This is a genomic window from Acidovorax sp. SUPP3434 (assembly GCF_030159015.1).
Taxonomy (GTDB): domain Bacteria; phylum Pseudomonadota; class Gammaproteobacteria; order Burkholderiales; family Burkholderiaceae_C; genus Paracidovorax.
In genome coordinates, this window is the sequence record NZ_BQXL01000024.1 from 1 (window position 1) to 55,510 (window position 55,510).

Annotated in this window: 53 protein-coding genes, 2 tRNA genes and 1 pseudogene (1 of these 56 cut by a window edge); 35 read left to right on the top strand and 21 right to left on the bottom strand. The window is 66.2% G+C overall.

Annotated elements, in window-relative coordinates; translation table 11 throughout:
- From AVKW3434_RS22575 to greB, 12 genes and pseudogenes are all read left to right on the top strand, one after another.
- A pseudogene (locus AVKW3434_RS22575) lies at positions 1-182 on the top strand (hypothetical protein); the annotation flags it as partial.
- A 479-nt stretch (positions 183-661) separates the two neighbouring features.
- A complete protein-coding gene (locus AVKW3434_RS22580; protein ID WP_284407014.1) occupies positions 662-895 on the top strand; it encodes a major capsid protein in 234 nt (77 codons plus the stop codon).
- Positions 895-1,017 (top strand): hypothetical protein, encoded by a 123-nt coding sequence (locus AVKW3434_RS22585; RefSeq protein ID WP_284407612.1) that lies wholly within the window; start codon positions 895-897, stop codon positions 1,015-1,017. The genes AVKW3434_RS22580 and AVKW3434_RS22585 overlap by 1 nt, the downstream gene beginning before the upstream one ends.
- Positions 1,017-1,358 (top strand): hypothetical protein, encoded by a 342-nt coding sequence (locus AVKW3434_RS22590; protein ID WP_284407613.1) that lies wholly within the window; start codon positions 1,017-1,019, stop codon positions 1,356-1,358. The genes AVKW3434_RS22585 and AVKW3434_RS22590 overlap by 1 nt, the downstream gene beginning before the upstream one ends.
- A gap of 282 nt (positions 1,359-1,640) precedes the next feature.
- Positions 1,641-2,774, top strand: coding sequence for a virulence factor TspB C-terminal domain-related protein (locus tag AVKW3434_RS22595; RefSeq protein ID WP_284407614.1), 1,134 nt, complete (start codon positions 1,641-1,643; stop codon positions 2,772-2,774).
- Between the two features lie 2 nt (positions 2,775-2,776).
- A complete protein-coding gene (locus tag AVKW3434_RS22600; RefSeq protein WP_272564868.1) occupies positions 2,777-3,076 on the top strand; it encodes a DUF2523 domain-containing protein in 300 nt (99 codons plus the stop codon).
- Positions 3,077-3,132: 56 nt separating this feature from the next.
- Positions 3,133-4,083: a zonular occludens toxin domain-containing protein gene (locus AVKW3434_RS22605; RefSeq protein ID WP_502869162.1), complete on the top strand. Its 951-nt coding sequence runs from the start codon at positions 3,133-3,135 to the stop codon at positions 4,081-4,083.
- Positions 4,084-4,408: 325 nt separating this feature from the next.
- Positions 4,409-5,014 carry a recombinase family protein gene (locus AVKW3434_RS22610; RefSeq protein WP_284407616.1) on the top strand — a complete coding sequence of 202 codons (606 nt, stop codon included), beginning with the start codon at positions 4,409-4,411 and terminating at the stop codon, positions 5,012-5,014.
- A 9-nt stretch (positions 5,015-5,023) separates the two neighbouring features.
- Positions 5,024-6,028: a heat-inducible transcriptional repressor HrcA gene (hrcA, locus tag AVKW3434_RS22615; protein WP_284407617.1), complete on the top strand. Its 1,005-nt coding sequence runs from the start codon at positions 5,024-5,026 to the stop codon at positions 6,026-6,028.
- 19 nt (positions 6,029-6,047) lie between these two features.
- Positions 6,048-6,124 (top strand) — tRNA-Ile (locus tag AVKW3434_RS22620).
- Positions 6,125-6,356: 232 nt separating this feature from the next.
- Positions 6,357-6,433 (top strand) — tRNA-Arg (locus AVKW3434_RS22625).
- A 79-nt stretch (positions 6,434-6,512) separates the two neighbouring features.
- Positions 6,513-7,070 (top strand): transcription elongation factor GreB, encoded by a 558-nt coding sequence (greB, locus tag AVKW3434_RS22630; protein ID WP_284407618.1) that lies wholly within the window; start codon positions 6,513-6,515, stop codon positions 7,068-7,070.
- Between the two features lie 18 nt (positions 7,071-7,088).
- Here greB and AVKW3434_RS22635 read toward each other — a convergent pair whose 3' ends face one another.
- The 4 genes from AVKW3434_RS22635 to AVKW3434_RS22650 all read right to left on the bottom strand — a co-directional run bounded on the left by AVKW3434_RS22635 (position 7,089) and on the right by AVKW3434_RS22650 (position 11,232).
- Positions 7,089-9,359 carry a RelA/SpoT family protein gene (locus AVKW3434_RS22635; RefSeq protein WP_284407619.1) on the bottom strand — a complete coding sequence of 757 codons (2,271 nt, stop codon included), beginning with the start codon at positions 9,357-9,359 and terminating at the stop codon, positions 7,089-7,091.
- A gap of 96 nt (positions 9,360-9,455) precedes the next feature.
- Positions 9,456-9,659, bottom strand: a complete 204-nt coding sequence (gene rpoZ, locus AVKW3434_RS22640; protein WP_272564822.1) for a DNA-directed RNA polymerase subunit omega — start codon at positions 9,657-9,659, stop codon at positions 9,456-9,458.
- 18 nt (positions 9,660-9,677) lie between these two features.
- Positions 9,678-10,298, bottom strand: coding sequence for a guanylate kinase (gene gmk, locus AVKW3434_RS22645; protein ID WP_272564821.1), 621 nt, complete (start codon positions 10,296-10,298; stop codon positions 9,678-9,680).
- Between the two features lie 40 nt (positions 10,299-10,338).
- Positions 10,339-11,232, bottom strand: a complete 894-nt coding sequence (locus AVKW3434_RS22650) for a YicC/YloC family endoribonuclease (RefSeq protein WP_284402715.1) — start codon at positions 11,230-11,232, stop codon at positions 10,339-10,341.
- A 90-nt stretch (positions 11,233-11,322) separates the two neighbouring features.
- Between AVKW3434_RS22650 and AVKW3434_RS22655 the strand changes: the two genes are divergently transcribed.
- The 5 genes from AVKW3434_RS22655 to hemW all read left to right on the top strand — a co-directional run bounded on the left by AVKW3434_RS22655 (position 11,323) and on the right by hemW (position 16,075).
- Positions 11,323-12,339 (top strand): serine/threonine protein kinase, encoded by a 1,017-nt coding sequence (locus AVKW3434_RS22655; protein ID WP_272548837.1) that lies wholly within the window; start codon positions 11,323-11,325, stop codon positions 12,337-12,339.
- Positions 12,336-13,238 carry a PP2C family protein-serine/threonine phosphatase gene (locus AVKW3434_RS22660; protein ID WP_272564820.1) on the top strand — a complete coding sequence of 301 codons (903 nt, stop codon included), beginning with the start codon at positions 12,336-12,338 and terminating at the stop codon, positions 13,236-13,238. Before AVKW3434_RS22655 ends, AVKW3434_RS22660 begins: the two co-directional genes overlap by 4 nt.
- 97 nt (positions 13,239-13,335) lie before the next feature.
- Positions 13,336-14,067, top strand: coding sequence for a ribonuclease PH (rph, locus tag AVKW3434_RS22665; protein ID WP_272564819.1), 732 nt, complete (start codon positions 13,336-13,338; stop codon positions 14,065-14,067).
- 121 nt (positions 14,068-14,188) lie between these two features.
- Positions 14,189-14,788 carry an RdgB/HAM1 family non-canonical purine NTP pyrophosphatase gene (gene rdgB / locus AVKW3434_RS22670; protein ID WP_284407620.1) on the top strand — a complete coding sequence of 200 codons (600 nt, stop codon included), beginning with the start codon at positions 14,189-14,191 and terminating at the stop codon, positions 14,786-14,788.
- A gap of 30 nt (positions 14,789-14,818) precedes the next feature.
- Entirely contained in the window at positions 14,819-16,075 is a 1,257-nt protein-coding gene (hemW, locus tag AVKW3434_RS22675; protein WP_284407621.1) for a radical SAM family heme chaperone HemW, read from the top strand.
- A 64-nt stretch (positions 16,076-16,139) separates the two neighbouring features.
- On the opposite strand, the gene AVKW3434_RS22680 is transcribed toward hemW, so the two are convergent.
- From AVKW3434_RS22680 to AVKW3434_RS22700, 5 genes are all read right to left on the bottom strand, one after another.
- Entirely contained in the window at positions 16,140-16,472 is a 333-nt protein-coding gene (locus AVKW3434_RS22680) for an I78 family peptidase inhibitor (RefSeq protein WP_284407622.1), read from the bottom strand.
- A 126-nt stretch (positions 16,473-16,598) separates the two neighbouring features.
- Positions 16,599-18,065, bottom strand: a complete 1,467-nt coding sequence (locus tag AVKW3434_RS22685) for an SPOR domain-containing protein (RefSeq protein WP_284407623.1) — start codon at positions 18,063-18,065, stop codon at positions 16,599-16,601.
- Positions 18,066-18,116: 51 nt separating this feature from the next.
- Positions 18,117-19,418, bottom strand: a complete 1,302-nt coding sequence (locus AVKW3434_RS22690; protein ID WP_284407624.1) for an SAM-dependent methyltransferase — start codon at positions 19,416-19,418, stop codon at positions 18,117-18,119.
- A complete protein-coding gene (locus AVKW3434_RS22695; protein WP_284407625.1) occupies positions 19,415-20,209 on the bottom strand; it encodes a DUF1365 domain-containing protein in 795 nt (264 codons plus the stop codon). Before AVKW3434_RS22695 ends, AVKW3434_RS22690 begins: the two co-directional genes overlap by 4 nt.
- Positions 20,206-21,600, bottom strand: coding sequence for an NAD(P)/FAD-dependent oxidoreductase (locus tag AVKW3434_RS22700; protein ID WP_284407626.1), 1,395 nt, complete (start codon positions 21,598-21,600; stop codon positions 20,206-20,208). Before AVKW3434_RS22700 ends, AVKW3434_RS22695 begins: the two co-directional genes overlap by 4 nt.
- 233 nt (positions 21,601-21,833) lie before the next feature.
- Here AVKW3434_RS22700 and AVKW3434_RS22705 point away from each other — a divergent pair, with 233 nt between their 5' ends.
- Positions 21,834-22,376: a sigma-70 family RNA polymerase sigma factor gene (locus tag AVKW3434_RS22705; protein ID WP_284402687.1), complete on the top strand. Its 543-nt coding sequence runs from the start codon at positions 21,834-21,836 to the stop codon at positions 22,374-22,376.
- Positions 22,373-23,032 carry a ChrR family anti-sigma-E factor gene (locus AVKW3434_RS22710; RefSeq protein WP_284407627.1) on the top strand — a complete coding sequence of 220 codons (660 nt, stop codon included), beginning with the start codon at positions 22,373-22,375 and terminating at the stop codon, positions 23,030-23,032. Before AVKW3434_RS22705 ends, AVKW3434_RS22710 begins: the two co-directional genes overlap by 4 nt.
- A gap of 41 nt (positions 23,033-23,073) precedes the next feature.
- Here the strand turns inward: AVKW3434_RS22710 and AVKW3434_RS22715 are convergent, their stop codons facing one another.
- The 10 genes from AVKW3434_RS22715 to AVKW3434_RS22760 all read right to left on the bottom strand — a co-directional run bounded on the left by AVKW3434_RS22715 (position 23,074) and on the right by AVKW3434_RS22760 (position 32,966).
- Positions 23,074-23,493 (bottom strand): DUF2177 family protein, encoded by a 420-nt coding sequence (locus AVKW3434_RS22715; RefSeq protein ID WP_272564809.1) that lies wholly within the window; start codon positions 23,491-23,493, stop codon positions 23,074-23,076.
- Positions 23,494-23,514: 21 nt separating this feature from the next.
- The gene (locus AVKW3434_RS22720; RefSeq protein ID WP_284407628.1) at positions 23,515-24,180 is read right to left on the bottom strand and encodes a DUF6134 family protein; all 666 of its coding nucleotides are present in this window, start codon (positions 24,178-24,180) and stop codon (positions 23,515-23,517) included.
- Positions 24,177-24,983 (bottom strand): DUF1295 domain-containing protein, encoded by an 807-nt coding sequence (locus tag AVKW3434_RS22725; RefSeq protein WP_284407629.1) that lies wholly within the window; start codon positions 24,981-24,983, stop codon positions 24,177-24,179. The genes AVKW3434_RS22720 and AVKW3434_RS22725 overlap by 4 nt, the downstream gene beginning before the upstream one ends.
- Before the next feature lie 10 nt (positions 24,984-24,993).
- Positions 24,994-26,037, bottom strand: a complete 1,044-nt coding sequence (locus AVKW3434_RS22730) for an SAM-dependent methyltransferase (protein WP_284407630.1) — start codon at positions 26,035-26,037, stop codon at positions 24,994-24,996.
- Between the two features lie 118 nt (positions 26,038-26,155).
- Entirely contained in the window at positions 26,156-27,793 is a 1,638-nt protein-coding gene (locus AVKW3434_RS22735; RefSeq protein WP_284407631.1) for a histidine kinase famiy protein, read from the bottom strand.
- A gap of 119 nt (positions 27,794-27,912) precedes the next feature.
- The gene (locus tag AVKW3434_RS22740) at positions 27,913-28,914 is read right to left on the bottom strand and encodes a cytochrome d ubiquinol oxidase subunit II (RefSeq protein ID WP_502869165.1); all 1,002 of its coding nucleotides are present in this window, start codon (positions 28,912-28,914) and stop codon (positions 27,913-27,915) included.
- 16 nt (positions 28,915-28,930) lie between these two features.
- Positions 28,931-30,298 carry a cytochrome ubiquinol oxidase subunit I gene (locus AVKW3434_RS22745; protein WP_284407633.1) on the bottom strand — a complete coding sequence of 456 codons (1,368 nt, stop codon included), beginning with the start codon at positions 30,296-30,298 and terminating at the stop codon, positions 28,931-28,933.
- A gap of 6 nt (positions 30,299-30,304) precedes the next feature.
- Positions 30,305-30,892: a GbsR/MarR family transcriptional regulator gene (locus tag AVKW3434_RS22750; RefSeq protein WP_284407634.1), complete on the bottom strand. Its 588-nt coding sequence runs from the start codon at positions 30,890-30,892 to the stop codon at positions 30,305-30,307.
- A gap of 110 nt (positions 30,893-31,002) precedes the next feature.
- Positions 31,003-31,923 (bottom strand): ZIP family metal transporter, encoded by a 921-nt coding sequence (locus AVKW3434_RS22755; RefSeq protein WP_284407635.1) that lies wholly within the window; start codon positions 31,921-31,923, stop codon positions 31,003-31,005.
- 77 nt (positions 31,924-32,000) lie between these two features.
- Complete coding sequence (locus AVKW3434_RS22760; RefSeq protein ID WP_284407636.1) at positions 32,001-32,966, bottom strand: ferritin-like domain-containing protein; 966 nt, start codon at positions 32,964-32,966, stop codon at positions 32,001-32,003.
- A 243-nt stretch (positions 32,967-33,209) separates the two neighbouring features.
- Between AVKW3434_RS22760 and AVKW3434_RS22765 the strand changes: the two genes are divergently transcribed.
- The 7 genes from AVKW3434_RS22765 to AVKW3434_RS22795 all read left to right on the top strand — a co-directional run bounded on the left by AVKW3434_RS22765 (position 33,210) and on the right by AVKW3434_RS22795 (position 37,725).
- Positions 33,210-33,545, top strand: coding sequence for a DUF6172 family protein (locus AVKW3434_RS22765; RefSeq protein WP_284407637.1), 336 nt, complete (start codon positions 33,210-33,212; stop codon positions 33,543-33,545).
- A gap of 523 nt (positions 33,546-34,068) precedes the next feature.
- Positions 34,069-34,593 (top strand): sigma-70 family RNA polymerase sigma factor, encoded by a 525-nt coding sequence (locus AVKW3434_RS22770; RefSeq protein WP_272548815.1) that lies wholly within the window; start codon positions 34,069-34,071, stop codon positions 34,591-34,593.
- A gap of 156 nt (positions 34,594-34,749) precedes the next feature.
- Entirely contained in the window at positions 34,750-34,989 is a 240-nt protein-coding gene (locus AVKW3434_RS22775) for a DUF4880 domain-containing protein (RefSeq protein WP_284407638.1), read from the top strand.
- Positions 34,990-35,094: 105 nt separating this feature from the next.
- Positions 35,095-35,505 (top strand): hypothetical protein, encoded by a 411-nt coding sequence (locus tag AVKW3434_RS22780; protein WP_284407639.1) that lies wholly within the window; start codon positions 35,095-35,097, stop codon positions 35,503-35,505.
- Complete coding sequence (locus AVKW3434_RS22785; protein ID WP_284407640.1) at positions 35,498-36,175, top strand: 4'-phosphopantetheinyl transferase family protein; 678 nt, start codon at positions 35,498-35,500, stop codon at positions 36,173-36,175. Before AVKW3434_RS22780 ends, AVKW3434_RS22785 begins: the two co-directional genes overlap by 8 nt.
- A gap of 133 nt (positions 36,176-36,308) precedes the next feature.
- Entirely contained in the window at positions 36,309-36,563 is a 255-nt protein-coding gene (locus tag AVKW3434_RS22790; RefSeq protein ID WP_284407641.1) for a hypothetical protein, read from the top strand.
- A gap of 103 nt (positions 36,564-36,666) precedes the next feature.
- The gene (locus tag AVKW3434_RS22795) at positions 36,667-37,725 is read left to right on the top strand and encodes a formylglycine-generating enzyme family protein (RefSeq protein WP_284407642.1); all 1,059 of its coding nucleotides are present in this window, start codon (positions 36,667-36,669) and stop codon (positions 37,723-37,725) included.
- A 94-nt stretch (positions 37,726-37,819) separates the two neighbouring features.
- On the opposite strand, the gene AVKW3434_RS22800 is transcribed toward AVKW3434_RS22795, so the two are convergent.
- Together AVKW3434_RS22800 and AVKW3434_RS22805 are read right to left on the bottom strand one after the other, a co-directional pair.
- Positions 37,820-38,215: a hypothetical protein gene (locus AVKW3434_RS22800; protein WP_284402703.1), complete on the bottom strand. Its 396-nt coding sequence runs from the start codon at positions 38,213-38,215 to the stop codon at positions 37,820-37,822.
- A 65-nt stretch (positions 38,216-38,280) separates the two neighbouring features.
- The gene (locus AVKW3434_RS22805; protein WP_284407643.1) at positions 38,281-39,387 is read right to left on the bottom strand and encodes a hypothetical protein; all 1,107 of its coding nucleotides are present in this window, start codon (positions 39,385-39,387) and stop codon (positions 38,281-38,283) included.
- A gap of 209 nt (positions 39,388-39,596) precedes the next feature.
- Here AVKW3434_RS22805 and AVKW3434_RS22810 point away from each other — a divergent pair, with 209 nt between their 5' ends.
- The 9 genes from AVKW3434_RS22810 to AVKW3434_RS22850 form a co-directional block, all read left to right on the top strand.
- Positions 39,597-39,818, top strand: a complete 222-nt coding sequence (locus AVKW3434_RS22810) for a hypothetical protein (RefSeq protein ID WP_284407644.1) — start codon at positions 39,597-39,599, stop codon at positions 39,816-39,818.
- 250 nt (positions 39,819-40,068) lie between these two features.
- The gene (locus AVKW3434_RS22815) at positions 40,069-41,112 is read left to right on the top strand and encodes an alpha/beta hydrolase (protein WP_284407645.1); all 1,044 of its coding nucleotides are present in this window, start codon (positions 40,069-40,071) and stop codon (positions 41,110-41,112) included.
- A gap of 423 nt (positions 41,113-41,535) precedes the next feature.
- Complete coding sequence (locus tag AVKW3434_RS22820) at positions 41,536-41,814, top strand: MbtH family protein (RefSeq protein ID WP_272564786.1); 279 nt, start codon at positions 41,536-41,538, stop codon at positions 41,812-41,814.
- 5 nt (positions 41,815-41,819) lie between these two features.
- Entirely contained in the window at positions 41,820-42,557 is a 738-nt protein-coding gene (locus AVKW3434_RS22825; RefSeq protein ID WP_284407646.1) for a thioesterase II family protein, read from the top strand.
- Complete coding sequence (locus AVKW3434_RS22830) at positions 42,535-43,224, top strand: 4'-phosphopantetheinyl transferase family protein (RefSeq protein WP_284407647.1); 690 nt, start codon at positions 42,535-42,537, stop codon at positions 43,222-43,224. The genes AVKW3434_RS22825 and AVKW3434_RS22830 overlap by 23 nt, the downstream gene beginning before the upstream one ends.
- Positions 43,221-44,210 (top strand): TauD/TfdA family dioxygenase, encoded by a 990-nt coding sequence (locus AVKW3434_RS22835; protein ID WP_284407648.1) that lies wholly within the window; start codon positions 43,221-43,223, stop codon positions 44,208-44,210. Before AVKW3434_RS22830 ends, AVKW3434_RS22835 begins: the two co-directional genes overlap by 4 nt.
- Positions 44,211-44,230: 20 nt before the next feature.
- On the top strand, positions 44,231-49,603 hold the full coding sequence (locus AVKW3434_RS22840; RefSeq protein ID WP_284407649.1) for a non-ribosomal peptide synthetase: 5,373 nt from the start codon (positions 44,231-44,233) through the stop codon (positions 49,601-49,603).
- Entirely contained in the window at positions 49,603-54,219 is a 4,617-nt protein-coding gene (locus AVKW3434_RS22845; protein WP_284407650.1) for a type I polyketide synthase, read from the top strand. Before AVKW3434_RS22840 ends, AVKW3434_RS22845 begins: the two co-directional genes overlap by 1 nt.
- 7 nt (positions 54,220-54,226) lie before the next feature.
- Positions 54,227-55,510 carry the 5' portion of a non-ribosomal peptide synthetase gene (locus tag AVKW3434_RS22850; protein ID WP_284407651.1) on the top strand. It continues 5,244 nt past the right edge of the window, so only the first 1,284 of its 6,528 coding nucleotides appear in the window; its start codon is at positions 54,227-54,229; its stop codon lies off the right edge, out of view.

Genomic DNA, 55,510 nt, shown 5'->3' on the forward strand with positions numbered 1-55,510 from the left:
CCAAGGGCATGAGCGCTGCTGAATTCACCCTCGGCACGGCGGCTGAATTCGATGCGTTCAAGCATCTGCCGTTTCCTTTTTCGGCCGAAGCCGACATGGAAATGGTCACCAATGGCAAGACCATGAAGACCGTCATGCACAAGCTCACGCCGAAGGCTGTTGCCACCGGCAAGGGCCAGTAAAACCCCATTTCGTTCCCGGTGACGTATGCAAATAGTCCCACGGTACTACGTGCAGTCAACGGATGACTACACCTTTCTGCGCGCTGACGGAGAGGGCGGTGTCGATAGCACCCCGCTCATTGTCAACGCCACGCCGTTTTCGACCCCTGAGGCTGCGGTCGATGCGGTCCAGGATCACTGCGCAGGCGAGGCGGTGGTGTTTCGGACCTATGAGCTAGATCGGGCCTAGTTGTGGATAGCTATTTCCTCGTCCTTGGCTTGCTCGGTGCTGCAGGGGTGATGGCGGGCATCGTGGCGGGCTTGATCTTGGTCCGCATGCGGGAGGTCCGTCGCATGTAGTTCTCGATTCGGTCCCGGTCTCTTTTTTTTGCCCTGACTGTTTAGTGCAACTAAACACAAGGGCGGAAATTGATAGCTCGATGCGCAGCGCGCTGCGTATCCGGCTGCAATTTCGCAGCGTTGGAAATCAAGGAAATCACATGTACGAAAACACTCTGGGCGTAGCCCGCAAGTTCGGCGCCAAGGTTGGCGCGAAGGCTGCTGCTGCTGGTGCGGCCCTGGCCCTGTCTGCTGGGTCGGCCCTGGCGGAAATCCCTGCTGAAAGCAAGACTGCTCTCGGCGGCATGAAGGCTGACGGCATGGAGATGGCCGGCATTGTGCTGGTCGCAATCATCGCCGTCTTCGCCATCAAGTTCCTCCGCAAGGGCCTCTGATGCTCGCGCTGATTACGCCAGTTCTGGCGGGCATGGGCTACAACGCGATGGCCGTGTCAGCGCTGGTGTTGTCGGCGCGCGTGTGGCTCTTTTGCCATCGGTTCATGCGCAGGGGGTTGTGATGGCTTTTCAAGTCGGCACGGCCTGCTATCCGACCGCCAAGCAGGCGGCTGAAGCTTCTGCGTCTGCGCAGGTTGGCGCTGTGGTCTCGCACGGTGGCACTGCCTATGTCATGGACATAGGTGGTGTTGCTGATGCGTCGATCACTTATCGGCTGCAGCCCGTTGCGGGCGGTGCGCCGCTGCAGATTGTCTCAACGTATACAGCTCAGCCGTGTGGCCTGCTGCAGATGCAGGACGGCTTGTACATGGGCTGGATGGTCGCTGGAGCCTGGATCGCAACCTATGCGGTCATGTTCTTGGCGCGTGCTTTCAGGGGGGAAGAAACAAATGACAACGCCTGATTTTTGGGCCGCATTTGCCGCAGTGCTCGGCATGGCTTGGATCGTATGCGTGCGCTGGTAGCCGCTGTCCTGCTGTGCTGCGGTGGTGGTGCTAATGCCGCTTATTCGCAGTTGACGCCTCCCCCTGGGTGGACTGCGGGCACTGGTGCTGGGGCCACCTATTCGGCCAAGACAATGACCGATTTTGAGCGGTTGACAGCTCGGCCTGCCGCTACGCTGACTACCGCGGGGAGGACTGCATCTGTTCCTACTGCCTTGCGATTGTCTGCCTCTGCCCCGCGCGTGATAGCAGCAGCGATCTATTTCAATCCCTATGTGCGGTTAGGTGTCGGCATCGCGTCGTTGCTCTATACCGCAAAAATGTTTTGGGACGAATCTGATAAGAGGTGGAAGCAGAGCATTGATGAGGATGAGGTAATTGTGCGCTGGGAGTACACCTTTCCTGGTGCTGGTCAGAACTTTCCAACTGCTCTTGAAGCCTGTCGAGTTATTGTGGCTCGTCAGATGCCTCAGGGCGCTCATGTTGCGGCTTACTCCGTCAACGGCATTAAGTGCACTGGCGGCTTTGCGTTTCCGTATGAATTCATCGGCCAGCCTGCGGGCTATGTGTTTGGTGTTGAGTTCAACGGCATCGAGCGTGTGCAGAAGCCGTGCCCTGCTGGCTCCGTGGCTACAGATGCTGGATGTGTCGTCAAGGGCTCCCGTACAGACACTATTGAAAGTCCGGAAGAGTTCGCTCGCAGGGTGTTGAATCCTGCTAATCAGGTTGGGTGGCCTAACGTCCCTGCCGATTGGCCTTTGCCTGCAAGCGTCCCTGGCGAGTTGCCAGCCAATACCCCGTTGCCCGTTGAAAAGCCTGTTATTAATCCCGGTCCGGACGGCAAGCCTAGCCCTCTCTTCATCCCTACGGGCAGCCCAATCCCAAACCCAAAGTATGACCCGTCTGCCGCGCCTGGTCCTGGCAATCAGCCGTGGATTCAGCCGGGCTTCCGCGTGGTGCCTGCGCCTAGTACGGATGATCCTTGGCGCGTGGATATACAGCCGGTAGATCGGCCGTTGGCTTCGCCTGATGACAACCCGGATCCTGAGCCCAATCCAGAGGATCAGCCAAAGCCTGAGGACCAGCAGAGCCTCTGTGAAAAGCATCCGGACATTGTGGCTTGCCAAAAGCTCGGAGAGATTGAGGCCAAGCCTCTGCCGGCCAATGTCGTCCCGCTCAAGTTGGAAAGGGAGGAGGGCTTTGGCCCTTCTAACGGGTCTTGTCCAGCGCCTCGGCATCTGTCTGCCATGGGTATGGACCTTGAATTCCGATGGGACTTGTTCTGCGATTTCGTTAGCGGGGTGCGCCCGCTCATTGTCGGCTTTGCCTACTTGGCGGCAGTGCTGTCGTTTATGGGCTTGTCCCGGAAGGATTGACCATGGAAGGCATTGCTGAGTGGCTGGCGAAGATATCCTGGCCTATCGTCTCGCGCGTCATGGTGGCCCTCGGTTTTGGCTACACCACCTATGAGGGTGCCAGCACGGCTGTGTCGACGGCCATGAATGCCGCCAAAGCGGCCATGGCTGGATTCGGCGGAGAGGTGCTTCAGCTCATTGCCATGTGCGGCTTCTTCGATGCCATGGCTATCACCAGTGGTGGAATTGTGTCTGGCCTCGCCTGGATGGCGATGAAGCGCTTTGCTCTGCAGACGACTGGCGGCAACGCCGGGGGTGGCTGATGCTCACCCTTATCACTGGTGCTCCTGGGACTGGAAAGTCCGCTGCCCTGGTCTCCATGCTTGCTGACGTGGCCAAGGGTCGGCAGTTGTTCGTGAACGGTATACCGGATCTCAAAATCGAGCATGAGGAGCTTGCTGAGCCTGAGCGGTGGCACGAACTGGTTCCTGATGGGGCCGTCATCGTTATCGATGAGGTCCAGCGGGTCTGGCGTCCTCGCGGTCCTGGGGTCAAGGTGCCCGAACACGTTGCCAAGTTGGAAACCCACCGGCACCGTGGGCTCGATTTTTACATCATCACGCAAGGCCCCAATCTAATTGATTCGAACGTGCGTGCCCTGGTGGGGCGTCATGTCCACCTCCGTGAGTTGGGCATCCTTGGCCGCTGGTGGTATGAATGGCCTGAGTGTGCCGATAACTGCCGGACGGCGTGGAAAAACGCCCCAATCAAAAAGCGCTACCGATTGCCTAAGCATGTTTTCGGGCAGTACAAAAGCGCTTCCGTGCACATCAAGCCGATTCGCTCTGTGCCTTGGATGCTGGCTGTGGCGGTGCTTGCGCTCGTCGGCGTAGTCGTCATGACCTGGCGCGTGTATGGCTCCATTTCGGCCAAGGTAAATCCGCCTGCGCCTGCTCCTGTAGTCGCCGCTGCTGGTCCGGCTGCAGTGGTGCCTCAGGCGCAGTCAGTTGGTGTGGCTGTCGCTCAGGTGCAGCCGGTACCTGATGAGCGCGTCGACTTTATGCCGCGCCTGTCTGACAGGCCTTGGACTGCCCCTGCATATGACCACTTGCGAAAGGTCGTGGTGATGCCCGTCATCACTGGCGCCATGTGCATCGATGGCGTGTGCAAGTGCTATTCGGGCGCTGCTCGATTGCTGGATGTCAGCAGTGATGCTTGTAACCAGTGGCGCATTGACAGGCCTTTTAACCCTTACGTGGTGGCTGATGGCGTTGACAAGCCTCGTCAGGACCGTGACCCCAAAGAGGTGCAGCCGGCGGCGCCGTCTTGATATCCTTTTGGCTTTCAAAAGGGAGGTATCTATGGGTTTTCAGGACAGGGACTATTACCGCGATCACCTCAAGCGTATTGAGTCTCATAAGGAGGCCGGTCGCTTGACCAGGCGCGTCGTGTCTGTGCCTTGGTGGCGTCGGCATTTTGTCCCTCTTGTGGCGGCTGTGGCCGTCGTGGTCGGTTATGGCTTGCGATGGTGGATGGGTCGCTGAGTCGAACAGTTTGTGGCGGCCCTTTTGGGGCCGTTTTTCGTTGGACCGCATCCCAGCTATTCCCGCAAAGATAAATCGTTTCGTTCCCGGATACGCAAAAAAGGAGGATTGATGCAGCAGCAGCGGGGTAGGTTGGTTGGATATGCGCGCGTGTCAACAAAGGATCAGGAGACTAGGCTGCAGCTTGATGCGCTCGCCGCTGCTGGTGTTCAGGTGCTCTTTGAAGAACAGGCGAGTGCTGTGAAAGTGCGGCCTGTGTGGGACAGGTGTTTGCAGTCTCTCGCTAGCGGTGATGTGCTTGTGGTGTACAAGCTGGATCGGTTGGCTAGATCCATTTCACATTTCGTCAATGTCTTTGACGTCCTGAGGGCTCGCGGCGTGGGTTTTAGGTCGCTCACTGAGGCTATTGAAACTGTGACCCCTCAGGGCCGTATGTATCTCAATTTGCTTGCCGTGTTCGCTGAGTTTGAGCGCGAGCTAATCCGTGAAAGGTGTGTGGCTGGACAGCGTGCTGCGCGTGCTGCTGGCAGGACCTGGGGGCGTCTGCCTAAGTTATCTCGAGATGATGTTGCTCAGGCTGTTCAAGCGTGGCGCAGTGGGTGGTATACGCAAGATGTGCTGGCGTCGATGTTGGGTGTGCCTGTCGGTACTTTGCGGTACCACATCCACCGATATGAAGGACGCGGCCAGAACGGTCCTTGGCCCTTACATAAGTAAAATGATTCAATGCTTGATGACCGTGCCAAGTTGTTGCTGAAGGCGCTCGTAGAGCGCTACATAGCCGATGGCCAACCCGTGGGTTCGCGTACGCTGTCGCGCGCGTCCGGTCTCGACCTCTCTCCCGCCACCATTCGTAACGTGATGGCCGATCTCGAAGAGATCGGACTGATCGCAAGCCCGCACACGTCTGCCGGCCGAATTCCGACGGCCAAAGGGTATCGCCTGTTCGTTGACACCATGTTGACAGTGCAGCGCGAACAGCTGTATTCGCCGCAACTGGCTGCAGAGCAGCCGCAAAAGGTAATTGCCAACGCGGCGCATTTGCTGTCCAGCCTGTCCCAGTTCGTGGGCGTTGTCATGGCACCCCGGCGTGCCTCGGTGTTCAGGCACATCGAATTCTTGAGATTGTCCGAGAAGCGGCTTCTGGTCATCATCGTCTCTCCTGAAGGAGACGTGCAGAACCGCGTGATCTTCACCGATGTGGACTACTCGCAATCGCATCTCGTGGAGGCGGCCAATTTCCTGAACAGCCACTATTCCGGAATGGACATGGACCAGGTGCGCGAGCGCTTGAAGACGGAGGTGGATCAGCTGCGGGAAGAAATCGGCTCGCTGATGCAGGCGGCTGTCAACGTCGGGTCCGAAGCGATGGCGGAGTCTCAGGACAATGTGGTGATTTCTGGTGAGCGCAATCTGCTGGCAGTCAGCGACTTTTCCAACGACATGGGCAACCTGCGCCGTGCGTTCGACCTGTTCGAGCAGAAGACGCAAATCCTGCGTTTGCTCGATGTTTCCAACCGTGCAGATGGTGTGCGCATCTTCATTGGCGGGGAGAGCCAGATTGTCCCGTTCGAGGAGCTTTCGGTGGTCACCGCTCCTTATGAAGTGGACGGTCAAGTCGTCGGCACCCTGGGTGTCATTGGGCCAACCCGGATGCCGTACGACAGGATGATCCAGATCGTGGACATCACATCCAAGCTGGTTTCCAACGCGCTGAGTTACCGCAAGTAAGCACATACAATTGGCGAGGGGGGCGTTAGCTCAGTTGGTTAGAGCAGAGGACTCATAATCCTTTGGTCGCGGGTTCAAGTCCCTCACGCCCTACCAGTTCAACGGGCTTGATGGCTGTTCATGGCAATTCCTCATGTGCCTGTTCAGGCGTATCGCGTGGACATGAGAGTTGAGATGCCTGCTTTTTCTGCGAACGAAGCCAAGCAGCCTCAAAAGATGGGTTAGAATTTAAGTCTTGATTGATTGCGAAATTCCTCACAGAGTTCGCGTAAAAATCAAAACAAGAAATGAATGGCGGCGTTGAAAAGATGCTATAATTCAAAGCTTAGCGGCTGTAGCTCAGCTGGATAGAGTACTTGGCTACGAACCAAGGGGTCGTGGGTTCGATTCCTGCCAGCCGCACCAAACGGTAAGCCCTAGAACAGTGATGTTCTAGGGCTTTTTCCGTTGGGGGTTCAAATGCTCTCTGCATGAAAATGCACCCATGAGCAAGGCATTCACCAAAGAATCGGATCAGTCCGATGACGAAGATTTTTCCCCTGCACCCCTTCCTGCGGGTAGCAAGAACTACATCACCCCTTCCGGCTACGCCAGGCTGCGCGATGAACTGCTGGATCTCATCGACAACGAGAGGCCCAAGATCGTTGAAGTGGTTCATTGGGCTGCAAGCAATGGGGACCGTTCGGAGAACGGGGACTACCTGTATGGCAAGAAACGCCTGCGCGAAATTGATCGCAGGATTCGGTTCCTGACCAAACGACTCGAAATTGCCGAAGTGGTCGATCCCGCCATTCACGCTGGAAGTGATCAGGTGTTCTTTGGTGCCACGGTCCACTATGCGGACGATGAAGGCGTCGAGCGCACCATCACGATCCTGGGAATCGACGAGGTCGAGACGGGCCTGGCGCAAGTCAGTTGGGTGTCGCCGGTGGCTCGGGCCTTACTGAAGGCCCGCGAAGGGGATCAGGTTCAGTTGGCCACGCCAGGTGGCACGCGGACGCTGGAGGTTTTGGACGTCCGCTATCCCCAACCGGTGGCATAGGGGGCCAGTGTGCCGGCCTTACCCCTGCGGCAGCACGCGGAAAGCGCGAAGCACTGCGGGCGTTCGGCGCAAATTGCGCAAGGAGGCCTCGACGTGTGACTGGTCTCGTGCGGCGATGACAAAACGCAAATCGGTCGTGTCCATGGCGGCTTCATCGTCCATGTCGACGTGAACGATGTCCGCTTCGGAGCTCGCCAGTTCGGCGGCGATACGTGCCAAGACGCCCTTGCCGTTGGCCACGGTCACGACGATCCCGGTTTCGAACATGCGCGTTGGCTCATCGGCCCAGTCCACGGCGATAAAGCGTTCGCTGTCCTTGTGCTGAAGCTTTTTTGCCACGCTGCATTGGGCGTTGTGAACCACAAGCCCTTCACCGCGCCCCAGGTAGCCGACGATGGGGTCTCCCGGCACAGGCCGGCAGCAGTTCGCGTACTGAACGGATGCGTTTTCGCTGCCGTCCAAAGTCACGCCACCTTGCGACAGGGTTTCGTGGGATGAATACCTTTCACGCGTCAGCAACAGGGCATCGGGTCGGTGTCCATGTTCCGTCATCAGCACCATGAGGCGTTTCGCCACGATGCCCGCAATGCGTTTGCCCAGACCGATGTCGGTCATGAGTTCATTGCGTGTTCGATTGCCTGTGAAGCGGAGCAGCTTGTCCCACAGTGCCTGGTTCTCCGACTCGGTCGGCAGGCGTTCCAGCCCCTCGGCCCTCAGGGCCTGGGTCAAAAGCTTTTCGCCCAGTCCCGCTGATTCGGTATGTGCCAGCGTTTTGAGGTAGTGACGAATCTTCGAGCGTGCGCGGCCAGTGCGCACGAAGCCCAGCCAGGCGGGATTGGGCGTGGACACCGGCGCCGTGATGATCTCCACCACATCGCCATTCTTGAGCTCGGTCCGCAGGGGGACCTGCTCGTTGTTGATCTTGGCGGCCGTGGTGCGGTCACCCACATTGCTGTGGATGGCATAGGCGAAATCGACCACCGTGGCGCCCCGTGGCAGTGCCATGATCTGGCTCTTGGGGGTGAAGACATAGACCGCATCGGGGAACAGGTCCACCTTCACATGGTCCCAGAACTCCGCGGCATCCCGCGTTTCGTTCTGAATGTCGAGCAGCGACTGGAGCCACTTGGTGCCAAGGCGCTCCGCGGCCGATCCGTCGGCGTCCTGTGCTTTGTACAACCAATGGGCGGCCACGCCGGCTTCCGCCACCACGTGCATTTCCTCGGTGCGCATCTGAAATTCGATGTTGACTCCGGAAGGTCCGACCAAGGTGGTGTGCAGCGACTGGTAGCCGTTGAGCTTGGCGATGGCAATGTGGTCCTTGAATCGCCCAGGAACAGGCTTGTACATCTGATGCAGCACGCCCAGTGCCGTGTAGCAATCGACCACGGTCGGCACGATCACGCGAAAGCCGTAGATGTCGGTCACCTGGGCAAAGCTCAGGTGCTTGGTGTCCATCTTCTGGTAGATGGCATAGAGCGTTTTCTCGCGGCCTGCGAGGCGGGCTTTCATGCCCAGCTTCGAAAACGCGGTGTCGACCTCGGCTTGAACCCGCTGCACGATATCGCGCCGGCGGTTGCGCGATTTGTTCACCGCCTTGGACAGGGTCGCGTAGCGCCAGGGATGGAGATGCCGGAATGACAGATCCTGCAGCTCCCGGTAGGTCTGGTTCAGCCCGAGCCGGTGGGCGATGGGGGCGTAGATCTCGAGGGTTTCGGAAGAAATGCGGCCCCATTTGCTGCGCGGCATGTCCGAGAGCGTGCGCATGTTGTGCGTGCGGTCGGCCAGCTTGATCAGGATGACCCGTACATCGCGGGCCATTGCCAACAGCATCTTGCGGAAGGACTCGGCCTGGTTCTCTTCGCGGGTGTTGAACTGCAGCTTGTCGAGCTTGGTGAGGCCATCCACCAATTCGGCCACCGGCAGGCCGAAGCGATCGATGAGATCGGACTTGGTGACGCCGCAATCTTCCATGGCGTCGTGCAGCAGTGCCGCCATCAGCGCCTGGCCATCCAACTTCCAAGTGGCGCACTGGGCCGCCACTGCGATGGGGTGGGTGATGTAGGGCTCGCCGCTGTTGCGCAACTGCCCCAGGTGGGCTTCGTCGGCAAAGCGGTAAGCCTGCCGCACCTGTTCGATGCTGGCTGCGTCGAGGTAGCCGAGGTTCTCGGTGAGGGCCGCAAAACTGGCCGCTGCTGCGTTGGCGGCTGCTGCGGACGTGCCGCCCGCCGCCCCGCTTTCGCCGGGGCGCGGGTCTTGGGCAGATGGTTTATTCAAGACCGCATTCATCCCTTTAATGTAGCTTGCTGGGGAGATCGTGGTTTTTGGCCAAAAAAAAGCACCGCAAAGCGGTGCTATTGGGCTGCAGCAGCAGACCTGAGCGCGTCAGCCCGGGACCTTTTTCAGCATCTCCAGACCGACCTTGCCTTCGGCGATTTCGCGCAAGGCGGTCACCGCAGGTTTGTTGCGGCTTTCGATCTTGGGGGCATGGCCTTGGCTCAGCATGCGGGCGCGGTACGTGGCTGCCAGCACGAGTTGAAAGCGGTTGGGGATGTGCTCGAGGCAGTCTTCAACAGTAATGCGGGCCATGCGTCTTCTCCAGAAGGATCAGGTGATATTGAGGGATTCGAACGTGTCGGCCCGTGCACGGCGTTGCGCCGCATACTTCAGCCGCTGAGCGTGGACGATGGTTTTCAGGTCGAAAAGCGCACGCTCAAAGAGTTCGTTGATTATAACGAAGTCGAATTTGTATGCCTGTTCCATTTCCTGGGCGGCATTCTTCAGCCGGATCTCGATCACGTCCGGAGCGTCCTCCCCGCGGCGTTCCAGGCGGGATCTCAGTTCTTCCCAACTGGGGGGGAGGATGAAGATGAGAACGGCATTCGCAAAGGCCTGTTTGACCTGGATCGCGCCCTGGAAGTCGATTTCCAAGACTACATCGGCGCCTTGCGCAATGCGCTCCTCGATAGCCTTGCGGGATGTGCCATAGCGGCGGCCGTGCACGTGGGCCCACTCCACGAAGCCGTCGGAGGCGACCATGGCGTCGAACTCCTGCTCCGAGGTGAAGAAATATTCGCGGCCGTGCTTTTCCTGCCCGCGCGGTGCCCGGGTGGTGTGCGAGACCGAAGGCTGCACATGGGAGTCCAGCTCCAGCAATGCCTTGACCAAGCTCGATTTGCCCGCGCCGCTGGGCGCTGCCACTACGAATAGATTTCCAGGGTAGTCCATGCGGGATAGGTGCTGGCTGCTATCAAAAAAGGATTATCACTCACTCGATGTTCTGGACCTGCTCGCGCATCTGCTCGATCAGGACCTTCATGTCCACGCTGATGCGCGTGAGTTCCATCGCGGCGGACTTGGAGCCGAGCGTATTGGCTTCGCGGTGCAGTTCCTGGATGAGAAAGTCTAGGCGTTTGCCCACTTCGCCGCCTTTCTTGAGCAGGCGTTCGATCTCGTCCAGGTGCGAATCCAGCCGGGTGATCTCTTCCGCGACGTCGATGCGGATGGCGAAGGCGGTGGCCTCGGTCAGGGCGCGGTCCTGGGCGGCCTCGGGCAGCGTGGCGTTGTCGGCCAGGGCCATGGCCTCCTTCCAGCGTTCCATGAAACGCTGGCGCTGCTGCTCCACCAGCTTGGGAACCAGCGGCGTGGCCTGATGGGCCAGGGCACGCAGTTGTTCGAGCCGGTCCTGCAGCATGGCCGACAGGCGCTTGCCTTCGCGTTCCCGGGCTTGGACGAGGTCTTTCAGCGCTTTTTCGGCCAGGGCGGGGACGGCATCGCTCCAGTCGTCCTGGGCGGAGCCGGCATTCGCGCACAGGCGCAAGGCGTCGGCGACGCTCAAGGGGGCCGCGTCGGGCAACCAGGCACGAACGGCGTCCTGCGCGGAGTTCAGCCGCTGCAGCAGGCGGGGCGCCGGGTCGGGCAGGGCGGTGGTGTCTTCGTTCTCGATGGAGGCGCGGACTTCGACCTTGCCCCGCTTGAGGCGGGCGGTGAGCAGGCTGCGCAGCACCGGCTCCTGGGCGCGCAGCTCGTCGGGCAAACGGAACGACAGATCCAGGAAACGGCTGTTGACGGACCGGATCTCCAGCCCCAGGCGGCGGGTGCGGCCATCGGTTTCGCCCCCTCCCGCGGATGCACTTTGCTGTGCGCTGGCGTATCCGGTCATGCTGTAAACTGCCATTGGACTTTTCGGTGGTTGCTTGCGATCCGGCGATTATCCGGGTTCCGATTCGTGCCCGAGGTTTCTTCGCAAAATATGTCAAAAATCAAGCCGGCCCCCCTGCCGCCCGACACCACGATTGGTGGCTACCGCGTGGTGCGCCGGCTCTCCTCCGGCGGCTTCGGCGTGGTGTATCTGGCCATCGATCCGGACGGCCAGCAGGTCGCCATCAAGGAATATCTGCCGTCTTCCCTGGCCACCCGCGGCCCGGGCGAGTTGCTGCCCAAGGTGCCTCCCGAAAAGCTGTCGCTGTACCGCCTGGGCCTCAAGAGTTTCTTCGAGGAAGGCCGGGCCCTGGCGCAGATCTCGCACGCCTCGGTGGTGAGCGTGCTCAATTTCTTTCGGGAAAACGAAACCGTCTACATGGTGATGAACTACCTGGAAGGGGCCACCCTGCAGGACTTCATCATCACCGCGCGCGACCTCAAGACGCAGAAGGTGTTCCGCGAGTCCACGATCCGCTCGCTGTTCGACGAGGTGCTGCGCGGCCTGCGCATCGTGCACCAGCACAAGATGCTGCACCTCGATATCAAGCCCGCCAACATCTTCATCACCGACGACAACAAGGCGGTGATGATCGACTTCGGCGCGGCGCGCGAGGTGCTCTCGAAAGAGGGTAACTTCATCCGCCCGATGTACACGCCCGGCTTCGCGGCGCCCGAGATGTACCGCCGCGATTCGTCGATGGGCCCCTGGACCGACATCTACGCGATCGGCGCCTGCATCTATGCCTGCATGCAGGGATTCCCGCCCAACGAGGCGCCGCAGCGCTCCGACAAGGACCGCCTGTCGCTGGCGCTGACCAAGCTGCGCGGCGTGTACTCCGACAACCTGATCGAGGTGGTCGAATGGTGCATGGCGCTCGATCCGCTGTCGCGGCCCCAGTCGGTCTTCGCATTGCAAAAGGAACTGAGCCGCGAGGGCGAGCGGCGCTACACCAAGCTGTCCGTGGGCGAGAAGATGCGCCTGCAGCTCGATACGCTGGTGTCCGATACCAAGAAGAATGTGCAGAAGGTGGGCGAGGCCACGCGAATGGGGGCGAAGCCGAAATGAAATTCTCCGTCTTCCAGGTCAGCCGTCGGGGTGGCCGCGAAACCAATGAAGACCGCATGGGCTACTGCTACACGCGGGAGTCCAGCCTGTTCGTCCTGGCGGACGGCATGGGCGGCCATCCGGAGGGCGAAGTGGCGGCGCAACTGGCGCTGCAGACGGTGTCCGCCGCGTTCCAGCGGCACGCCAAGCCCACGCTGGAAGACGTGCACGGATTTCTGGCCGACGCGCTGCTGGCCGCGCACCACCAGATCCTTCGCTACGCGGCCGACCGCGGCATGCTGGACACGCCTCGCACCACGCTGGTCGTGGCGGTGGTGCAGGAAGGGTCCGCCAGCTGGATCCACTGCGGCGACTCGCGCCTGTACATGGTGCGCGGGGGTGAACTGTTCACGCGCACGCGCGACCATTCGTACCTGGAGCTGCGCAACATGCCGCTGCAGGGCATCGAGCGGGTGAACCGCAATGTGCTGTTCACCTGCCTGGGATCGCCGACCAAGCCCATCTACGACATCACCGGCCCAGTGGCGCTGGAGCAGGGCGACCGCATCCTGCTGTGCTCCGACGGCCTGTGGGGCACGCTGGACGACGAGACCATCGCCCGCCAGCTGAGCCGCCTGCCGGTCTCGCAGTCGGTGCCCGACATGGTCGAAGACGCGTTGCGCAAGGCCGGCGACACCAGCGACAACGTGACCGTGGTGGCGCTGGAGTGGGAGACGCCGGACGCGTTCGAATCCACCCAGGGCATTTCGACCGACAGCATCAGCGACGACGGGTTTTCCTCCACGATCCAGGCCGGTCCACTCGACATGGTGGACGACGACCTGGACGACGAGGCCATCGAACGTTCCATCGCCGAGATCAACGAGGCCATCCGCCGCTCGGCGGCCCGCAAGGCCTGAACGCTCGCTCCGCCCGGCGCTCGGCCGGACGCAGCGCCTGCCGGGTGACCGTGTTGTTTTCGCCGCCCTGTTTTCGTTTTCTACCGGACCCCATTCCATGACCTCTTTCACCCGTCCGGGCGGCCGTGCCGCCGACCAGTTGCGCCCGGTGCGCATCACCCGCCGCTACACCATGCACGCCGAAGGCTCGGTGCTCATCGAGTTCGGCAACACCAAGGTGCTGTGCACCGCGTCGGTGGAAGAGCGCGTGCCGCCCCACAAGCGCGGCAGCGGCGAAGGCTGGGTGACGGCAGAGTACGGCATGCTGCCCCGGTCCACCCACACCCGCAGCGACCGTGAGGCGGCCCGCGGCAAGCAGAACGGCCGCACGCAGGAGATCCAGCGCCTGATCGGCCGCAGCCTGCGGGCCGTGTTCGATCTCCAGCGCCTGGGCGAGCGCACCCTGCAACTGGACTGCGACGTCATCCAGGCCGACGGCGGCACGCGCACGGCGGCCATCACCGGTGCCTGGGTCGCGGCGCAGGATGCGGTGGCCCATCTGATCGCGCGCGGCAAGCTGGCCGAATCGCCCATCACGGCCCCGCTGGCGGCCATTTCGGTCGGCATCGTGGAAGGCACGCCGCTGCTCGATCTGGAGTACGTGGAAGACGTGGCCTGCGACACCGACATGAACGTGGTGATGACCGGCGCCGGCCACTTCGTGGAGGTGCAGGGCACGGCCGAAGGCGTGGCGTTCACCCGCCAGGAAATGGACCGCCTGCTGTCTCTGGCCGAAAAGGGCGTGGCCGAACTGGTGGCGCTTCAGCAGCAGGCGCTGCGCAACGGATAGCGATAGCGAACGCGGCCTTGGCCGTCCCTGGCCATCCCCGTTGCACCGATGGAAATCGCATATGCTATTGAATTTGTAGCGGTATGCCCTAGATGAATATGCGCTGGAAGCCATTTTGACCATGAAACTCGTACTCGCATCCAACAACCAGGGCAAGCTGGCCGAACTGCAGACGCTGCTGGCGCCGCTCGGCGTGGTGCTCGTGCGCCAGGCGGACCTGGGCGTCGGCGAGGCGGCCGAGCCCTTTCGGACCTTCGTGGAGAACGCGCTGGCCAAGGCGCGCTTTGCCGCCCAGCACACCGGACTGCCGGCGCTGGCCGATGACGCCGGCCTGTGTGTCGATGCCTTCGACGGATTGCCGGGCGTGGACACGGCCTATTACGCGACCCGATTCGGCTACGACAAGGGCGACGCGAACAACGTGCGCGCGCTGCTGGAGCAGATGCAGGGCATCGACCAGCGCCGCGCGGCGATGGTGAGCACCCTCGTGGCGGTGCGCACGCCCGAGGACCCGGAGCCGCTCATCGCCGTGGGCCGGGTCGTGGGCGAGATCGCGCGCGAGCCGCGTGGCAGCCAGGGCTTCGGGTTCGATCCGATCATGGTCGTGCCCGAGTTCGGCAAGACCTTCGCCGAGCTGCCGACGGAGGTGAAGAATGCCAATAGCCACCGGGGCCGGTCGGCGCAGCAGATGCTGGCGCTGATGCGCGAGCGCTGGTTCTGAGGCTCTGGCGCTTTTCGGAGATTCCTGGCCGTGTCCCTTTCCATTCCCATCGTTCCCGAGGCCTCGGCGGAGGCCGCGCCGGCGCCCGTGCGCGACGTGCAGCACTCCATGCGGCCCGGCGTGCTGCAACTGGGCAGCCTGCCGCCGCTGTCGCTGTACGTGCACCTGCCCTGGTGCCTGAAAAAGTGCCCCTACTGCGATTTCAACTCGCACGAGTACCGTGAGGGTGGCGTTGCGCAGGCCTTGCCCGAGCAGCGCTACCTGGACGCGTTGATGGCCGACCTCGAGGCGGCGCTGCCGCTGATCTGGGGCCGGACGGTGCACAGCATCTTCATCGGCGGTGGCACACCCAGCCTGTTCTCGCCCGCCGCCATCGACCAGTTGATCGGCGGCCTGCGCGCGCGGCTGCGCCTGGAGGCGGATTGCGAGATCACGATGGAGGCCAATCCCGGCACGTTCGAGAAAGACCGCTTCCGGGCGTACCGCGCGGCCGGGGTGACGCGGCTGTCGATCGGCGTGCAGAGCTTCGACGACCGTTTCCTGAAGGCGCTGGGGCGGGTGCACGACGGTGCCCAGGCCATGGCCGCGGTGGAAGAGGCTGCGCAATCGTTCGAGACCTTCAACCTCGACATCATGTACGCCCTGCCGGGCCAGACGCTCGCCGATCTGGAGCAGGACATGCGCACCGCGCTGGCGCTGGGGCCGCCGCACATCTCGATCTACCACCTGACCATCGAGCCCAACACGGTGTTCGCCAAGTTCCCTCCCGTGGTGCCCGAGGACGACCAGGCCTACGCCATGCTGGACCGCATCACCGAGATGACGGCGCAGGCCGGGCTGCAGCGCTATGAAATCTCGGCCTATGCACGCGAGGGCCACGGCTGCTTTCACAACACCAACTACTGGCAATTCGGCGACTACCTGGGCATCGGCGCGGGTGCGCACAGCAAGATCAGCTTTGCGCACCGCGTGGTGCGGCAGGTGCGTTTTCGGGACCCGGGGCGGTACATGGACCACGCGCTGGCAGGCCATGCGGTGGCGCAGGACGACGAGGTGCGCCGGGCGGACCTGCCGTTCGAATACATGCTCAACGCGTTGCGCCTGCGCGAGGGGTTTGCGCTGCAGGACTTCATGGCGCGCACGGGCCTGCCGTTGACCGCGATTGCCAAGGCGCTGGACGAGGCCGAGCGCAAGGGCCTGATCGAGCGCGACATGGCGCGCGTGCGCCCCACCGAGCGGGGCTTCGATTTCCTGAGTGACCTGCAGGCGCTCTTTCTGGCCGACTGACGGGCGAGCGCTCCGGCGCCTGGACCGCCAGCCACCACCGGCCGAGCCGACCGGGTGCCGGTCGTCAGCCGCAGCGCGCCGCGACGATGCGGCCGTTGGCGTCCACCTGCAGGTTCAGGCGGGTGGCGTCGAACTCCTTGGTCACGATCTGGTCGGGGCGCAGCACGCGGGCCATCTGCGCGCCGGAGCGCACCCGGGCGTCTTCCACCACCTTGGCCGTGCTGTTCTGGCCCACCACCACCTGTGCGGGCGGGCCGCTGCAGATGCCGCCCGCGGGCGCGCCCGTGCTGCTGGTGGTGCCTGGCGTGGCGCTGCCCCAGGGGGCGTTGGTGGAGCAGCCGGCGGCCAGCAGGGCGGCGGCGGTGAGGGCGAGGGCCGTCAGGGAGCGTTGGGACATGTTGGAAAGCGATGTCGTTGGTGAATGAAAGGAGCACACCTTAGCGCAGGGTGCTGGCGGCAGGGTCACCAGTGGTAACGCGGCAGCGGTCCCCGCGCCGTCCCCGCGGCCAGGGGGGCCGAAGGGTCAATTCCGCGGCGGCGCAGGGAGCGCCGCCGCGGAAGCATCCAGGCCCAGGTCGCGCACCTTGGCCGCCGCCGCGTTGGCTTGCGACGCGGAGGCGAACGGCCCCACCCGCACGCGCAGCAGCTTCTGCCCGCCCGAGGTGGTGACGGGCTGCGACGTGGCCGGCAGGCCAGCCTCCCGCAGCCGGGCATGGGCGCGGCGCGCATTGGCAGGTTCGGCAAAGAGGCCGACGTTGATGTACAGGCGCCGGTCGGGCGCGGTGGTCGCGCTGGCTGCACTCGCAGCTGGGGTGGAGGTTTTGTCCGGGGCCGTCGCCGTCCGAGCCGCGGCTGGCTTGGGCGCGGAGGCGCGCGGTTTGGTCGGTTCGGCAGCCGCACGGCTGGCGGGTGCGGCTTTCGAGGCCGCCGTGGCCAGGGCCGACGCTGGTGCTGACGCGGCTGTCGCCTGCGCTGGCATGGCGGCCGGGACGGAGGCCGCGGATGGAGCGGACCGGGCGGCGGGCGACTGCACGGGGGAGGACGCGCTGAGCGCCGTGGCCCGCGTGGGTTCTGCCGAGACCTGGGAGGCGACGGCGGATGCCGGAATCGCTATGGCCGGGGCTGCTGCGGAGGAGGCTGCTGGCGCGCGCGGAGTGGCTTGCGGGGCTTGTGCTTTCGCCGGCAGCGAAGCCGCAGGGACGGGCGCGGCGGGCGCACTGGCCCCGGCTGCGGGGGGGGTGGTGGGAGCGGGTCCGGGGAGCGGGGCCGTGGCCGGCGCTTCGGGCCGCACGGCACCGCTGGCCCCATTCGATGCCGCTGGCCTGGCGGCAGGTACCACCCCGATGGCGGTCGCTGGCACGGCCGATGCGGCGGGCGTGGGCGCTGCCGCAGGGGGGCTGCCGGCGGATGGGCCTGTCAAAGAAGCCCCGGCAGGCAGCAGCAGGTACAGGGCCAGCGCAGCCACCGCCAGCGCTACGTTGGCCGCGGCGATCCACCCCAGCCGGCGCCGGGTCGCCGCGCGGCGGGCGAGCCATTCGCCCGCCTGGGGCAAGGTGGCCGAGGCAGAGAGCGCCTTGGTGATGCGCTTGCGCACCTCGGCATGGAAGATGGCGTCGCCGTAGAGCCCGGGCACCACCGTGGCGGCCAGCAGGAGGGCAAGCAGCACGCCCGACAGCACCGGCAGCGGCCACTGGGCCACGTACTGGCCCAGCGCGAACACCAGCAACGCCACGCCTTCGAGGGCCGCCACATAGACGAGGGCGGCCCCCCAGAGCTGGCGGAACACCAGCCAGTTCAGCGTGCACAGGGCCGCGGCCCAGTTCCAGCGCGGCAGCGGGCGGCCCGCGGTGTCGAGCCGCTCGAAGGCGGGCAGGTAGTAATCGGCATTGACCGGGCCGATCGCGGCGCGGTAGAGCGTTCCCATCGTGGTGTCGTCGGAGCGGCGGGGAACGAGGGCGGCATGGGCCGAATAAGCCGTGTGGGCAAGCATGGCGAGATTCTGGCACGCACCCCGCCGTGTGGGGCGCTGGGCGAGTGCGGTTTACCCGGGGCGGTGCGGTGTGTCGGGCGTGTCCGGGGCGGCCGGCGGGGCATGGACGATGGTGTACAGGCCCACGTCCACCCGGCCGGTGCTGAAGCCGGCTTCGCAATAGCACAGGTAGTACTCCCACAGCCGACGGAACGGTGCATCGAAGCCCAGCGGCTCGATCGTGGGCCAGGCGCTCAGAAAGCGGTGGCGCCATTCGGCGAGGGTGGTCGCATAGCTGGGGCCGAAGGTTTCCGCAGCCTGCAGCGCCAGGCCCGCGTTCGCCAGCGCTTGCCGCAGCCGCGAGGGCGAGGGCAGCATGCCGCCCGGAAAGATGTAGCGCTGGATGAAGTCGGTGGTGCTGCGGTACTGCTCGAACTGCGCGTCCGCGATGGTGATGACCTGCACCACCGCCCGGCCGCCGGGGCGCAGCCGCTCTTTGAGCGTTTCGAAATAGGCCGGCCAGTAGCGCTCGCCCACGGCCTCCAGCATTTCGATGGAGACGATGTGGTCGAACTGGCCTTCGACGTCGCGGTAGTCCTGCAGCCGCAGGTCGATGTGCTCGGTGAGCGCCTCGTCATGCACGCGCTGGCGGGCGTGGCGCAGTTGCTCGGACGACAGGGTGAGGCCGGTCACCGAGGCGCCGGTGTCTCGGGCCAGGGCAATGGCCAGGGCGCCCCAGCCGCAGCCGATCTCCAGCACGCGTTCGCCGGCCCGGGGCGCCAGCAGGGTGGCGATGCGGGCCAGCTTGGCCTGCTGGGCCTGCTCCAGCGATTCCTGGCCCGTGCCATAGATGGCGCTGGAATAGAGCATGTCCGGATCCAGCCACTGGGCATAGAAATCGTTGCCCATGTCGTAGTGGAACGAGATGTTCTGGCGGCTGCCCCGGCGGGTGTTGGCGCGGCGCAGGTGGAACAGCCGCGCCAGCAGCCGCGCTGGCAGGCTGGCCTGCAGCGCGCGGCCCCAGCCGGCTTCGTTGCGCACGCCCAGCTCCAGTAGGGCGGCCAGGTCGGGGCTGGACCATTCACCCTGGCGGTAGCTCTCCGCCAGGCCCAGGTCGCCGCCCACGGCCAGGCGCCACAGCGGGCGCCAGCGGTGCAGCACGAGGGTGCCGTGGGGCCCGGGCTCGGTGCCGCGGCCTTCGGCGCGTTCGCCGCCGGGCAGCTCCACGGTCAGGGTGCCGCAGCGCACGTTGGTCAGCAGGCGGCGCAGCACGCGCTGCAGGGGGCGCGACCGCCAGGTGGCCCGGCGGGGCATCGACGCGACCGCATGCGTGCCGTCCGTCGGAAGTCCGGTGGAGGGGGTGGGGAGGGTCATAGGTCTTTGGTTTTGATGATGGTCACGGGCAGGGCCGGCGCGGGCGGCTTTGTGTGCAGCGGCACCCTTTTGATCCAGAGCTTCAGTGCTTCCCAGTGGATGGCGCCCATCACTTTCAGCGTGAGCAGCGGGTGGGTGAGGAAGGTGCGGGCGAGGGCGCGGTCGTCGAGCGGCCGGCGGCGCGCATGGAAGCGCGCGACCAGCACGGGTCCGTTCGCATCGCTGGCCGTGATGCCCACGCCCAGGTGGTCGCGCTGCGCCGCGGGCAGGGAGATGTCGAAGGCATAGCGCATCGACAGCCCCAGAAAGGGCGACACATGGAATTCCTTGTCGCACGACTGCCGGATGCGGGTGGCGTGCTGCTCGGCTTCGGGGACGGCAATGAGGTAGCTGTGGCGCTCGCCGAAGGTGTTGTTCACCTCGTAGAGCAGGGCCTGGAGCGCGCCGTCGGGCCGGTGGCAGAAGTACACGGTCAGCGGGTTGAAGGCGTAGCCCAGGATGCGGGGCATGGTCAGCAGCTGGATGCGGCCGCCGGGCGCCAGCCCCGCCCGGGCCAGTTGCTGTTCCACATGCTGGCGCATCGGCAGGCCCTCGGCGCCGCCGTAGTCCCTCTCGTGCAAGCTGAACAGGTTGAAGCGATTGACGGAGAACAACCGCAGGCGGCGGTCGAGCCCTTCCAGTTCGTCCAGGTCGATCAGCAGCGAAAAGACGCGGTACTGCAGCCGGTGCCGGGCCGGGCTGAGCCGCTGGTGCATCACGCGGCCGGTATAGAGCGCGGACTGGCCCGTCACTGCACGGCCCCTGGGTGCGCTGCAGCCCCCGCAGAGACCGCGGGCAGGTGGATGCGGCCGGATTCGTCGTCCACGCTCCAGGGCCGGCGCACGCCGCCCAGGGCCTCCGCCACGGCGAGGCCGGCCTGCAGCCCGTCTTCGTGGAAGCCGGAGCCGAAGTAGGCACCGCAGAACCAGGTGCGTCGCTGGCCCTGCAGCGACCAGAGCGATCGCTGGGCCTGCATGGCGGCGCCGTTGAAGATCGGGTGCTCGTAGGTCTGCGTGTGCAGCAGGTGGCGGGGGTGCGGTTCCTGCGTCGGGTTGAGGGTGAGGAACAGCGGGGTGGCGTCCGGAATGTGCTGCAGGCGGTTCATCCAGTAGGTCACGCTCAGGGCCTCGCTGCGTTCGCGCTCGGCGGCGTAGTTCCAGCTGGACCACACCGCACGGCGCCGGGGCATCAGGGCCGGGTCGTTGTGCAGCACGGCCCGGTTGCGGCTGTAGCCGAAGGCGCCGAGCAGGTCGGTCTCTGCCTGGCTCGCATCCGGCAGCAGGCGCAGGGCCTGGTCGGCATGGGTGGCGATGACCACCTGGTCGAAGCGCCGCGATTCCTGCGCATCGCCCGTGCGCACGTAGGCGCCCTCGGCGGTGCGCCGCACTTCGATGGCCGCGCTGTCCAGGCGCAGCCCCTGCCCGAGAGCCTCCGTGATCTTCTGCACGTAGCGCTGGCTGCCGCCTTGCACGGTGCGCCAGGCCGGGCGGTGCCCGAGGTTCAGCAGGTGGTGGTTTTCGCAAAAGCGCACGAACGCCTGGACGGGGTACTCGCCGATGCGCGCCGCGGGCGTGGACCAGATGGCGGCAGCCATGGGATAGAGGTGGTCCTCGCGGAACGCCCGGCCATAGCCGTGCTGGTCGAGATAGGCATCGAGCGAGAGGTCGCCCAGTCGGCGGACATCGGCGGGCGCCCGGCGGTAAAAGCGAACCAGATCACGCAGCATCGACCAGAAACGGGGGCTCAGCAGATTGCTGCGCTGGGCGAACACGCCGCCGAAGCCGGTGCCGCTGTACTCGAGTGCGCCGCCATCCAGGCTCACGCCGAAGGACATGTCGGTGGCCAGCGTAGCCACGTTCAGGTGCGCGAACAGCGCCGTCAGGTTGGGATAGGCCGATTCGTTGTAGACGATGAACCCGGTGTCCACGGCGATGTCGCCCTCCGGCCCGGGCACGTGGACAGTGTGGCTGTGGCCGCCGGGCCGCTGGTCGGCCTCGAACAACGTGACCTGGTGGCGTTGGGCGAGCAGCCACGCGGCCGACAGGCCGGAAATGCCGCTGCCGATCACGGCCACGTCCAGCGGCCGCCCCGTCGGGGCGGCCTTGGCGGGCGATGCGGGCACGGGCGCCGCGTGGATTGTCATTGCGTCCATCCTCGAAGTCTCCTCGCGGAGTATTGTGTCGGTATACGCAGTGACCACGCGTTTGGATTCCACCAGATGGGCGTGATCTAATCCGCCGGGTGTTGCGTATGAGCAGCATGACCACCGTCCGCCAGCCCGCAGAGCGGCCTTCCAGGCCTCGAAAATCCTGGCCTCCTTATTTGTCGATCGTGACCCAGCCACCCACCCATGGAGCCCATCCGACGGGAGACGCGTTGAGCGCCCTGGTCCAGGCGGTGGCCGCCCAGGGCGACCGGCAGGCGTTCGCGGCGCTGTTCAAGCACTTCGCTCCGCGCGTGAAGGCTTACCTCATGCGCCTCGGAACCCCGGAGAGCGTGGCGGAGGACCTGGCTCAGGAGGCGCTGGTCAGCGTCTGGCGCAAGGCGCACCTGTTCGACCCGGCGCATGCCGGAGTCTCCACCTGGGTGTTCACGATTGCGCGCAACCTGCGGGTGGACCACTTTCGGCGCCGATCCAACCTGGCGCTGGAACAGGACGAAGGCCAGGGCGAGCAGCTGCCCGACACGGCGCCCGCGCCAGAAGAACACTGCTACGCCGCGCAACAGGAGAGCGACGTGCGGCATGCCCTGCAGCAGCTGGCGCCCGAGCAGGCCCAGGTGCTGCGGCTGTCTTTCTTCGAAGAGCATCCCCACGCCCGGATCGCGCAGGATCTGGGCATTCCGCTGGGCACCGTGAAATCGCGGGTCCGCCTGGCGATGAACCATTTGCGCCGCTTGCTCGGCCACCTTGAGCCATGACGATCCAACACCATCCTGCCGACGACGTGCTGCTGGCCCAGGCCGCCGGGCACCTGCCCGCGGCCGCCTCGCTGCTGATCCAGGCGCATGTGGCCATGTGCGCGCACTGCCGCGAGCGCTTGTGCACACTCGAAATGGTCGGCGGTGCCATGCTGGACGGCATCGCCCCGGCCACGTTGCAGCCCGATGCCCTGGCGCTCACCCTGGCCGCCATCGACGGCGCTGCACATCGCCCTGTCCCTGGCCGGCGGTCATCGACACGCCCGGCATCCTGGCCGGAAGGCGCCTTCTGGCCCGATGTGCTCGATGCCTGCCAGGTCTCCCCCTGGCGCTGGCTGGGCCCCGGCATGCGCTGGAGCCGCGTGACCCTGCCGGACGATGCCCAGGCCAACGTGCTGCTCCTGCGGATTGGTGCGGGCAAGCGTTTGCCGCAGCATACGCACAGCGAGGTGGAATGGACCCAGGTGCTGCATGGCGCCTTCCACGATGGGCGCGCGCGGTTCGGCCCGGGAGATTTCGACGGCGCCGATGGGCATGTGCACCATCAGCCGGTGGTGGAGCCGGGCGGCGAATGCATCTGCCTGGCGGGCATCGAAGGCCGGGTGGTTTTTGATGGCGCCATCGCGCGCTGGGTCGGCGCGCTCGCCGGCATGTGAGCGGATGCGCGCCCTGTCGAAGGGCGCGTGGCGGAAACCAATCAGCGCAGCGGACCGCCCCAGCGCAGGGTGGCCAGGCACGCTGCCGTGGCGGCTGCGCCTGTGACGAAAGCGCCCCAGCACATGTCGGCGATCGTCACGCTCCACGGCCAGTCTTTCAGGGTGGCCTGGTTGGTCAGGTCGTAGGTGGCATAGGCGATCAGCCCCAGCAGGGCGCCCATGCCCAGGGCCGATGCCCAGCTGCGCTGCTCCACCGCAGGCAACACCGCCATCACGACCACGCCGGCGACGTAGATCAGGTAGAACAACGCCGCGGGTGCCACCGAAAACTTGTCCTGCATGAGGTGCCCGATGGCGGGGCGGTAAAGGCGGTCGGCCATGGTGGAGAGCCATACGGCGTCGAGCGCCAGGAAGACCAGGGCCGTGGAGGCATAGGCGACGGCAAGGGGGCGGATCATCATGGGTGTTCTCCTGGGGGTCGGTTATTTCAATCGGTAGCTGAGTCGGCGGCCGCTGCCCACGGTGGAATCGAGGCCGATCCACGCGCCATCGGCGGCATACCAGAGGTCGATCGGGTGCGGCAGCCCGGTGATGCGCCAGCGCACTGCCGCCACGGTTTCGCCCCGCACGTCGAGGGTGCCTTCGCCCTGCCGCACCACTTGCACGGCATCGATCTTGCCGGTCTGGGCATTGAGCAACTGCGTCTGGCTGCGGATGGCCGGGTTCCAGTAGGCAAAACTCAAGGTACACGCGGGCATGCCTTCGGCGGGCGGAGTGGTGCTGCCCGGAGCGGGAAAGCGCAGATCCACTCTGTTGACCTTGCCGTCGTCCTGCGTCTCCGCGGTGATGGCTTCAAGGCATCCATCTCGCCAAAGTTCACGGGCATCGTGCCGGTAGCGATAGACCACCAAGCCGAGCAGCTTGACGGCAAAGCGGGCTTCGCTGGTCAGCACGCGCTCCTGGGCCGCAGGCGCCGACAGGCGAAAGCGGTGTTCACCGATCGGCGTGCCATCCAGGGCCACCTGGAAATTCCACTCGTTGGCCGCCGGCATTGCCGCGGCTGCAGGCATGGCCGTGGCGGTCCACAGCAAGGCGGCGGCAACGCACCAGGCGGTTTGCCGGGCGCAGGATGCAAGGCGGCCGGTCATCGGAGGCCTCCGGTGCGCGGTGGTCCCGGAATGAAGGCATTGGTGCGCAGCATGTACTCGCGGTAGGCCGGACGCCGCTCGGCGATGTCTTTTTCCAGCAGCGCCACGCCCGACACGCGCAGCAGCAGGACCGTCATGAGCGCGGGCGACACGATGGTCCACACGTCCGCCCAGCCCGTGCCTGCGAGCGCCAAGAGCCAGAGGCCCCACCAGACGCAGGCTTCACCGAAATAGTTGGGGTGGCGCGTGAACCGCCACAGGCCCCGGTCCATGACCTGCCCGGCATGGGCGGGATCGGACTTGAAGCGCGCCATCTGCGCATCGCCCACCGCCTCGAACACAATGCCGAATCCGGCCAGGGCGATGCCGATCGCATCGATCGTGCCCAGCGGGTGGGGCGATGCCGCCAGACCCGCCAGCAAAGGCGCCGAGACGATCCAGGCCAGTACGCCCTGCAGGCCGAACACGAGGTACAGGCTCTTGACGGCGAAGTTCGGGCGGTTGCGTTCGCGCATCGCGCGGTAGCGGTGGTCTTCGCCGTGCCCCCAATTGCGTGCGGTGATGTAGGCGCACAGCCGCAGTCCCCAGATCCCCGACAGCAGCAGCAACGCAATGCCCCGGGCCCCGAGGCTCGGGGCCAATGCCCCGTACACGGCGCCGCAGCCGGCGATGAGCACGGGCCACGCGCGGTCGGCCAGGCTGGCGTCCCTGCGGGCCAGGCTCACCAGCCATGTGGCAACGGAAGCGGACAGGGCCCAGGCGAGGCCGTACAGGGCCCAGGTGACGGTAGCCGATGCATTCATGCCGTTCCGATCAGTCGCGCCGGTGGAACAAGTAGTGGCTCACCCACCACTGCTGCCCGCCGTCAAAGCCGAAGAGCTCTTCCACCGACAGGAAAAACAGGCGCCACCGGCTCCACCACGCCGGGGCGTCCTCTCCGTAGGTGCGGCGGAACAGTGGCATGAGCGCGTCGTGTTGCAGATCCATGTTGTCCAGCCAGGCGCGCGCCGTGCGTTCGTAATGCGTGCCGTCCCAGCGCCAGCGCCGCCGCAACTGCAGATCGTCCTGGCAGTGCAGGGCCAGATCGTCGCTGGGCATCATGCCACCGGAGAAGAAATGCTTGCTCATCCAGTCGCTCGCATCGCGCTCCTCGAACGGATAGGGCGCTTCGCGGTGGGCGAATACGTGCATGAAGAACCGGCCCCCGGGTGCGAGCCAGTGCGATACGTTGGCGAAGGCCTGCGGCCAGTTGCGAAGGTGCTCGAACATCTCCACCGAAACGATGCGGTCGAAGCGGGCCGCAATGTCGAAGCGGTTGAAATCGCAGGTGATCACCTGTACGTTGGACAGACCGCGCTTGGCCGCTTCCGCATTGATGTAGGCGCGCTGCGAGTGCGAATTGGAGACGGCAGTGATGCGGCTGGCGGGGTAGCGCTGCGCCATCCACAGCGTGAGGGACCCCCAGCCGCAGCCCAGCTCCAGAATGCGCTGCCCGTCGGCCAGCCCGGCGTGCTCGCACGTTCGCAGGAGCGCGGCTTCTTCCGCCTGCGCCAGGGTGGCGGCTCCGTCGCCCCAGTAGCCGCTGCTGTACTTGCGATGCGGGCCGAGCACCGCGCCGAAGAATTCGGCCGGCACCTCGTAGTGCTGCTCGTTGGCTTTGTCGGGCAGCGGTGCCAGCTCGGCCTTGCGCATGGCATCCACGAAGGCCTGCGTCTGCTCTGCCGTGGCTGCGGCATCGCCGCTGCGCATTTCCTGAAGGCGCTCTTTCAGAAGCCGGCGAATGCCGTACCGCACCATCTGGTCGGGCACGATGCCTTGCTCGGCCCATCGAATGGCATTGGCGGTGCTTTTCGGCATGTGCGGCTCCTGGAATGCCGCGTCGGAGTGTGCGGCCTGCTTTCTGTACGCAGGCCTGTGGCCGTTGGATTGCTGGCGGCGCGAAATTTCACTGCATCGCGCGCCCGGTTTCATGCCTTCAGGTCCGGGTGCCGGTGGCGCCGTCCAGCACCATGCGCACGCTGCGTGCCAGGTCCGCCAACCGATAGGGTTTTTTCAGGATCTCGAACTCCGTCGGCGCCACGTTGGCCAGGCTGCCCATGTCGCGGTCGAACCCTGTAGTGAGCAGGATGTGGATGCCCGCCACGGTCTTGCGCATCTCCCGCGCGAGTTCGTAGCCGTTCAATCCCCCGGGCATCACCACGTCGGTGAAGAGCAGATCCGGCAGCGCGTCCTGCGGCAACGCCCGCACCAGTTTCAGCGCGGCGTGGGCGCTGTGCGCCACGTGCACGGTGTAGCCCAGCCCCTCCAGCATGGCCTGGGCCAGTTCGGCCACCTCGACCCGGTCGTCCACCACGAGGATGGTTTCACTGCCTCCCCGGTTTTTCGGGGTCAGCGATTCGGCCAGGTCGGGATGGGGGCGGCCGTGCACGGCAGGGAAATACATGCGCACCGTGGTGCCCAGGCCCACTTCCGAATAGATGGTGACTGCGCCGCCCGACTGCTTGGCGAAGCCGTACACCATCGACAGGCCCAGGCCCGTGCCCTTGCCTTCTTCCTTGGTGGTGAAGAAGGGGTCCATCACGCGCGACACCACTTCGGGCGGGATGCCGGCGCCGGTGTCCGTCACGGAGATGGTGGCGTAGTGGCCGGACTGCAGTCCGGAGAAGGTGTCGCCATCCTGCGCATCCAGGTGGATGCCCTGGGTTTCCACGCGGATGCGGCCTCCGTTGGGCATGGCATCACGGGAGTTCAGCAACAGATTGAGCACAGCCACTTCGAGCTGCGTCGTGTCCAGCTCGCAGTTCGGCAGGTCTTCGCCGAGCACGTATTCCATCTCGATGGCTTCGCCCAGCGTGCGTTCGGCCAGCGTGGCCATGCCCCGGACGAGGCTGTTGAGATTGACCACCCGACCTTTGAGCTTTTGCTTGCGCGAGAAGGCCAGCAACTGCTGGGTCAGCGTGGATGCCTTGGATACCGCACTGCGAATGCTGTCGATGGAACGGTCGATGTCCTGCGGCCCCAGGCGGTTGTTGCGGTTCTTGACGCGCATGACGTCCAGGTGCCCGGACATCACTTGAAGCAGGTTGTTGAAGTCGTGGGAGATGCCGCCGGTGAGCTGGCCGAGGGCCTCCATCTTCTGCGCCTGCGAAAGGGCTTCCTCCGCATCGCGCCGCCGGCTCACGTCCAGTTGCGAGGCGAAGAAATAGACGAGTTCGCGCCGGCTGTTGTAGACCGGTGAGATGAAGAGGGCATTCCAGAACGAGGAGCCGTCCTTGCGGTAGTTGAGCAGCTCCAGCGAAATTTCGCGCCGTTGCTCGATGGCTTCGCGGATGGCGGCAATGGTGTTGCGGTCGGTCGCCGGGCCCTGCAGGAATCGGCAGTTGTGCCCCATGATCTCCTGGACGGAGTAGCCCGTCATCGCCACGAAAGCCCGGTTGCAGAACACGATGGGGTTGTCGGGCTGGCGGGGGTCGGTCACCAGCATGGGCATGCGGGTGGTTTCGATGGCCGCAAAGAAAATGTCGTCCTTGTGGTCGGACACTTCGCTGGGGGCGCCTTCGGCCACATAGGCTTGCCACGGGCCGGGTACAGGGGGCTTTTCGCTGCTGCTCATGTTGCAGGAATCCTAATGCAATCGCCTTTGCAACGGCCTGCCAAATCTGCCCGGCCGGTGTAGGTGCACACGCCGCCATGGCCCTGATTGCCATGGCATGGCGTGCCCGGGCAGCGATCTCAAAGCCCGTACGTCAGCGCTTTCGCCTTGCCCCAGAACACCCGGTACATGAAGATGGTGTAGGCGATGATGGCCGGCAGGGTGATGCCCACGCCGACGGCCACCACTGCGAGCGACTCGGTCGCGCTCGCGGCCTGCCAAACCGTGATGCGGTCGATAACGATGTAGGGGTACAGGCTGTATGCCAGCCCGAAGAACGCGAGGAGGAACACCGCGACGGTGGCGACGAACACGATCCAGCCGTAGCCCGCGTTCACGATGCGTGGGGTGTGCAGCACGTGGTGGATGGCAAACAGCGCCGCGGCGCAGGCCAGGGGAATGGGCAGCAGCACGAAGAGCTGGGGCAGCGCGAACCATTTCTCGAACACCGTGTGGCTGACCAGGGGCGTCGCCAGCGAAATGGCGCCCAAGGCCAGGGCCATGGGCCACAGCACCGCACGGCCCCACGCCAGCGCCTTGCGCTGCAGGTCGCCCTCGGTCTTCATGAGCAGCCAGCCGACACCCAGCATGCAGTAGGCCGCGGGCAGCGTGGCGGCAATGCCGGCGGCGAACAGCGTGGGCCACAGGCCCTCCGCGAAGCCGGTCACGTAGGCGCCCAGCATCCAGCCCTGCGCGAGTGTGGTCACCAGCGAGCCGGCGGCGAAGGTGCGGTTCCAGGCGGTCTTGTGGGAATCGCGCGCCTTCACCCGGAAGTCGAACGCCACGCCGCGCAGGATGAGTCCCAGCAGCATCACGGTGGCCGGCGCATAGAGCGCTGAAAGCACCACGCCGTGGGCCATCGGAAAGCACACCAGCAGCACGCCCACGCCCAGCACCAGCCAGGTTTCGTTGGCATCCCAGAACGGTCCGATGCTGGAGACCATGGTGTCTTTTTCGGCATCGGTGGCGAAGGGCAGCAGCATGCCCACCCCCAGGTCGTAACCGTCCAGCACCACGTACGCCAGCAGGGCCAGGCCCATGACCGCCATGAAGGCGAGGGGCAGAACATTGGCAAGGGTCATTTCCATGGCGAGCACCTCAAATGGCTTGCGGCGCCGGCGGGCGGACCGCCGGCGTGGGCATGGCCGCGTGTTCGGCCATGTACTTGATGACGGCGACATAGCTCACCAGCAGCGTGGCATACACCGCCAGATAGGCGGCGAGCGACATCGCCACGGTGGAGGGTGGGTGCTGCGCCACCGTGTCGGCGGCACGCAGCAGGCCGTACACCAGGTAGGGCTGGCGTCCGATCTCGGTCACATACCAGCCGGCCAGCGTGGCCACCCAGCCCGAGAAGGTCATGGCCACCAGCGTGAAGAGCAGGGCGCGCGGGAGCGACGCCACGGGCGAGGCCTCCTTGCGGCGGCGCCACAGCGCGAAAGCGCCCCACCATGCCACCGCCAGCATGAGCATGCTCATGCCGACCATCACCCGAAAGCTCCAGAACACGGGCGCGACGGGCGGATGCGCGCCTTGGAATGTGTCGAGGCCCTTGAGCTCGGCCTCGCTGTCATGCGCCAGGATCAGGCTGGCGGCCTTGGGGATCTGCACGGCGTAGTCGGTGCGGCCCTCTTTCTCGTTGGGCCAGCCGAACAGCGTGAGCGGCGCGCCCTTTTCGGTGTGCCAGATGCCTTCGATCGCGGCGATCTTGGCAGGCTGGTGCTGCAAGGTGTTGAGGCCATGCATGTCGCCCATCAGGATCTGCGCGGGGATGGCCACCGCCACCGCGACGAGGGCGGCGCGCAGCGCCAGGGGCGTGCCGAGCGTGGCCGTGCCGCGGATCAGCTGCCAGGCGCTCACACCGGCCAGCAGGAAACCGGCGGTCAGCGTGGACGCCAGCAGCTTGTGGCCCAGGCGGTAGGGGAAAGAGGGGTTGAAGACGATGGCCAGCCAGTCCACCGCGTGGAACTTGCCGTCGATGATCTCGAAGCCCGCAGGGGTCTGCATCCAGGAGTTGAGGCTCAGGATCCAGAAGGCCGACAGGGTGGTGCCCCCGGCCACGAGCAGGGTGGCGATCAGGTGCACGCGGTCGCTCACATGCTGGCGGCCGAACAGCATGATGCCCAGGAACGTCGCCTCCAGGAAGAACGCGGTGAACACCTCGTAGCCCAGCAGCGGGCCCGCGATGTTGCCGGCGCGCTCCATGAAGCCGGGCCAGTTGGTGCCGAACTGAAAGCTCATGGTCACCCCCGACACCACGCCGAGGGCGAAGGTCAGCGCGAAGACCTTGGTCCAGAAGTAGTAGGCCTGCTCCCAGCCCTGCGCGGCCGGGGTGCCGGCGGCGGCCCGGTGGCGCAGCCGGAAGTACACCAGGAACCAGCACAGCGCGATGTTGATGGTGGGAAACAGGATGTGAAAGCTGATGTTGGCCGCGAACTGGATCCGCGAGAGCATGAAGGTGTCCATGGCGGTCTACCGGTCCTTGGCGCCCTGCTTGGCGGTGCCGCCCTTGCCGGTGAGCCGGTCCTTGAACTCCAGCACCCGCGTGACGGCGGTGCCCATGCCCATGAGCTGCATCGCGGTCTCGGGGGCGAGGCGCTGCACGTCGTCGAACCAGGTCATCAGGCGGTCGATGAGGTCGTGCATGTCCTGCATGCGCTGCTGCGCATGGCGTTCGTCCTCGGACGGGGGCTCTTCCAGCAGGGCCATGCGCAGCATGGACAGCGTGGGCTCGATCTCGCGGCGCCGGCGCTCTTCGGCCAGGGTGCGGAAGATCTGCCACACGTCCTGTGGTGCTTCGAAGTACTCGCGCCGGTCCCCCGGCTGGTGGCGCAACTGGACGAGCCGCCAGGCCTGCAGTTCCTTCAGACCCATGCTCACGTTCGAGCGCGAGAATTCCAGCGTCTCGGCGATTTCATCCGCATTGACGGGGCGGGGCGACAGGTAGAGCAGGGCGTAGATCTGCCCGACGGTGCGGTTGATGCCCCAGCGGCTGCCCATTTCGCCGAAGTGGGCCACGAATTGTCGATTCAGGGAGGGGAGCGGCTTGATCTGTGTCATGCCGCGATTGTGCCTCGGGTTTATTGAATTTTCAGGATTTACTGAAAATTCAATAAGTACATCAGGGCCGAATCATAGGCAGACAGCGCTGCAAAGCCGGGATGGGCCGTTCATCCCAGGGCGGTATCGAGCAGCATCATCACCACGAAGCCCAGCATCAGTCCTCCCGTGGCGAAGGCCTCGTGCCCCTTGCGGTGGGATTCCGGAATGATCTCGTGGCTGATGACGTACAGCATGGCGCCTGCGGCCGCAGCGAGCCCCCAGGGAAGCAGGCTGGCCGACAGGCCGATCAGTGCCACGCCCATGACGGCCGCCACCGGCTCGATCAGGCCGGACACCACGCCCAGGCCCGCGGACATCCAGCGGCCGTAGCCCACGCCGCGCAGGGCCAGCGCCACCACCATGCCCTCGGGTACGTCCTGGATGGAGATGCCCGCGGCCAGCGCCTTGGCGCCCACGCCGTCCGGGCCGGCGAAGGCGACCCCGATGGCCAGGCCCTCGGGCAGGTTGTGCAGGGTGATGGCGAGCACGAAGAGCCAGGCGCGCTTGATGGCGCGGGCCTGCGGGCCTTCCAGCCCTTTCACGAAATGCTCGTGCGGCACGGCGCGATCGATCAGCAGCAACAACAGGGCCCCGCCCAGGATGCCCGCGCCCACGATGCCGCCCGCCCCCCACGGCCCGGCGCCCTGGGACTTCGCCGCGGCCAGGGCGGGAATGACGAGGGAGAACGCACTGGCCGCGAGCATGACCCCGGCGCCGAAGCCGAGCATGGTGTCGTGCGTGCGTTGCGAGAACTTCTGCGACAGCAGCACGGGCAGCGTGCCCAGCGCCGTTGCTGCAGCCGCCATCAGCCCGCCCAGCAGGGCGCCGCGCAGCCGGTCGTCTCCGCTGACCAGGCCACCCATGGCCTGTGCCGAGAGGATGGCCAGGCCCGCGGCCACGATGCCCAACCCCAGCCATTGGCGCCAGGACAGGGTGTGATGCACGGGCACTTCGGCATGGCTTGCCGGATCATGGGAATGCAATGGCATGGCAAGGACTCCTGCAAGGATGGGCGGGGTGGGCGGAGACCACGGCGGCACGACGCCGCGGCGGTGCCTTCGGGCGGCTACATGTAAACGCTGCTCAGCCGCAGGCTGCCATTCACGCCGGCCGGGAAGAACCCGCCCTGGCTGGCCGCGTTGGGCGTGAGATAGACGATGTTGAGCACGTCGTCCGGAGAGCGGCTGTAGGCGATGCCGTTGGCGTCCAGCGGAACGATGTTCGATGCCCCGGCCGCGTTGGGCGCGATGCCCTGGTCCACGTCCTTGGAGTTGTCCAGGGTGTCGCGCGCATCGGAAATCTTGCCCGCCGCCGCCTGGGCATCGATGCCCTTCGAATACAGCACCGTGCGCACCAGGCCCGCATGGTAGGCCTCTGCGGCCAGGATGCCGGCGGCGGCCTCCAGGTAGGTCTTGTTCTGGATCAGCGGCGCGGCGCCCTTGTAGGCCGTGACGCCCACGTCCTCGAAGATGAAGGCGCCCAGCAGAAAGCTCAGATCGTCCTTGTAGGGGTTGAAGGCCGTCCCGGCCGGGATCAGCCCGGAGGCCTGCGCCGCCTTGGAGAAGGCACCGTTCGGGTCGGTGCCGCCCACGTCGATCGACGGCATGGCGACGGCGGACGATCCCAGGGCGGCCCGCAGGAAGTTCACATGGGCCAGTTCGTCGGCGGCGATCTCCTTGGCATAGGCCGCCACCACCGGGTCGGAGAAGGGCACCTTGGTGCCGCCGATCACGGTGCCGCGCGTGCCCGTGCCGGTGGTCTGCGCATCGGGCAGGCCGGCGCCGGTCGTGGCGTAGAGGTAGAACTGCGCCTCCAAATACTCCAGGTTCAGCGCGAAATTGAGGATCTCCGGGTCGGTGGGCGCGTCGGCGCCGACGGCCGGGCCCGATCCGCCGCCGCACGCGGTGAGGATGGCGCCTCCCGCCATGCCGGCGGCAAAGCCCCCGGTCTTGCGAAAGAACATGCGACGCTCTTTGAGCTTGTCGGAGCGGCGTTGCAGGATTTCAAGGGGCGATGCAGGGATGTCGATCATGGTGGTTCCTGGTGGTGTGCGGAGCACGAAGGTCACATGTCGGTCCAGCGGCAGGGAGCCGTTGCCGGAGAGGCAGGAAAGCGGGGCCGGCCGATGCCCGGCACTGCATGCCATGGATCGCCTCCGCCGTCTTCCTGTGGTGGGGGTACGGGGCTGGTGCAGCAACGGATTCAAGTTTCTTTGCCATGCCGGCCATGCGGTGGCACGGGCATGGCGGGCGGTCCACTGGGGCTACCATCGCCCATGCGAAAAAACTTCACCCTCATTTCCCCCAACAAGCAGCGCGAGCGTGTTCTGGATGGCGTCAAGCATGAAATCCGCCAATACCTGCGCCGCGAACGCAAGCGCGAACTGCCCGCCGGATCGAACTACTGGGACTTCGATTGCCGCTTTGGCCTGACGAAGGAGTCTGCGGAAACCGTGCCGCTGGCCGACTTGATCGATCACGTGGGCGCTGCGGCGGCGGACGGGGCGGATGCCTTCTATGTGGAGGTGCTGGCACGCCCGGCCGTGAAGGCCGTGCACGAGCGGCGTGCCACCCCGGACGACGAAGGGGACGACGAGGGCGCGCAGGGGTAGGCCGAAGCGGCGGAGAAGGTCCGCTGGCTGCCATTGGCAGTCATGGCAGTCAAAAGCCGCTCATGCCGGCGGATTGTTTGCCGTTGTTGCTATGAATTCAGTAGCAAATATCTGAATAAGCGCTCTCGGCCCTGGCTCTGCGGAAGGCGTCACCCGCCTTCCGAGGGCCCGGGATTGGAGGCGATCCCCGCGCCGCTGTGGCGGTTCGCAGCATTTTCTGACCGAGGCCATGCAGCAGGACGCGTGCATTGGCGCCTTCCCCCTGTCTTCATCTTCCGCGCTCGCACGTCTTCATGGGTAAGGTCAGTCACCGCGGATTCGCGGTTTCTTTCTGTCACCAATTAATAATAATTCTCATTAACATTTCATGGATGATCGATGAAATAGTTCATGAAATAACCGCTTGCTCTTTTGGCGCAGGATGGCAACGGGGCGGTAGGCGGGCGACCCGCCGGGCCAGGGGCAAGGCAGTCAGCCGCCCCGGACCGTGGCGATTTATTCAGTTCACTGGGAGGTGCTGTACATGTCTTTGCATTCGTCCGGGCCATCGCTCGGAGAGGTGTTCGTGGCCAACCGGGCGCAGCTCTTGCGCGTGGCGCACAAAATCGTTCGCACGATGGATCTGGCGGACGACATCGTGCAGGACGCCTATCTGCGCATCGTCGGCGGTGCGAGCGAACGCAAGATCGACCAGCCTATCGGCTACTGCTGCCAGGTGGTGCGCAATCTGGCGCTCGACCATTGCCGGCGGCAGGCCGTGGAGCGCAACTGCGTTGCCTCCGGCATGGATGTCGAAGCCCTGGAGGTGGCCGGGCCCGGGTCGCCCGACCGCCTGATGCGCGACCGGCAGCTGGTGGGCCTGATCGAAAAGGCGCTGGCGGACCTGCCCACGAGAACCCGCGTGGCATTCCAGCTGTACCGGCTCGACGGCATGACGCAGCGCGACATCGCCATCTCGTTGGGCTGCGCCCTGGGGCTGGTCAACCGGCTGATCGCCGAAGCCACCCAGGCCATTGCCGCCTTGCACCACCTGCTCACGGACGATTGAGCCGTTCGCCACGGCGCCATCGAACTCCGCACTTTCCGAAAAAGCGCTTTGCCCCGCGAGGCCTACTTGCGGTAAGGTGGCCGTCAGCCAGGGCCGGTGCATCCGCATCCGGTCGGTTGGTCCACCGATGCGCCGCGGCGCGAGCGAGTTTGAGGCATGACACAAGCCGACCCCCATTGGGCCGTGGCGTGGGATTGGGTGCAGCGCGAGTACGACCGCGAGAATTTCGACCCGGCAGCCCGCGAGGCGATGATGCACTGGCTGGCGGCCGACGAGGCGCACCGCAAGGCGTACGACAAGGCGGCGCGGCTCTGGCTGCTGGCCGGCCTGACGGCACCCATGGGCGACCTGGAGGAGAGCACCTCGGTGCAAGCCCTGCCCAAGGCGCAGGACTGATCCGTCTGTCTGGCTGCCGGCGTCGTGCGGCCATTTCCTCTCCACCGCCCAAGGACGTATCCATGTCAACCAGCGGCCTCGACTGCGACGACGAGACTTTCCTCGATGCGTGAACCGAATTGGTTCGTGGACAAAGGCAACAATGCCGCGCTGATCGCCGACTTGCGGGATCCAGGCGGTACACCGGAGGGGGCGGGGGCCTGGAAAAGCGCCGGGCTGTTGCGCCTCCCGCTGGATGCGCTCGCGGTGGCTTACCGGGTGTGCCAGAACTTTCGCCACACCGAGCCAGGCGCTTTACCCGTGCGGTGGCACGTGTTGGCCGGGCGGCAGGACCGCATCGATCCGTCGAGCGTGCAGGCCTGGTCGGCAGAGTCGAGCGCGGCGCGCACGCGCGGCTGGCTAGACGGCGGGCACTTCTCTTCGCGACCACAGGAAAGCCCCTTTCTGGCGCCGTTCGTGTGCCGCCTGGCGCAGACCACAGCGGGGGGTGCGCGTGCCGCTGCAGCGCTTGCTTGAGCCGTTGCCGACGGGCATCGAGGGCTACTGCCTCGACTTCGATCTGGAAAGCGATGGCGCATTGCCCCTGGACGTTCTGAGTCCGGCAGAGCGGGTGCGCACCAGCCGGTTCCTGCGGGCGGCGGATCGCCGGCGCTTTGCCGAAACCCGCGCGGCCACCCGGCGCTTGCTGGCCGACCGCCTGGGCTGCGGGCCCGCCGAGGTGCCGCTGGCGCAGGATGCCCATGGCAAGCCGTTCGTTGACCGGCGTGGCGAGGTGCCGCTGTTCAACGTGTCGCATTCGGGAGGCCATGCCCTGATCGCCGTGGCGGACCCGGGTGCCGTCAGCGTCGTAGGCATCGACATCGAGCGATGCCGCGGAGGACTGGACATCGATTCCCTGGCGCAGACCGTTCTGACCGATCGTGAGCGCGTCGCGGTGGCCCGGGCGACCGATCCGCAGCGCGCCCTGTACCAGTGCTGGGTGGGCAAGGAAGCGGTGCTCAAGGCCATCGGCGTGGGCATTGCCGAACACCTGCGTTGCGTGGGCATTCATCCCGGCCGGGACGGCCGGTGGTCGGTTGAAAGAACCGTGCCGCAATGGTCCGGGCTGGAGGCCATGGCGCTCGCGGCACCGCCGGGCTATGTGGCGGCGCTGGCATGGCGCAGCAAGCTGCCGGCTCCCGTTTAGAAGGCCGAGGTCTACCGCATCCGCCCGCCGCTCGCTGCCTTCAGGGCATGAACGGGCCGGTGCACACCATGGGAATGGACGGGCAGCGCAAGCGGCTGGCGCTGGTGCCTGTCTCGCCGTGGAGGGGGCCCCGATGCTGATGCCCGACGGATGGGTGGACGACCGAGACCTCACCTTTCGCCGCCTTTTCTACACCGAACTGCGCTCGGGCGGGCACCTGCTGGACGTCATCTCCCGCGACAACCGCGACGTCCACCTGGCCGACCGCGTGGTGGCCAGGCAGGCAGGTGGCGTGGCCCACGCAGGGCAGGGCAGGGCGGGGTGGAAGGGCGGCGGGCACGGTGAATCGATGAAAATTTGCTCCTATTTTTGTAGCAATATGCCGTAGTGATATATGCCGTGGAAGCCAATTTGGCTTGAACCCTTCGCAGGCCACCCCCGCCCGCATACACTGATCCCCTCCGGTCTCCGGGACCCTTCAGGGAATCGCCATGCGCCCTTCCACGCTCCGTGTTCTGTCTTCCCTGTCGGCGGTGCTGGGGCTGGCGGTTCCGACCTTCGCGCGTGCGCAGCCGCCCGCCGCCACGGTCTGGACCAATTCGATCGGCATGCCCTTCGTGCGCATCCCGGCCGGCCGCTTTCGCATGGGCAGCGACGAATCCCCCGAGGCCCTGGCGGCGTCCTACCCGCTCATGGAGCGCCAGCGCTTCACCCTGCTGGCGGACGAGGCGCCCGTGCACACCGTGCGCATCCGCCGCGCGTTCTACCTGGGCCAGACCGAGGTGACCGTGGGCCAGTTCCGCCGCTTCATCGAGGCATCGGGCTACCGGGCCGAATCCGAGGCCGACGGCACGGGCGGCTATGGCTACAACCCCGGCTACGACCCGGCCAGCACCGCGCGCGGCGACGCCTTCGAGGGGCGCGACCGGCGCTACTCCTGGCGCAACCCCGGCTTTGCGCAGGGCGACGACCATCCCGTGGTCAACATCACCTGGCACGACGCGCACGCGCTGGCGGCATGGCTCAGCAGCACCGAAGGCCACCGCTACCGCCTGCCGACCGAGGCCGAGTGGGAATACGCCTGCCGCGCCGGCAAGCGCACCCGCTATCCGCACGGCGACGATCCTGAAGGCCTGGTGCGCCATGCCAACACGTTCGATCAGGACGCCGTGCCCTACTGGCCCCGCTGGCAGGCCCAGGCGCTCCAAGGCCACGACGGCCATGCCTTCACCGCGCCGGTGGCCAGCTACCCCGCCAACGCCTTCGGCCTGCACGACATGGTGGGCAATGCATGGGAATGGGTTTCGGACTGGCACGGCGACACCGCCTATGCTGAGTCGGCGCGCGACGATCCGCAGGGCCCTGCGCAGGGCAACGTGCGCGTGCGCCGCGGCGGCTCCTGGCACACCTGGCCGCTGTATGCGCGGTGCTCGTACCGCAACTGGAACAGCCCGGACACGCGCTACACGCTGGTGGGGGTGCGGCTGCTGCGGGAGATCGACGGTACGGACGCGTTGCGAAAAAAGACCGTACCGCCTGCTGCGCGCTGAGGGCCATGGCGGCCCCGGGCCGTGCGCCGCTTGAATGGCGGTCCATCCGCAGCACGGCGACTGTCGGACAGCGTGGCTTCACGCTGCCATGCCGTCAGTCCGCGGGTGCGGGCTCCTGCACGGATTGAAGAATCGCCAACAGCGGATCGTTCGGGTCGGGCCGATGGGTTTCCGGCCGGGCCGGGTCCCAATCCGGGTTGTTGCGGTTGAGCCATGCGCCGACCACGATGTCGCGCGCCAGCGCCCTGCGCTCCTCGGCCAAGGCTTCCAGGGCCTCCTGCGTGGGAGGAGACTCCGACGACGCATCGGGAGCGGGCTCGGATTCGTACAGCTGCTGTTCCACGTTGGCCACGGCTTGCTCGAAATCGCGCAGCACATAGTGCGCCAGCAGGGCCCGTTCGTCGAACGGGGGCGGCGGTGCATCGCCAGCGGTTTCAAGGGGCGATGCGTCAGAGGTCACAGGGGTTTCAGCGAGGTATTCGGTGGTCATGGCAGGTCTTGCGAGATGAGGTGGCCGAGGCGGCGATCAGGTTCGTTGTGAGCAATCGACCGGCATCACCAGCTGGACTGGTATCGCTGGTATTGGTTTGACATGCGGTAAGGGTCGAAATGCGCCATGTCGTGCTTGAACACCGATGCCGCATGCGCGAGTGACTGGTAGGTGTGCGCCGCCGCATGGAACGGGTAGGCCGCCTGGTTGAGCGCGGTTTGCACCCTGTGCTCGGCCCGATAGACGGCCGACTGCACCGCTTGGTCGATGCGATGCCCCATGTTCTGGATCTTGTGTTCCGCCCGGTGCAGCGCGTTGTCCATGCGGTGCAGGCCGGAGTGGACCGCGTATTCCGCACGGTTCACGGCCGACTGGATGGCCTGATCCGCCCGGTACATGGCGTGGTCCACCCGGTGGGCCGCGGATTGCACGGCGTGGTCCACGCGGTACGCCGCCGACTGGACCGCGTGGTCCACCCTCTGGGCGGCGGAGTGCGCGACCTGTCCCACCTTGTGCCGCGCCGCATTCACGCCATGGGCCACGGCCGCGCCTGCGAGCAGCGCGCCGCCCACGCCCACCATGGCCACCTGGGTCGCCTGGTGCAGGGCTGCGTTGCCATACCGCTTGGCTTGATGGGCCAGCCGGCGCGGATCGAACCGTTCCATCGTCGATGCCAGGGAGGACGCCGCCTGGCGCGCTCCTTGCGACATGCCATGGGCCGTTTCCCCGAAAAACGCACGGGCATGGCCTGCCGCCTGGGAATAGGCCGCCTGCGCGCGTTGCCGATGGTCGGCCTGTGCCAGGCGATGTTCCCCCGCCAGTTGCGGATAGCTGAAGTTCGGACGAGACGCGGCATGGGACTCGGCGCGGAACGCCGAATAGCCGTTCTTGAGCTTCTGCACGTCGTTCTGCATGCCCTGCGATGCCTGGTGCACGGCCCCGTGGGCGTGCATCGCGGCGTTGGAAAACGCCTGCATCATCGGCGAGCGGCCGCGCGGGGCCATGCCACCGCTCTGCGCCGGGTTCTCGCGGCCCTGCAGCCCGTTGAAACCGCTCGAGGACTTGCTTTTGCCGCTCGGCGTGCCGGGTGTGGCGGAAGGTGCCGGTTCGGCCGAAGCGCCTGCTGAACCCATGGCGGTCCGCAGCTTGTTGAAGCTGAATATCGATGTCATTTACCGTATCCCATGCAAAAAGAGGGGGCGACTGCAACCGGACGGCCGGCTTCGTGTCGTGGCTGAAGGGGATGGTGCCGCCTGGCTGGGCGCGCTGCCTGGAGCGGGCCGAACCGATCGGCGTGCAAGCGAAGCCCGCGCAGGCCCCGCGGACTTTTTGCCGGCCGCGCCCCGCCACCCGCGGGAACACCGTTTGCCAGGGCATCGGCATGTCCACGCAAGACGACGAAGACCCCATCCAGCGTGCGCGCCGGCTTCGATCGGCCGCGGTGGCGCTGCGGCAATCACTGCACCAGGCGGCCGAGCGCCTGCATCTCGCGCGCACGGCCCTGGCCGAGCAACAACGCCAACGCGTGGACCCCGACCGGGTGGAAGGAGGCCCGCGCGCCACGCGGTTACCACACGACCCGACACGGGGCGGGTTCCGCTGAGGCCGGCAGGTCAGGCACGGGCCAATGCCATCGATCCTTTCTTTTTCGCGCATCCCTTCGCGCCCTGGCGTGGCCTGCCTGCGCCCCGTGACCGGGCGCACGGCGCGTGGATCTGTCCTTGCCGTCAAATTTGCCGTCAAACGCGCCTCCTCTGCGCCGCACGGTACACCGGCGTGGCGTCTGACGCGGCTCGGCCCAAGCCCTCCATAGAGTGACCGCTCATCCATTCACCGTTTCGAAGGAATGTCCCATGAGCGACGAAAAGCACGGCGAGCCCAACCCCATCGTCAACGCACTGTCCAACACCATCGCCGCGATCCGTGCCGACGATGACCAGCTCGAACTGGCCAAGGCCCACGAAGCCCTTCACCCCAAGGCCATCGAGAAACTCAGCGTGCAGGAAGCTCGCAGCCAGCCCACCGTGGCGGATGCCGTGAAACACCTGCTGACCCAGCAGGGCCGCGCCACTGACCCCACCGCGCTGGTGCCCGGCGTGCGCGCCACGCCCCTGTCCATCGACACCGACAACGGCCCCCTGCCGGCCACCGTGTACACACCGGAAGACGCCACCGGCCAGGGCACCGAGCTGCCCGTGGTGCTGTTCTTTCATGGTGGCGGCTGGGTCATCGCCGACAAGGAGGTCTATGACGGCGGTGCCCGGGGCCTGGCCAAGCAGGCACACTCCATCGTCGTGTCGGTGGACTACCGCCAGGCACCGGAGCACAAGTTCCCCGCCGCCTGGGACGACGCCCTGGCCAGCTACCGCTGGCTCACCCAGTTTGCCTCCCGCATCGGGGGCGACGCCCGCCGCCTGGCGCTGGCCGGAGAGAGCGCCGGCGGTAACCTGGCCGTGGCCACCGCCATTGCGGCCAGGGACGCCGGCCTGCCGCTGCCCCGGCACGTGCTGAGCGTGTACCCCGTGGCGCAGACCAGCCTCAACACCGAGTCGTACCTCGAAAACGCCATCGCCAAGCCGTTGAACCGCGCGATGGTGAAGTGGTTCGTCGACCACCTGGTGCGCACAGAGGACGACCTGGCCGACCCCCGCCTGTCCCTCGTCGACGCCGATCTGCGTGGGCTGCCGCCCGTGACCATCATCAACGCCCGCCTGGACCCGCTGCGCAGCGACGGAGCGAAGCTGGAAGACGCCCTGCAAAAGGCCGGCACGCCGGTGGAGCGCCGGGAATACGAAGGCGTCGCGCACGAGTTCTTCGGTGCGGCTGCGGTGCTGGAGAAGGCGCGGCTGGCGCAGGCCTACGCGGGGGATCGTTTGCGGGAGTCGCTTGCCGTTTGAGTGCCATGCCTGAACACGCCCGCATCGTGCATGAGCGGGTGTGAGAACTCTTTGGATAGGTGGCTCGGGGGAGCCTGATGCGTTCCTCACCGCCTGCACGCCGAACCCGTCGTTCGCAGCATCGATGGCCGGGCAGATGAGGTCACGCGAGTCGCGGTTGTCAATGCCTGTTCCCCATCGAGAAACAGGCAGGTCACTGGGGAGGCCCCGCAGAAGCCCTCACCCCGGTGTGGTCGACGAGGACGGGACGCGCAATTGCGCCCGCTACAGCCCGACCGGCAGCGTGGTCATTTTCCAGCGCGACAAGGCCGGTCAGCCTTGGACGCCTGACTCGGCATGAACAAAAGCAATCTCCGATCGTCTCGTTAGACAAGCGTTGGCCTTGCCGACTCCATCACTGTTTAACTGCATAAGGACGATCTCATGTCTACAAGCTGCTTCGACCGCGAAGACGAAACCTTCATCGTGCTGGTCAACCATGAAGAGCAATATTCCATCTGGCCCCATTGGAAAGCCGTCCCGGGCGGCTGGACCGCCGTGGAGGGTGTCAAGGGCGACAAAAAGACGGTGCTTGAGTATGTAGACCGGACCTGGACTGACATGCGTCCCAAGTCCTTGCGGGTATGGATGCAAGAGCAGGAGCGTGCTCGTTCGGATGCCGGCTCCCTCCGGCTGGAGACGTCTGATTCTGCTGCCGGTTGACCGGCATGGCTGCCCCCCTGAACCTGCTCTGCCTGCCCTGCGCCGGCGCCAGTGCCACGATGTATTTGCGCTGGCGCCGGCAACTGCCGCAGTGGATGCATCTGGTTCCCGTGGAGTTGCCTGGGCGCGGAGGCCGTTTGGGCGAGCCGGCCGTCGAGGACTTCGCACAGATGGTGGCGTTGGTTTGCCGCGAGCAGCGCAGTGCCATGCAAGGACGCTTCGTCCTGTTCGGGCACAGCATGGGCGCGCTCTTGGCCTTCGGCATGGCGCGCCATCTGCGTGCCACGGGGCGCGAACTGCCACTGGCCGTGGTCGCTTCTGGCAGTTCCGCGCCCTCACGCCGCGATCCGGAGCGCTTTGCTCGCAAGGGAGACGATGAGGCATTGATCGCCGATCTGCGCAAGCAGGGCGGCACACCCGAAGACGTCTTCGCCAGTCCGGAGCTCATGCGCATCACGCTGGACGTGCTCGGGGCCGATTACCGTGTCTGCGAAAGCTTTGCCTATGCGGCCGAGCCACCGCTACCCATGCCGCTGCATGTTTTTGCGGGGCGTGAGGATGACATCGCGGCCGAGCGCATGGACGCCTGGTCCGCCGAGACGGCAACGGGCTTCTCGCTCGACTGGTTTGATGGCGGCCATTTCTTCATCAAGCAGCATGAAGCCAGGGTGCTGTCCGCACTGCAGCAACGCTTGGCATGGTCGGTGGCAGGAGAAAGCCATGCATCTCGCGCCCATGCCTGATGCGCTGCCGGCGGGCATCGAGATCTTTCGCCTGGATCTCGATCTGCAGGCCGACGCGCAACAGGCACTGCAGCACCTGACACCCGAGGAGCGCAGCCGCGCCCGGCGCTACGTGCGGCGGGCCGACCGGGTGCGCTTCGCGCAAACCCGCAACGCTGTGCGTTGCCTGTTGGGGCAGCGGTTGGGCTGTTGTCCTTCCGAAGTACCGCTGTCCATGGGGCCCCATGGCAAGCCTTTCGTGGATGAGGCGCCGCAGTGCGCACCGGTGTTCAACGTCTCGCATTCGGGAGACCACGCATTGATTGCTCTGGCTGATCCCTGCGGCGTCATGCACCTGGGTGTGGACATTGAGCAGCAGCGCAGCGATCTCGATGCGGATGTGATGCTGGACGTCGTGTGCACGGCTCAGGAGCGCGACAGCGTGCGCAGCGCCCCTGACGTGCTCTCGGCTTTTTACCAGCGCTGGGTGGGCAAGGAGGCCGTGCTCAAGGCCATCGGCATCGGTGTGGCCGAGCACCTGTGCTCCATCGACATCAGTCCCCAAGCGGATGGGCGGCTAGCGATTGCCAGCGAAGTCCCCGAGTGGAATGGTTTTCAAGCAATGGCGCTGCCAGCGCCGCCGGGCTACGCGGCAGCTCTTGCGTGGCGTACCAAGGAATCGACATGAACGAAACCCTTCAGCGCTTCGAGCGCAAGGCACCCGCCGGATCTCTTCTTCCTCTGCTCATGACGCCGGCCCACCGAGGCCAGGACCTGCTTGCCGCGCTGCAGTCGCTGCGCCGCGACATCGACGAGGCGCTGCTGACCACGGGCGGCGTGCTGTTGCGCGGTTTTTCCGTGCCCGATGTGGAGACCTTCCAGCGCTTTGCTTCCGCCTTCGGCCATCCGTTGCTGAAATACGAATTTGCCTCCACGCCACGCAGTGCGGTCGAGGCATCCAGCGGCGCGGGCGTCTACACCTCCACCGAGTACCCGGCCCACCAGAGCATCCCCCTGCACAACGAGCAGGCCTATACGCGCGAGTGGCCCATGAAGATCTGGTTTCACTGCGTCACCGCGTCGCCCGAGGGCGGAGAGACGCCGATTGCCGACAGCCGCGCGGTCTACCGGCGCATTCCGGCGCATATCCGAGAGCTGTTCGAGCCCGGCATTCTCTACGTGCGCAATTTCGGCGAAATGGACGTGCCCTGGCAGAAGGTCTTCAACACCGAAAGTCGCGCCGAGGTCGAGGCTTTCTGCCGCCATGCGCGCATGGACTGGGAGTGGAAGGAAGACGACGGCCTGCGAACGCGCCAGCTTTGCCAGGCCATGGAAAGCCATCCCGTGACGGGCGAGATGGTGTGGTTCAACCAGGCGCACCTGTTCCACATCTCGGCGCGCGAGCCCGAAGAGCGCGAGGTGCTGGAAGAAATCTACGGCATCGAGAACCTGCCGCGCAACACCTTCTTTGCCGACGGATCGACGATCAGCGACGACATCTTTGCCGAGGTGCGCGCCGCGCTCGACGCCGAGACCGTCAGCTTCCCCTGGGAGCAGGGCGACGTACTGATGCTGGACAACATGCTCGTGGCCCATGCGCGCTCGCCCTTCAAGGGACCGCGCAAGGTCATCGTCGCCATGGCCGAGCCGCGCAGCAATCTGGATCGTTTCTGAGAACCCGGGAGGCAGCTGACATGCTGAGTGGACAAAGTGCAATCGCAGCAGAGGGGCAGGCGCCGGCCAGCCTGGTCGAGCATCTGAGGGGGCTGGCGCAACAGCGGCCCGATGACATCTGGCTCACCGTGGCCGCCATGCAGGACGGCCACTTGGTCGAGCGCCACCACAGCTATGGCGACTTCGAGCGCCGCGTGCGAGCGCTGGCCGCCCATTTGCAGCACCGTTGTCCTGCGGGCGCGCGTGCCTTGGTGATGATGGACAACGACGAGCACTATGCCGCCAGCATGCTCGCCTGCTTCTACGCAGGCGTCATTGCCGTGCCAGTACCGCCGCTGGAATCGCTGCGCGCACAGCATCTGGAACGGCTTTTGGGCATCGTCGGCGACGCTGGCGCCGCCTGCGTGATCAGCACGGCCGAAGTCATTGAAGCCCTGCCCGGGGCCGATGCGCGCTTTGCCGGCATCGCCGCCATGGCCGCCGATCGCATAGACCCCGCTGATTCACCCGCATGGGTCCCCCATGCACCCACCGGCGCCGACATCGCCTTCCTGCAATACACCTCGGGCTCGACCTCGGCGCCCAAGGGCGTGATGGTCAGCCACGGCAACCTGATCGCCAACGAGGCTGCCATACAGCAGCGCATGGAAATAGGCGCGGGTGATCGCTTTGTCTCATGGGCGCCGCTCTACCACGACATGGGCTTGATCGGCGGCCTGCTGCAGCCTCTGTACAGCGGGCTGCCGCTGGTGCTGACTTCGCCGCGCCTCTTTCTTGAAAGCCCGGTGCGCTGGCTGGAGCTGATCTCGCGCCACCGCGCCACCATCAGCGGCGGCCCCGACTTCGCCTACCGGATGTGCCTGGAGCGCATCAAGCCATCGCAGCTGGCGCAACTGGACCTGTCGAGCTGGCGACTGGCCTATACGGGCGCCGAGCCCGTGCGCGCAGACACGGTCTCGGCCTTTGCGCAGCGCTTTGCCCCCTGCGGCCTGCGGCCCGACGCGGCCTATGCCTGCTACGGCTTGGCCGAAGCCACCCTGTTCATCACGGGCGGCGCATGGGGCGCGGGCGTTGCCGTCACGGCCTTCGACACCGACGCCCTGGGCCTGGGCAAGGCGGAGCCTGCCAGCAACGCTGCTGAGGGTGCCGAGGCTTCCCAGACCTTGCTCGTGGGCTGCGGCCCTGCCGTTCCCGGCCATGCTGTGGAAATTGTCGACCCCTACAGCCTGAAGGTTCTGGAATCCGGCCGCGTGGGTGAAATCTGGGCGCGCGGCCCCAGCATCAGCCAGGGCTACTGGGGCAAGCCGCAGGAGACGCAACAGGCCTTTGTCGAACATGCCGGCCAGCGCTGGCTGCGCACGGGCGACCTGGGCTTTGTGCACGGCGGCCAGGTCCATGTGGCAGGTCGCATCAAGGACCTGATCATCGTGCGCGGCCACAACCTCTATCCGCAGGACATAGAGCGCGTGGTCGAGGCCGAGGTGGAAGCCGTGCGCAAGGGACGCGTGGCGGCCTTTTCGGTGGATGGACCTGCGGGTGAGGGCATAGGTGTGGCGGCCGAGATTTCACGCGGCTTGCAAAAACTGGTGCCACGTCAGGCCCTGGTCGATGCACTGGCCGTAGCCGTGGCCACGGTCTTTGGCGAGGCGCCGGCCGTCGTGGTCCTGCTCGAACCCGGCGCCCTGCCCAGAACATCAAGCGGCAAGCTCCAACGCCAGGCCTGCAAGAAGGGCTGGGCGCAGCGCAGCTTGGACGCCTATGCGGTCTGGGAGCGCGGGGCCTTCGTGGAGGCAGTGGATTCCGCGACCAATGCGAATGGCGATGCGGACGCGTCCGGAACGGCCTCCATCGCGCCGCGCGACGAAACCGAGACTGCTCTGGCAGCGATCTGGTGCGAGACCCTGCGCTGCGCCGAACTGCCTGAGGGTGATCCCCATTTCTTCCTGCTGGGCGGCAACTCCCTTTCGGCCGCGCAACTGGCCGCATGCGTATCGGCGCATTGGGGTGTGGACTTCGCGCCCGGACTGCTCTTTGACCGGCCCCGCTTCTCCGAATGCGCGGCTGCATTGCGTGAGCTGCATCAGGCGACTGCCCACGCCAATCGCACCACCACGTCAGGCCCACGCCCAGGCCCCGTGGCGCGCGACCGCGGCGAGGCGCAGCCCCTCTCCCATGCCCAGCAGCGGCAGTGGTTTCTCTGGCATCTGGATCCTGCGGGCACGGCTTACCACGTGGCGGTGGAACTGCGGTTGGGCGGCCTGCTGCATGCGCAACGGCTGCACGCGGCCCTGGAGCGCCTGGTGGCGCGCCATGACGCGTTGCGCACCGTGTTCCGGCCTGCGGCCAATGGCTCTGCCGAGCAGCATGTGCTTGACGCGGGCGGCCTGGAATTCAACCTGCTGGACCTGGGCTCCGATCCACAGCGCGCTGGCGACGAGGCGCTCCGCCTGCGTGCCAGGCCCTTCGACCTGGGCCTTGGCCCGCTGTTGCGCGCGCTGCTGATGCGGCTTGGGCCGCATGACCACCGCCTCGTGCTAGTCATGCACCACATCGTGTCCGACGGCGTGTCCATGCAGAACCTGCTGGACGAACTCGCGCAGCAGTATCTCCATCTGGGAGATCCTGCCGCCGCCGCCGAGCCTGCGGCCCCTGCATTGCAGTACGCCGACTACGCGACCTGGCATACGGCCTGGCTGGATGGCGGGGTGCGAGAGCGGCAACTGACCTACTGGCGCCGGCAACTGGGCAGCGATCATCCTGTGCTGGCCCTGCCCAGCGACCGGCCGCGCGCCGCAGTGGCCAGCTACTCGGCCGCCCAGCATGGCTTTGCGCTGCGTGCACCGCTGGTGGATGCGCTGCGCATGCGCGCCGCCGAGTCTGGCGCCAGCCTGTTCATGGTGCTGCTTGCAGGGTTCCAGGCTGTGCTGCACCGCTACACGGGCCAGCCAGTGCTGCGGTTGGGCGTGCCCGTGGCGGGCCGCCAGCATGCGGGCACACAGGGCTTGATCGGCTTTTTCGTCAACACCTTGGTGCTGCAAGCCGAGATCGACGGCCGTAACCCGCTGGCCCAGGTGCTCGCCGCAGCCCGGCGCGCCACGCTGGAGGCCCAGGCCCACCAGGACCTGCCTTTCGATCAACTGGTGGAAGACCTGCAGCCTCAGCGCAGTCTGTCGCACCCGCCGCTGTTCCAGCTGCTGTTCAACCATGTGCATGAGGATCTGCGCGGCTTCGAGCGCATGACGGGCTGCGCGACTGAGGCGGTCGCAGTGCCTGGAGGCGCCGCGCAGTTCGAGCTCTCTCTGGAAGTCCGCGAGCGCGCGGGCGGTGCCGTGCGAATTTGCATGGACTATGCGGCCGAGCTATTTCTTCCCGCCACCATGGAGCGCCTGGGCCAGCACTATGTGCGCATGCTGGAGGCCTTGGCCTCTGACCCGGAGGTTGCCGTGGGCGAGGTGGATTTGCTATCGGATGCAGAACGTGCCCAGCTTGTTTCCTGGCAGACGGGACAGGGCGGCCATGCTGTGCCCGAGCTGGTACACGCTCAGTTCGAGCAGCAGGTGCGCCGCGACCCACAGGCAACGGCCCTGGTCTTCGGGGACGGCGCCTGGAGCTATGGCGAACTCAATGCGCGCGCCAACCGATTGGCCCACCACCTGATTGCGCTCGGCGTGCGCCCCGAAGTCCAGGTCGGCATCGCAATGGAGCGCTCGCTGGAGATGGTCGTCGGCCTGCTGGCGATCATGAAGGCCGGTGGTGCTTATGTGCCCATGGACCCCGAGCACCCGCCCGAGCGCCTGCGCTACATGGCCGAGGACAGCGGCATTGGCGTGCTGTTGATCCAGTCGGGCCTGATGGTGCGGCTGCCGCGTGAACTGCAGCCGCTGTGCCTGGCCGTGGATGCTCTCGACCTGTCCACTCAGCCAGCCCATGACCCTGCGGTCGCCATGCAGGGCGAGAACCTGGTCTATGTCATCTATACCTCGGGCTCCACGGGGCGGCCCAAGGGCGCGGGGAACCGCCACCGTGCGCTGTGCAACCGCCTGGCCTGGGGCCAGCGACACCACCCGCTGGGTGCACAGGACACCGTACTGCAGAAGACGCCGTTCAGCTTCGACATCTCGTTCTGGGAGTTCTTCTGGCCGCTGTCCACGGGCGCCCGCCTGGCGCTGGCAGGGCCTGGGGAGCACCGCGATCCTGCGCGCATTGCGGCCCTGGTCGAATGCCACGCCGTCAGCTGCATTCACTTCGTGCCTTCCATGCTGCAGGCCTTTCTGTCCAGCGGCCATGCCCAGGCCTGCTCGGGGCTGCGGCACATCGTCTGCAGCGGAGAGGCGCTGCCGGCCGAGCTGCGTGACCGTGCGCTGACCATGCTGCCCGGCGCCCGCCTGCTCAACCTCTACGGGCCCACTGAAGCCGCCATCGAAGTCACCTACCACGATTGCAGCAATCCCGGCCCTCAGGCAGTGCCCATCGGGCGGCCGCTGGACCATGTGCAGGTGCACGTTGTCGACGCCAGCTTCCACGCCGTGCCGCGTGGCGTGGCCGGCGAGTTGCTGCTGGGCGGTCTGGCGCTGGCACGGGGCTACTGGGGCCGGCCCGCGCTCACGGCTGAGCGCTTCGTGGCCAGCCCCTCGGCCGAGGCCGGCGAGCGTGCCTACCGCACGGGGGACCTGGTGCGCTGGAACGAGCAGGGCGAGATCGAGTACCTGGGCCGCCTGGACCACCAGGTCAAGATCCGCGGCTTCCGTGTCGAGCTGGGCGAGATCGAGGCCGCCCTGCTGGCCGTCGAAGGTCTGCGCGAGGCGGTGGTGGTTGCGGCGCCGACCGAAGGTGGCAGTCGGCTTGTGGCTTATCTGACCGGCGAGGGCGCTGCGCTGCAGGACCCGGGCACGCTCAAGGCGCAGCTGGTACGCAGCCTGCCCGACTACATGGTGCCGGCCCTCTTCGTGCGTCTGGACACGTTGCCGCTCAACAGCAACGGCAAGGTGGACCGCAAGGCGCTGCCGGTGCCCACGTTTGCACATGGCGACGGCACGCGGCCGTTCGAGGCGCCCGAAGGTGGCGTGGCCAAAACCATTGCAGCCATCTGGCGCGAGCTGTTGCAACTCGAACGCGTAGGCGCCAACGAAAGCTTCTTCGACCTGGGCGGGCATTCGCTGCTGCTGATCCGCGCGCACCGGCTGATCGAGGATGCGTTGGGTAGCGGTCTCTCGGTGATCGACATGTTCCAGTACCCAACCGTGGCCACGCTGGCGCGTCGCATCGAAGCGCAACGTGGCGCCGGTGTCGGATCTGTGTCTGGCGCTGCGCAGGACCTGCAGGCCGACGAACGCGCCCAGCGCCGTCGCGCGGCGTTGCTGGGCCGCCGCGGACTGACCGAGGAGGTGAATTGATGCGTGCTCAGGATGCGGGCTACAGTGGCGTGGAAGTCGCCATCATCGGCATGGGCGGGCGGTTTCCGGGTGCGGACGGTGTGGACGCGCTCTGGCGCAATATCCGCGAAGGCCGCGAATCCGTGACCGTTTTCAGCGATGAAGCGTTGCGGGCCCATGGCGCGGACCAGGCCTTGCTGGACGACCCGGCCTGCGTGAAGGCCGGTGTGGTTTTCGAGGGCATGGACTGGTTCGATGCCGGCTTCTTTGGCTACACGCCGCGCGAGGCGGGTCAGATCGATCCCCAGCAGCGCGTCTTCCTCGAGAGCGCCTGGCAGGCCCTGGAGAACGCGGGCTACGACGCCGAGCGGCTGGATGTGGCGGCCGGCGTGTTCGCGGGTGCGGGCGCCAATCTCTACCTCATGCGACATCTGCTGGGGCGTGCACAGTGGAGCGGCGGCATTGCCGAACTGATCGCCTTGCTCAACGGCAATGCGACCGATGCGCTGTGCACGCGCGTGGCCTACAAGCTCAACCTGCGCGGCCCGGCAGTGACGGTGCAGACGGCCTGCTCCACCTCGCTGGTGGCCGTGCACATGGCCTGCCAGTCGCTGCTGGGCTTCGAGTGCGACATGGCCCTGGCCGGCGGTGTCTGGATCAACTTGCTGCAAGGCGCGGGCTACCTGCACCAGGCGGGCGCCATCCTTTCCTCGGATGGCCATTGCCGTGCCTTCGACGCGCGCGCCGATGGCACCATGCTGGGCAGCGGTGCGGGCGTGGTCGTGCTCAAGCGGCTGGACGACGCGCTGCGCGACGGAGATACCGTCCATGCCGTGATCCGTGGCAGTGCCGTGAACAACGACGGCGCACGCAAGATCGGCTACAACGCGCCCAGCGTGGATGGTCAGGCCGAGGCCATACGCGCGGCCCAGGCCATGGCTGGGGTCGATGCGGCTTCCGTGGGCTACATCGAGGCCCATGGCACGGGCACGACGCTGGGCGATCCCATCGAGGTCGCAGCCCTGACCCAAGCCTTTGGCGAGACAGGGCGCGCGCCTGGCCACTGTGCCCTGGGGTCGGTCAAGACCAATGTCGGTCATCTGGACGCAGCGGCCGGCGTGACCGGCCTGATCAAGGCCGTGATGGCGCTGCGCCACCGCACGCTGCCACCCAGTCTGAACTTCGCCACACCCAATCCGCGCGTGGACTTCGCCACCAGCCCTTTCCGCGTCCAGACCGAGGCGCAGGATTGGCCTGCCGGCCCGTTGCCCCGGCGTGCAGGCGTGAGCTCCTTCGGCATGGGCGGTACCAATGCGCATGTGGTGCTGGAGGAGGCCCCCGCAACGCTGCAAGCCTCTCCACCTAGGGCAATCGAACAGGCCCCTCAATTGCTGCTGCTATCGGCCCGGACACCCCAGGCGTTGCAGGCTTCGGTCAGCCAACTGGCCCGGCATCTGGAGCAGCACCCGGGGTTGGCCCTGGCCGATGTGGCGCACACGCTGCGTGTGGGCCGCAAGCGCCATGCGCATCGACTGGCCGTGCTGGCTCCGGACGTGCCTCAGGCCATCGAGGCACTGGGCCGTCCGCCGGCCCCGGTGCATTTCAAGGGCAGCGTGCTTTCGCCGCAGCCCGGCGTGGCTTTTCTGTTCCCGGGCCAGGGTGCACAGCATGCGGGCATGGCGCGCTGCCTGCACGCGCAGGAGCCCGTGTTCCGCGACATCGTGGACCGGTGCTGTGACACGGTGAGGGGACAGACCGGCATGGACCTGCGGCCCTGGCTGCTGGCGCATGCGTCCGACGAGCAGGCAGCGCGGGCGCTGGCCCGGACCGAAGCCACGCAGCCCGCGCTGTTCATCGTCGAATACGCCATGGCGCGGTTGTGGATGTCCTGGGGCCTGCAGCCCGAGGCCATGCTGGGTCACAGCATTGGCGAATACGTGGCGGCCTGCATTGCGGGGGTTTTCACGCTCGGCGATGCGCTGGATCTGGTCGTTGCGCGCGGCCGCATCCTGCAGTCCACGCCGCCTGGCGCCATGCTGGCGGTCGGCCTGCCCGAGTCTGCCTTGCAGGACTGGCTGGGTCGAGGCTGCGATCTCGCCGCCGTCAATGCGGCCGATCTGTGCGTGCTCTCGGGTCGGCCCGAAGCCATTGCGGCAGCCGAGCAGGCACTGGCAGGCACAGGCGTGCTGCTGCGCAGGTTGCAGGTGTCACACGCCTTCCATTCTTCGCTGCTCGATCCCGCGCTTGACGCCTTCGCTCAGAAGCTGGCCCGGGTTGCGTTCAGCCGGCCCGCCATTCCCTTCGTCTCCAATCTCAGCGGCCGCTGGATCGGTGATGAAGAGGCCCAGGACCCGCGCTATTGGTTGCGACACCTGCGTGGCACGGTGCGCTTCGCCCAGGGGCTGGACACGCTGCTGGAAAAAAGCGACCGCATCCTGCTGGAAGTCGGCCCCGGCCAAAGTCTCACCAGCCTGGCCCGGCGCCATCCCCAGGCCGGCGCACGTCCCGTGCTGGCCTCGCAGGCCGGAGTCAATCGCGAGGAACTCCAGTCCGACCAGCCAGCGCGCTGCCTGGCCCAGCTCTGGACAGCGGGCCTGGAAGCGGCCCAGGCGCCACTCCTGCGCAGCGCGCAGGGTGCGCGTCGCGTGCCTTTGCCTGGCTATCCGTTCGAGCGTGAATCGCACTGGGTTGCCGCCGCAGGACGAGGCCAGGAGACAACGGCGTCCCCGATGTCTTCCATGACGGAGACCCGACGCGATCCCCTCGACTGGCTGTATGCCCCGGTCTGGCAACGCGCCTTGCCTAACTCCCAAGCCGCGGTCGCACAGGCTGGCGGCTGCTTGCTGCTGCTGGCCGAGTCCGGATCGGCGCTGGCTGAGTCTTTGGCGCAAGTCTGGTCCGTCACCCAGTCCGCCCCGCTGGTGCGCATCGAGCCCGGCCTGCGCCACGAGCGTCTGGGCGCTGGGCACCATGGGCTGCGCATGGCCGAGCGTGGCGACTGGATGAGCGCACTGGAGCAGATTGCGGCCGAGGTCGGCCCCGTGGCACGCATCTGCCACCTTTGGAGCCTGGGCGCGTTCGATGACGCACAGGCTGCCGAGCGCTGCCTGCTGGCCCCACTGGCCCTGGCCCAGGCGTTGGACTCCCTTCCTGCGGCGCATGCAGCCGATGGGCTGCAGATGCTGCTGGTCACGGACGGGTTGGAGGACGTGACAGGCACCGAGGCCTTGCAGCCTGCCAAAGCCCTGCTTCATGGCCCCTGCCTCGTGATTCCGCAGGAACTGCCGGGCATGGCCTGCCGCATCGTGGATGTGTTGCCTGCGCAGGAGTGTGCGGCTGATGAAGCCACTGCGCTGGCGCATCGCATTCTCGCGGAGTTCAACGAGCCCGCACAGGCCTGCGTGGCCTTGCGCGGCCCACACCGCTGGGCCAAGCGCTACGAGCGAATCGCGATGCAGACCTCCTCCACGCCCGCGCCACGCCTGCGCCGTGGCGGCTGCTATGTGATCACTGGTGGCCTGGGCGGCATGGGGCTTGCGTTGGCCCGGCACCTGGCGGAGCACTGGCAGGCCAGGCTGGTGTTGCTGGGCCGCTCGCCGCTGCCTGCGCGTAGCCAGTGGCAGGCGCTGGTGCAGGATGCGCAGACGGCACCCGCGCTGCGCGCCCGGCTGCAGCAATTGCTGGACATCGAAGGCCTGAGCGCGGAGCTTTGCCTGGTGGAAGCCGATGTGGGCGAAGAATCCCAATTGCGCGCCGCGTTCGCTCAGGTGCGGTGCGCGTTCGGCGAAATCCATGGCGTCATTCACGCGGCCGGTCTGGCTGGCGAAGGCATGCTTGCAGACAAGCTGGCACCCGCCGTGATGCAGGTGCTCGCACCCAAGCTCCAGGGAACGCGGGCCTTGCTGGCGGCCCTTGACGGGCAGCCGCTGGACTTCATGCTGCTGTGCTCTTCGCTGGCCGCCGTGGCGGGTGGCCTTGGCCGCATCGACTACGCGGCTGCGAATGCCTGTTTGGATGCCCTGGCCGTCGCGCATGGCCGCGGGGCCCGCTGGCCGCTGATTTCTGTGGGCTGGGACGGGTGGCGCGGTGTGGGCATGGCTGCGGAGACGTCCATGCCCGAGGGCGTAGGCATCGGGCCGCAGCAGGGCGTGCGCCTGTTCGAGCACATCCTGGCCAGCCCGGTGCGGTCCCATGTCTGCGTATCCACCACAGACCTCGAAGCGCGCCGCCATGCCGACCTCGCCGCGTTGCTGGCTCAGGCACTGCCTGTGGCCTCGGCAGTGGCGGCCGAGTCGCCATGCGTCCAGGCGCGGCCCGGTGGTTTGGCCGGCTTCGTAGCACCCGAGGGCGAGCTGGAGACCGGGCTGGCCGCGCTCTGGAGCGGGTTCCTTGGCGTGGCTCCTGTGGGCGCCGAGGACAACCTGTTCGAGCTCGGCGGCGACTCCCTCATGGCGATCCAACTGCTGGCGCGCGTGCGCCAGGCCTATGGCGTCGAAATCCATCCTGCGGCTTTGCTGCGCACGCCTACGGTGCGGCGGCTGGCCGAATTCGTTGAAACCCGGTTGATCGAGGAAATCCAGTTTCTGGACGCCGAAGCCGAGCCCAGTCCGACAACCGCCTCGCCGCTCTATTCGTAAGATTGCCATGACAGCACCGCAAGATATACAGTCCCTGCGCGCCCGGCTCAGCCCCGAGCAGCGCGCCCAACTCGATGCCCGCCTGCGCGGCGGTGGTCGCGCAGCGCCACGTGGTGGTCAGGACATTCCGCGCCGGGACCCGGCCACCCCCGCACTGCTTTCCCATGCGCAACGCAGCCTTTGGTTGACCTGGCAGCTTGCGCCCGAGAGCCCGGCCTACAACCTGGCAGGCAGTCTGGAAATGGACGGCCCCCTCAACGCGTCGGCGCTGAGCGCAGCGCTGGGTGACCTGGTGGCGCGGCATGACATCCTGCGCACGCTGATCACGATCGGTGGCGACGGTCAGGCGCTGCAGGCCGTGCAGCCGCAGGCGGGTGTGCCGCTGCAACTGCCAGTGGTCGATCTGCGCGAGCAGGCCAGGATCGAAGACGCGTTGGCAGACGCGTTGGCCGACTTCGCGCAGACGCCCTTTGCCCTTGACCGGGAGGTACCATTGCGCGCCTGCCTGTACCGCCTGGGCGAACAGCACCATGTGCTGGCGCTGTCCATGCACCATATTGCGGCGGATGGGTGGTCGTTGCGCATTCTCGTGGACGAGCTTTTGCAGTGCTACGCCGCCAGGCTCGGCGCCCGTCCGCATGCGCTTGCGCCGCTGCCCATACAGTTCACCGACTACGCGGCCTGGGAACGCCAGCGCCTGGACGGCGGTGAGCGCGAACGACAACTGCGTTACTGGCGCGATCGCCTGGGCAGCGCGCATGAGCCGCTGGAACTGCCCCTGAGCCATGTACGCGGCGCGGTAACGGATGCGGCCGAGGGTCGCCACCGTTTCGTCTGGCCCATTGAATTGTCCGATGCGGTGCGTGCCATGGCGCGAGCGCGTGGTGCCTCGCTGTTCATGGTGATGACGGCCTTGCTCGACCTGTTGCTGTACCGCCTGAGCGGCCAGCGCCGCATCCGCGTGGGGACGCCCATCGCCAACCGGGGCAAGGCCGAGACCCATGGGCTGATCGGTTATCTGCTCAACCTCCAAGTGGTGCAGGTCGATGTCGCGCCACAGATGGGCTTTGGCGAGCTGCTGGAGCAGGTGCGGCATGCTGTGCTCGACGCGCAGCAACATGCCGACCTGCCGTTTGACATGTTGGTCGAGGCGCTTGCGCCGGAGCGCCAGCCGGGTGTGCATCCGTTGTTTCAGGTCAAGTGCACGCAACAGGACGCGATGGAGCGCGAGCGCAGCGTCGCCGGGTTGCACGTGCGCATGCAGGCCATGACCGCAGGCCATGCGCACTTC

Bases quoted from the DNA above. Each gene is read 5' to 3' on its own strand.
- AVKW3434_RS22580 (WP_284407014.1), top strand. From the start codon at position 662: ATGTACGAAAACACTCTGGGCGTAGCCCGCAAGTTCGGCGCCAAGGTT.
- AVKW3434_RS22585 (WP_284407612.1), top strand. From the start codon at position 895: ATGCTCGCGCTGATTACGCCAGTTCTGGCGGGCATGGGCTACAACGCG.
- AVKW3434_RS22590 (WP_284407613.1), top strand. From the start codon at position 1,017: ATGGCTTTTCAAGTCGGCACGGCCTGCTATCCGACCGCCAAGCAGGCG.
- AVKW3434_RS22600 (WP_272564868.1), top strand. From the start codon at position 2,777: ATGGAAGGCATTGCTGAGTGGCTGGCGAAGATATCCTGGCCTATCGTC.
- AVKW3434_RS22605 (WP_502869162.1), top strand. From the start codon at position 3,133: ATGCTTGCTGACGTGGCCAAGGGTCGGCAGTTGTTCGTGAACGGTATA.
- AVKW3434_RS22610 (WP_284407616.1), top strand. From the start codon at position 4,409: ATGCAGCAGCAGCGGGGTAGGTTGGTTGGATATGCGCGCGTGTCAACA.
- hrcA (WP_284407617.1), top strand. From the start codon at position 5,024: ATGCTTGATGACCGTGCCAAGTTGTTGCTGAAGGCGCTCGTAGAGCGC.
- greB (WP_284407618.1), top strand. From the start codon at position 6,513: ATGAGCAAGGCATTCACCAAAGAATCGGATCAGTCCGATGACGAAGAT.
- AVKW3434_RS22635 (WP_284407619.1), bottom strand. From the start codon at position 9,359: ATGAATGCGGTCTTGAATAAACCATCTGCCCAAGACCCGCGCCCCGGC.
- rpoZ (WP_272564822.1), bottom strand. From the start codon at position 9,659: ATGGCCCGCATTACTGTTGAAGACTGCCTCGAGCACATCCCCAACCGC.
- gmk (WP_272564821.1), bottom strand. From the start codon at position 10,298: ATGGACTACCCTGGAAATCTATTCGTAGTGGCAGCGCCCAGCGGCGCG.
- AVKW3434_RS22650 (WP_284402715.1), bottom strand. From the start codon at position 11,232: ATGACCGGATACGCCAGCGCACAGCAAAGTGCATCCGCGGGAGGGGGC.
- AVKW3434_RS22655 (WP_272548837.1), top strand. From the start codon at position 11,323: ATGTCAAAAATCAAGCCGGCCCCCCTGCCGCCCGACACCACGATTGGT.
- AVKW3434_RS22660 (WP_272564820.1), top strand. From the start codon at position 12,336: ATGAAATTCTCCGTCTTCCAGGTCAGCCGTCGGGGTGGCCGCGAAACC.
- rph (WP_272564819.1), top strand. From the start codon at position 13,336: ATGACCTCTTTCACCCGTCCGGGCGGCCGTGCCGCCGACCAGTTGCGC.
- rdgB (WP_284407620.1), top strand. From the start codon at position 14,189: ATGAAACTCGTACTCGCATCCAACAACCAGGGCAAGCTGGCCGAACTG.
- AVKW3434_RS22680 (WP_284407622.1), bottom strand. From the start codon at position 16,472: ATGTCCCAACGCTCCCTGACGGCCCTCGCCCTCACCGCCGCCGCCCTG.
- AVKW3434_RS22685 (WP_284407623.1), bottom strand. From the start codon at position 18,065: ATGCTTGCCCACACGGCTTATTCGGCCCATGCCGCCCTCGTTCCCCGC.
- AVKW3434_RS22690 (WP_284407624.1), bottom strand. From the start codon at position 19,418: ATGACCCTCCCCACCCCCTCCACCGGACTTCCGACGGACGGCACGCAT.
- AVKW3434_RS22700 (WP_284407626.1), bottom strand. From the start codon at position 21,600: ATGACAATCCACGCGGCGCCCGTGCCCGCATCGCCCGCCAAGGCCGCC.
- AVKW3434_RS22710 (WP_284407627.1), top strand. From the start codon at position 22,373: ATGACGATCCAACACCATCCTGCCGACGACGTGCTGCTGGCCCAGGCC.
- AVKW3434_RS22715 (WP_272564809.1), bottom strand. From the start codon at position 23,493: ATGATGATCCGCCCCCTTGCCGTCGCCTATGCCTCCACGGCCCTGGTC.
- AVKW3434_RS22720 (WP_284407628.1), bottom strand. From the start codon at position 24,180: ATGACCGGCCGCCTTGCATCCTGCGCCCGGCAAACCGCCTGGTGCGTT.
- AVKW3434_RS22725 (WP_284407629.1), bottom strand. From the start codon at position 24,983: ATGAATGCATCGGCTACCGTCACCTGGGCCCTGTACGGCCTCGCCTGG.
- AVKW3434_RS22730 (WP_284407630.1), bottom strand. From the start codon at position 26,037: ATGCCGAAAAGCACCGCCAATGCCATTCGATGGGCCGAGCAAGGCATC.
- AVKW3434_RS22735 (WP_284407631.1), bottom strand. From the start codon at position 27,793: ATGAGCAGCAGCGAAAAGCCCCCTGTACCCGGCCCGTGGCAAGCCTAT.
- AVKW3434_RS22740 (WP_502869165.1), bottom strand. From the start codon at position 28,914: ATGACCCTTGCCAATGTTCTGCCCCTCGCCTTCATGGCGGTCATGGGC.
- AVKW3434_RS22745 (WP_284407633.1), bottom strand. From the start codon at position 30,298: ATGGACACCTTCATGCTCTCGCGGATCCAGTTCGCGGCCAACATCAGC.
- AVKW3434_RS22750 (WP_284407634.1), bottom strand. From the start codon at position 30,892: ATGACACAGATCAAGCCGCTCCCCTCCCTGAATCGACAATTCGTGGCC.
- AVKW3434_RS22755 (WP_284407635.1), bottom strand. From the start codon at position 31,923: ATGCCATTGCATTCCCATGATCCGGCAAGCCATGCCGAAGTGCCCGTG.
- AVKW3434_RS22760 (WP_284407636.1), bottom strand. From the start codon at position 32,966: ATGATCGACATCCCTGCATCGCCCCTTGAAATCCTGCAACGCCGCTCC.
- AVKW3434_RS22765 (WP_284407637.1), top strand. From the start codon at position 33,210: ATGCGAAAAAACTTCACCCTCATTTCCCCCAACAAGCAGCGCGAGCGT.
- AVKW3434_RS22770 (WP_272548815.1), top strand. From the start codon at position 34,069: ATGTCTTTGCATTCGTCCGGGCCATCGCTCGGAGAGGTGTTCGTGGCC.
- AVKW3434_RS22775 (WP_284407638.1), top strand. From the start codon at position 34,750: ATGACACAAGCCGACCCCCATTGGGCCGTGGCGTGGGATTGGGTGCAG.
- AVKW3434_RS22780 (WP_284407639.1), top strand. From the start codon at position 35,095: ATGCGTGAACCGAATTGGTTCGTGGACAAAGGCAACAATGCCGCGCTG.
- AVKW3434_RS22790 (WP_284407641.1), top strand. From the start codon at position 36,309: ATGCTGATGCCCGACGGATGGGTGGACGACCGAGACCTCACCTTTCGC.
- AVKW3434_RS22795 (WP_284407642.1), top strand. From the start codon at position 36,667: ATGCGCCCTTCCACGCTCCGTGTTCTGTCTTCCCTGTCGGCGGTGCTG.
- AVKW3434_RS22800 (WP_284402703.1), bottom strand. From the start codon at position 38,215: ATGACCACCGAATACCTCGCTGAAACCCCTGTGACCTCTGACGCATCG.
- AVKW3434_RS22805 (WP_284407643.1), bottom strand. From the start codon at position 39,387: ATGACATCGATATTCAGCTTCAACAAGCTGCGGACCGCCATGGGTTCA.
- AVKW3434_RS22810 (WP_284407644.1), top strand. From the start codon at position 39,597: ATGTCCACGCAAGACGACGAAGACCCCATCCAGCGTGCGCGCCGGCTT.
- AVKW3434_RS22815 (WP_284407645.1), top strand. From the start codon at position 40,069: ATGAGCGACGAAAAGCACGGCGAGCCCAACCCCATCGTCAACGCACTG.
- AVKW3434_RS22820 (WP_272564786.1), top strand. From the start codon at position 41,536: ATGTCTACAAGCTGCTTCGACCGCGAAGACGAAACCTTCATCGTGCTG.
- AVKW3434_RS22825 (WP_284407646.1), top strand. From the start codon at position 41,820: ATGGCTGCCCCCCTGAACCTGCTCTGCCTGCCCTGCGCCGGCGCCAGT.
- AVKW3434_RS22830 (WP_284407647.1), top strand. From the start codon at position 42,535: ATGCATCTCGCGCCCATGCCTGATGCGCTGCCGGCGGGCATCGAGATC.
- AVKW3434_RS22835 (WP_284407648.1), top strand. From the start codon at position 43,221: ATGAACGAAACCCTTCAGCGCTTCGAGCGCAAGGCACCCGCCGGATCT.
- AVKW3434_RS22840 (WP_284407649.1), top strand. From the start codon at position 44,231: ATGCTGAGTGGACAAAGTGCAATCGCAGCAGAGGGGCAGGCGCCGGCC.
- AVKW3434_RS22845 (WP_284407650.1), top strand. From the start codon at position 49,603: ATGCGTGCTCAGGATGCGGGCTACAGTGGCGTGGAAGTCGCCATCATC.